This window comes from Jeotgalibaca sp. A122, assembly GCF_052266715.1.
Lineage (GTDB): Bacteria > Bacillota > Bacilli > Lactobacillales > Aerococcaceae > Jeotgalibaca.
Map to the genome: position 1 here is coordinate 1 of NZ_JBQPRB010000013.1, position 43,684 is coordinate 43,684.

At 42.7% G+C, this 43,684-nt stretch carries 57 protein-coding genes, 1 tRNA gene and 1 riboswitch; of the genes, 9 read left to right on the forward strand and 49 right to left on the reverse strand.

Annotated features, from left to right (window positions below; genetic code table 11):
- Positions 1–326: 326 nt before the first annotated feature.
- From ACTU7M_RS10620 to ACTU7M_RS10635, 4 genes are all read right to left on the reverse strand, one after another.
- On the reverse strand, positions 327–1,649 hold the full coding sequence (locus tag ACTU7M_RS10620; protein WP_443474370.1) for an MATE family efflux transporter: 1,323 nt from the start codon (positions 1,647–1,649) through the stop codon (positions 327–329).
- A gap of 164 nt (positions 1,650–1,813) precedes the next feature.
- The gene (locus ACTU7M_RS10625) at positions 1,814–3,511 is read right to left on the reverse strand and encodes a M3 family oligoendopeptidase (RefSeq protein WP_443474423.1); all 1,698 of its coding nucleotides are present in this window, start codon (positions 3,509–3,511) and stop codon (positions 1,814–1,816) included.
- 261 nt (positions 3,512–3,772) lie between these two features.
- A tRNA-Ser gene (locus tag ACTU7M_RS10630) sits at positions 3,773–3,860 on the reverse strand.
- A 59-nt stretch (positions 3,861–3,919) separates the two neighbouring features.
- Complete coding sequence (locus ACTU7M_RS10635) at positions 3,920–4,369, reverse strand: 8-oxo-dGTP diphosphatase (RefSeq protein ID WP_443474371.1); 450 nt, start codon at positions 4,367–4,369, stop codon at positions 3,920–3,922.
- 71 nt (positions 4,370–4,440) lie between these two features.
- Between ACTU7M_RS10635 and ACTU7M_RS10640 the strand changes: the two genes are divergently transcribed.
- Complete coding sequence (locus ACTU7M_RS10640; protein ID WP_443474372.1) at positions 4,441–5,595, forward strand: hypothetical protein; 1,155 nt, start codon at positions 4,441–4,443, stop codon at positions 5,593–5,595.
- Here ACTU7M_RS10640 and ACTU7M_RS10645 read toward each other — a convergent pair.
- A complete protein-coding gene (locus ACTU7M_RS10645; RefSeq protein WP_443474373.1) occupies positions 5,588–6,235 on the reverse strand; it encodes an SIMPL domain-containing protein in 648 nt (215 codons plus the stop codon). The genes ACTU7M_RS10640 and ACTU7M_RS10645 overlap by 8 nt on opposite strands.
- Positions 6,236–6,301: 66 nt before the next feature.
- On the opposite strand from ACTU7M_RS10645, the gene ACTU7M_RS10650 reads away from it, so the two are divergent.
- Entirely contained in the window at positions 6,302–7,258 is a 957-nt protein-coding gene (locus tag ACTU7M_RS10650) for a glutathione S-transferase family protein (RefSeq protein WP_443474374.1), read from the forward strand.
- Positions 7,259–7,304: 46 nt separating this feature from the next.
- Here the strand turns inward: ACTU7M_RS10650 and ACTU7M_RS10655 are convergent, their stop codons facing one another.
- The 18 genes from ACTU7M_RS10655 to aac(6') form a co-directional block, all read right to left on the reverse strand.
- Positions 7,305–7,868 carry a Dps family protein gene (locus ACTU7M_RS10655; protein WP_443474375.1) on the reverse strand — a complete coding sequence of 188 codons (564 nt, stop codon included), beginning with the start codon at positions 7,866–7,868 and terminating at the stop codon, positions 7,305–7,307.
- Between the two features lie 217 nt (positions 7,869–8,085).
- A complete protein-coding gene (locus ACTU7M_RS10660; RefSeq protein WP_443474376.1) occupies positions 8,086–8,379 on the reverse strand; it encodes an iron-sulfur cluster repair di-iron protein, ric in 294 nt (97 codons plus the stop codon).
- An 18-nt stretch (positions 8,380–8,397) separates the two neighbouring features.
- Positions 8,398–8,631 (reverse strand): heavy-metal-associated domain-containing protein, encoded by a 234-nt coding sequence (locus ACTU7M_RS10665; protein ID WP_443474377.1) that lies wholly within the window; start codon positions 8,629–8,631, stop codon positions 8,398–8,400.
- A 78-nt stretch (positions 8,632–8,709) separates the two neighbouring features.
- Entirely contained in the window at positions 8,710–10,563 is a 1,854-nt protein-coding gene (locus ACTU7M_RS10670) for a heavy metal translocating P-type ATPase (protein ID WP_443474378.1), read from the reverse strand.
- 3 nt (positions 10,564–10,566) lie between these two features.
- Complete coding sequence (locus tag ACTU7M_RS10675) at positions 10,567–10,809, reverse strand: heavy-metal-associated domain-containing protein (RefSeq protein WP_443474379.1); 243 nt, start codon at positions 10,807–10,809, stop codon at positions 10,567–10,569.
- Positions 10,810–10,938: 129 nt separating this feature from the next.
- Positions 10,939–11,505, reverse strand: coding sequence for a GNAT family N-acetyltransferase (locus ACTU7M_RS10680; protein WP_443474380.1), 567 nt, complete (start codon positions 11,503–11,505; stop codon positions 10,939–10,941).
- A gap of 39 nt (positions 11,506–11,544) precedes the next feature.
- The gene (locus ACTU7M_RS10685; protein WP_443474381.1) at positions 11,545–12,726 is read right to left on the reverse strand and encodes a cation:proton antiporter; all 1,182 of its coding nucleotides are present in this window, start codon (positions 12,724–12,726) and stop codon (positions 11,545–11,547) included.
- A gap of 53 nt (positions 12,727–12,779) precedes the next feature.
- Positions 12,780–12,861, reverse strand: a riboswitch (Fluoride riboswitch).
- 47 nt (positions 12,862–12,908) lie between these two features.
- A complete protein-coding gene (locus ACTU7M_RS10690) occupies positions 12,909–13,277 on the reverse strand; it encodes an iron chaperone (protein WP_443474382.1) in 369 nt (122 codons plus the stop codon).
- 10 nt (positions 13,278–13,287) lie between these two features.
- Positions 13,288–13,695, reverse strand: coding sequence for an SRPBCC family protein (locus tag ACTU7M_RS10695; protein ID WP_443474383.1), 408 nt, complete (start codon positions 13,693–13,695; stop codon positions 13,288–13,290).
- Positions 13,696–14,100: 405 nt separating this feature from the next.
- On the reverse strand, positions 14,101–14,775 hold the full coding sequence (locus tag ACTU7M_RS10700; protein WP_443474384.1) for a DUF4956 domain-containing protein: 675 nt from the start codon (positions 14,773–14,775) through the stop codon (positions 14,101–14,103).
- Positions 14,763–15,497, reverse strand: a complete 735-nt coding sequence (locus ACTU7M_RS10705; protein WP_443474385.1) for a polyphosphate polymerase domain-containing protein — start codon at positions 15,495–15,497, stop codon at positions 14,763–14,765. Before ACTU7M_RS10705 ends, ACTU7M_RS10700 begins: the two co-directional genes overlap by 13 nt.
- Entirely contained in the window at positions 15,494–17,146 is a 1,653-nt protein-coding gene (locus ACTU7M_RS10710) for a CotH kinase family protein (protein WP_443474386.1), read from the reverse strand. Before ACTU7M_RS10710 ends, ACTU7M_RS10705 begins: the two co-directional genes overlap by 4 nt.
- A 126-nt stretch (positions 17,147–17,272) precedes the next feature.
- On the reverse strand, positions 17,273–17,908 hold the full coding sequence (locus ACTU7M_RS10715) for a GyrI-like domain-containing protein (protein ID WP_443474387.1): 636 nt from the start codon (positions 17,906–17,908) through the stop codon (positions 17,273–17,275).
- 14 nt (positions 17,909–17,922) lie between these two features.
- Positions 17,923–18,444, reverse strand: a complete 522-nt coding sequence (locus tag ACTU7M_RS10720; RefSeq protein ID WP_443474388.1) for a DUF4256 domain-containing protein — start codon at positions 18,442–18,444, stop codon at positions 17,923–17,925.
- A gap of 37 nt (positions 18,445–18,481) precedes the next feature.
- Positions 18,482–19,501, reverse strand: coding sequence for a PfkB family carbohydrate kinase (locus ACTU7M_RS10725; protein WP_443474389.1), 1,020 nt, complete (start codon positions 19,499–19,501; stop codon positions 18,482–18,484).
- 30 nt (positions 19,502–19,531) lie between these two features.
- A complete protein-coding gene (gene ant(6) / locus ACTU7M_RS10730) occupies positions 19,532–20,389 on the reverse strand; it encodes an aminoglycoside 6-adenylyltransferase (protein WP_443474390.1) in 858 nt (285 codons plus the stop codon).
- A gap of 11 nt (positions 20,390–20,400) precedes the next feature.
- Positions 20,401–20,838, reverse strand: coding sequence for a DUF1801 domain-containing protein (locus tag ACTU7M_RS10735; RefSeq protein WP_443474391.1), 438 nt, complete (start codon positions 20,836–20,838; stop codon positions 20,401–20,403).
- Positions 20,839–20,841: 3 nt separating this feature from the next.
- Complete coding sequence (gene aac(6') / locus ACTU7M_RS10740) at positions 20,842–21,291, reverse strand: aminoglycoside 6'-N-acetyltransferase (RefSeq protein ID WP_443474392.1); 450 nt, start codon at positions 21,289–21,291, stop codon at positions 20,842–20,844.
- Positions 21,292–21,598: 307 nt separating this feature from the next.
- On the opposite strand from aac(6'), the gene ACTU7M_RS10745 reads away from it, so the two are divergent.
- From ACTU7M_RS10745 to ACTU7M_RS10760, 4 genes are all read left to right on the forward strand, one after another.
- Entirely contained in the window at positions 21,599–22,330 is a 732-nt protein-coding gene (locus tag ACTU7M_RS10745) for a sigma factor (RefSeq protein WP_443474393.1), read from the forward strand.
- Positions 22,327–23,142 (forward strand): anti-sigma factor domain-containing protein, encoded by an 816-nt coding sequence (locus ACTU7M_RS10750; protein ID WP_443474394.1) that lies wholly within the window; start codon positions 22,327–22,329, stop codon positions 23,140–23,142. Before ACTU7M_RS10745 ends, ACTU7M_RS10750 begins: the two co-directional genes overlap by 4 nt.
- An 88-nt stretch (positions 23,143–23,230) precedes the next feature.
- Positions 23,231–23,971, forward strand: a complete 741-nt coding sequence (locus tag ACTU7M_RS10755) for an anti-sigma-I factor RsgI family protein (protein WP_443474395.1) — start codon at positions 23,231–23,233, stop codon at positions 23,969–23,971.
- Positions 23,972–24,046: 75 nt separating this feature from the next.
- Positions 24,047–24,787, forward strand: a complete 741-nt coding sequence (locus ACTU7M_RS10760) for an alpha/beta fold hydrolase (protein WP_443474396.1) — start codon at positions 24,047–24,049, stop codon at positions 24,785–24,787.
- Between the two features lie 33 nt (positions 24,788–24,820).
- On the opposite strand, the gene ACTU7M_RS10765 is transcribed toward ACTU7M_RS10760, so the two are convergent.
- The 11 genes from ACTU7M_RS10765 to ACTU7M_RS10815 form a co-directional block, all read right to left on the reverse strand.
- Positions 24,821–25,738, reverse strand: coding sequence for a dihydroorotate dehydrogenase (locus ACTU7M_RS10765; RefSeq protein ID WP_443474397.1), 918 nt, complete (start codon positions 25,736–25,738; stop codon positions 24,821–24,823).
- Positions 25,735–26,478: a dihydroorotate dehydrogenase electron transfer subunit gene (locus ACTU7M_RS10770; protein ID WP_443474398.1), complete on the reverse strand. Its 744-nt coding sequence runs from the start codon at positions 26,476–26,478 to the stop codon at positions 25,735–25,737. Before ACTU7M_RS10770 ends, ACTU7M_RS10765 begins: the two co-directional genes overlap by 4 nt.
- Entirely contained in the window at positions 26,468–27,730 is a 1,263-nt protein-coding gene (locus ACTU7M_RS10775) for a dihydroorotase (RefSeq protein WP_443474399.1), read from the reverse strand. Before ACTU7M_RS10775 ends, ACTU7M_RS10770 begins: the two co-directional genes overlap by 11 nt.
- Entirely contained in the window at positions 27,727–28,620 is an 894-nt protein-coding gene (locus tag ACTU7M_RS10780; protein ID WP_443474400.1) for an aspartate carbamoyltransferase catalytic subunit, read from the reverse strand. The genes ACTU7M_RS10775 and ACTU7M_RS10780 overlap by 4 nt, the downstream gene beginning before the upstream one ends.
- A 144-nt stretch (positions 28,621–28,764) precedes the next feature.
- The gene (pyrR, locus tag ACTU7M_RS10785; protein WP_443474401.1) at positions 28,765–29,271 is read right to left on the reverse strand and encodes a bifunctional pyr operon transcriptional regulator/uracil phosphoribosyltransferase PyrR; all 507 of its coding nucleotides are present in this window, start codon (positions 29,269–29,271) and stop codon (positions 28,765–28,767) included.
- A gap of 205 nt (positions 29,272–29,476) precedes the next feature.
- A complete protein-coding gene (locus ACTU7M_RS10790; RefSeq protein ID WP_443474402.1) occupies positions 29,477–30,061 on the reverse strand; it encodes a uracil-DNA glycosylase family protein in 585 nt (194 codons plus the stop codon).
- 76 nt (positions 30,062–30,137) lie between these two features.
- Entirely contained in the window at positions 30,138–31,421 is a 1,284-nt protein-coding gene (locus ACTU7M_RS10795) for an NAD(P)H-dependent oxidoreductase (RefSeq protein ID WP_443474403.1), read from the reverse strand.
- Positions 31,422–31,439: 18 nt separating this feature from the next.
- Complete coding sequence (locus ACTU7M_RS10800) at positions 31,440–32,048, reverse strand: NADPH-dependent FMN reductase (protein WP_443474404.1); 609 nt, start codon at positions 32,046–32,048, stop codon at positions 31,440–31,442.
- 30 nt (positions 32,049–32,078) lie between these two features.
- Entirely contained in the window at positions 32,079–32,978 is a 900-nt protein-coding gene (locus ACTU7M_RS10805; RefSeq protein ID WP_443474424.1) for an FAD:protein FMN transferase, read from the reverse strand.
- Between the two features lie 435 nt (positions 32,979–33,413).
- Positions 33,414–33,914 carry a GNAT family N-acetyltransferase gene (locus ACTU7M_RS10810; protein WP_443474405.1) on the reverse strand — a complete coding sequence of 167 codons (501 nt, stop codon included), beginning with the start codon at positions 33,912–33,914 and terminating at the stop codon, positions 33,414–33,416.
- Between the two features lie 45 nt (positions 33,915–33,959).
- Positions 33,960–34,151 (reverse strand): YwbE family protein, encoded by a 192-nt coding sequence (locus ACTU7M_RS10815; protein WP_443474406.1) that lies wholly within the window; start codon positions 34,149–34,151, stop codon positions 33,960–33,962.
- 130 nt (positions 34,152–34,281) lie between these two features.
- Between ACTU7M_RS10815 and ACTU7M_RS10820 the strand changes: the two genes are divergently transcribed.
- Positions 34,282–34,626 (forward strand): zinc ribbon domain-containing protein YjdM, encoded by a 345-nt coding sequence (locus tag ACTU7M_RS10820; protein ID WP_443474407.1) that lies wholly within the window; start codon positions 34,282–34,284, stop codon positions 34,624–34,626.
- A gap of 46 nt (positions 34,627–34,672) precedes the next feature.
- Here ACTU7M_RS10820 and ACTU7M_RS10825 read toward each other — a convergent pair whose 3' ends face one another.
- The 10 genes from ACTU7M_RS10825 to ACTU7M_RS10870 all read right to left on the reverse strand — a co-directional run bounded on the left by ACTU7M_RS10825 (position 34,673) and on the right by ACTU7M_RS10870 (position 39,863).
- Positions 34,673–35,128 carry a hypothetical protein gene (locus ACTU7M_RS10825; RefSeq protein ID WP_443474408.1) on the reverse strand — a complete coding sequence of 152 codons (456 nt, stop codon included), beginning with the start codon at positions 35,126–35,128 and terminating at the stop codon, positions 34,673–34,675.
- Complete coding sequence (locus ACTU7M_RS10830; RefSeq protein WP_443474409.1) at positions 35,125–35,265, reverse strand: LPXTG cell wall anchor domain-containing protein; 141 nt, start codon at positions 35,263–35,265, stop codon at positions 35,125–35,127. The genes ACTU7M_RS10825 and ACTU7M_RS10830 overlap by 4 nt, the downstream gene beginning before the upstream one ends.
- 93 nt (positions 35,266–35,358) lie before the next feature.
- Entirely contained in the window at positions 35,359–35,817 is a 459-nt protein-coding gene (locus ACTU7M_RS10835) for a GyrI-like domain-containing protein (protein ID WP_443474410.1), read from the reverse strand.
- A 54-nt stretch (positions 35,818–35,871) separates the two neighbouring features.
- Complete coding sequence (locus ACTU7M_RS10840) at positions 35,872–36,972, reverse strand: serine hydrolase domain-containing protein (protein WP_443474411.1); 1,101 nt, start codon at positions 36,970–36,972, stop codon at positions 35,872–35,874.
- Between the two features lie 36 nt (positions 36,973–37,008).
- Positions 37,009–37,707: a molybdopterin-dependent oxidoreductase gene (locus ACTU7M_RS10845; RefSeq protein WP_443474412.1), complete on the reverse strand. Its 699-nt coding sequence runs from the start codon at positions 37,705–37,707 to the stop codon at positions 37,009–37,011.
- A gap of 69 nt (positions 37,708–37,776) precedes the next feature.
- Positions 37,777–38,106: a hypothetical protein gene (locus ACTU7M_RS10850; RefSeq protein WP_443474413.1), complete on the reverse strand. Its 330-nt coding sequence runs from the start codon at positions 38,104–38,106 to the stop codon at positions 37,777–37,779.
- Positions 38,107–38,146: 40 nt separating this feature from the next.
- Positions 38,147–38,662, reverse strand: coding sequence for a DJ-1/PfpI family protein (locus ACTU7M_RS10855; protein WP_443474414.1), 516 nt, complete (start codon positions 38,660–38,662; stop codon positions 38,147–38,149).
- A 168-nt stretch (positions 38,663–38,830) separates the two neighbouring features.
- Positions 38,831–39,400 carry an SF0329 family protein gene (locus ACTU7M_RS10860; protein ID WP_443474415.1) on the reverse strand — a complete coding sequence of 190 codons (570 nt, stop codon included), beginning with the start codon at positions 39,398–39,400 and terminating at the stop codon, positions 38,831–38,833.
- Between the two features lie 116 nt (positions 39,401–39,516).
- Positions 39,517–39,756, reverse strand: a complete 240-nt coding sequence (locus tag ACTU7M_RS10865) for a CPBP family intramembrane glutamic endopeptidase (RefSeq protein WP_443474425.1) — start codon at positions 39,754–39,756, stop codon at positions 39,517–39,519.
- Complete coding sequence (locus ACTU7M_RS10870; protein WP_443474416.1) at positions 39,693–39,863, reverse strand: hypothetical protein; 171 nt, start codon at positions 39,861–39,863, stop codon at positions 39,693–39,695. Before ACTU7M_RS10870 ends, ACTU7M_RS10865 begins: the two co-directional genes overlap by 64 nt.
- A 60-nt stretch (positions 39,864–39,923) precedes the next feature.
- On the opposite strand from ACTU7M_RS10870, the gene ACTU7M_RS10875 reads away from it, so the two are divergent.
- Both ACTU7M_RS10875 and ACTU7M_RS10880 read left to right on the forward strand, forming a co-directional pair.
- Entirely contained in the window at positions 39,924–40,121 is a 198-nt protein-coding gene (locus ACTU7M_RS10875) for a hypothetical protein (RefSeq protein ID WP_443474417.1), read from the forward strand.
- 144 nt (positions 40,122–40,265) lie between these two features.
- Complete coding sequence (locus ACTU7M_RS10880; protein ID WP_443474418.1) at positions 40,266–40,550, forward strand: hypothetical protein; 285 nt, start codon at positions 40,266–40,268, stop codon at positions 40,548–40,550.
- Positions 40,551–40,585: 35 nt separating this feature from the next.
- Here ACTU7M_RS10880 and ACTU7M_RS10885 read toward each other — a convergent pair whose 3' ends face one another.
- The 5 genes from ACTU7M_RS10885 to ACTU7M_RS10905 all read right to left on the reverse strand — a co-directional run.
- On the reverse strand, positions 40,586–40,999 hold the full coding sequence (locus ACTU7M_RS10885) for an SRPBCC family protein (RefSeq protein ID WP_443474419.1): 414 nt from the start codon (positions 40,997–40,999) through the stop codon (positions 40,586–40,588).
- Between the two features lie 46 nt (positions 41,000–41,045).
- A complete protein-coding gene (locus ACTU7M_RS10890) occupies positions 41,046–41,801 on the reverse strand; it encodes a hypothetical protein (protein ID WP_443474420.1) in 756 nt (251 codons plus the stop codon).
- A gap of 39 nt (positions 41,802–41,840) precedes the next feature.
- Complete coding sequence (locus ACTU7M_RS10895) at positions 41,841–42,458, reverse strand: DUF2238 domain-containing protein (protein WP_443474421.1); 618 nt, start codon at positions 42,456–42,458, stop codon at positions 41,841–41,843.
- A gap of 39 nt (positions 42,459–42,497) precedes the next feature.
- Positions 42,498–43,343: a hypothetical protein gene (locus tag ACTU7M_RS10900; protein ID WP_443474422.1), complete on the reverse strand. Its 846-nt coding sequence runs from the start codon at positions 43,341–43,343 to the stop codon at positions 42,498–42,500.
- Positions 43,344–43,569: 226 nt separating this feature from the next.
- Positions 43,570–43,684: zinc ribbon domain-containing protein (locus ACTU7M_RS10905; RefSeq protein WP_443474426.1), on the reverse strand; the 115-nt coding region annotated here is incomplete at its 5' end.

Here is a 43,684-nt window from a genome sequence, read left to right on the forward strand (position 1 = left end):
TACTTGTGTTGCGACACTTGCGTGTCGGCTTAATGTGCATCCGTCAGGATGCCCTGCACGTTTGGTTCGTTCATTCTTTGTTCAGTTTTCAAAGGCCAATCCGTTATCACGTGTTACGTGATGTTCCGTTCGTGACAACTTCTTAATATTATCACCTGCGCAACTCTTTGTCAACACTTTTTTAAAATTTCTTTTTTCGTGTTTTCCATGAAGTGCTCGCGGCAACTTTTATATAATAGCATCTGCAAAGAGCACGGTCAAGTGTTTTTTTATATTATTTAAAAAAACGCCAACGGTTCATCAAGATCCGCTAGCGTTCTACTATATTAAGCCAAACTAATTGTTTTCCATTTGCCGGAGCGGAAACGTAAACGAATAAGTATCCAGCGCACAAACTGGTCTACTGCTATCGCTAGCCAAGCACCTATCAAACCAAAACCAAATACCTGAATAAAGATATTTGCCAAGATAACCCGTATTCCCAAAACCCCAATAAATGTTGAAACCAGTGGGAAACGTGTATCTCCTGCCCCACGCAAGGAACCAGCTACAATTAACTGATTCGCCTGGAAAGGTTGAATCACAGCCGCAACTCGCAAAGCCGATGAGGCATTTTCGATAATAGCCGGATCATTCGAATAAAGACCGACTAGAATTTCCGCAAAGAGGAACATCACCATTCCCACCACTATCCCGCTGGCACTTCCCATCATGGAACTGTTATGGGCATACTTTTCTGCGTCATCCGATTTCTTGGCACCGAGCGCTTTTCCGACCAATGCCGACGCAGAGATACCGAATGCCTGCCCAATTACAAACGACAGTGAAAGAATACTCATTCCAATCTGATGCGCTGCAAAGACCACTGTGCCTAGACTTGAGACAACCTGCACAAATAAAATTATACCCGTTCGCATCACTAATTGTTCAATCGCTGACGGCAAACCAATCGTAATCAAATTTTTCAATGTACGTTTGGAAAAGTTAAATTTATTCTTGAACGAGAAACGTAAATCACTTTTTCCTGACATCAAGTAACGAACCATAAAGATGCTGGCCGTGAAATTCGCCAAGGCCGTTGAAATAGCCGCACCGGCAATCCGCAGTTCCGGAAAGCCCAAAAGTCCATAAATCAAAATGGCATTCCCGATTACGTTCATAAAGTTAACCCGGATATTGATGTTCATCGGTACTTTCGTTTCACCAATCCCACGCAAGGACCCTGTCACCCCAAAGTTAAAGGATTGGAATAAGTAACTGACACAAATAATCCGGAAATAGCTGATACCGATATCAATTGTTGCCTGCTCCGCTCCCATAAAGGCCATAATTTCACGGGCATAAATAAAAGCTAAAATTGCAAGTGGCAAGGCCAATGTCATGCTGATTATTAGGACATGCTTTGTGACATTTTCCATCTGATCCTTCTTACCAGCTCCAAAATACCGTGCGATAATCGCCGTTCCCCCGACGTTTAACGCCTGAACAACCGAAAGTCCCAGAAACAGCGGTTGATTTACAACCCCAACCGAGGCTACTGCCGCAGCCGCATAACCTGTGTCCGCAATATTCCCCAACATCATCATGTCAATCATCCCAAAAACCGAACCTAGCACCAATTCAATCAGCACGGGCCACGCGATATTCATAATATCTTTATTAATGGCACTCTTAAAAGCAATCCTGTTCCTTATTCCCTCCGACATTGAACTATACACATTCTTTCTGATTTGATTTTTAACTTCACTTTCTATTGTACTATATTTACGAAATTTATCAAAAAAAGGAAGAGCGGCTTCCGCTCTTCCTTTTTTTATAATTTACTGTCATCCACTGCAGAAAGTTCTGCATCGATGGCATGAATGACATCCGTCAACGAACCTTCCTCAAACGGTGATTTCAAATGCGCCAATTTAACAAGCTCGAGGAAGCTACTTGTTCCGCCCACTTCACAGATTGCCAAGTAATCATCCCAAGCATTCTCATCCTTGTCGATAATTGCACGCTTCCAGAATTGGAATGCCAATACTTGCGCCAACGTATAATCTATATAGTAGAAAGGCGTATCGAAAATGTGTCCTTGGCGGAACCACAACGTCCCTTGATCCAAGAATGGATTTTCGGAATAATCTTTATGCGGATTATACATTTTCTCCAATTTTCGCCACGTTGCTTTCCGTTCTGACGGTGTCATTTCCGGATTTTCATAAATTTCATGTTGGAAGTGATCAACCAAGACACCGTAAGGAAGAAATTGCAAGGCTCCGCCCAAATGACTGTATTTGTATTTTTCAGTTTCTTCTTTAAAGAATAGCTCCATCCATGGATAAGTGAAAAACTCCATACTCATGGAGTGGATTTCAGCACTTTCGCTGGTCGGGAATACCAACTCCGGTTGTTTGATCCAACGGGATTGGAATACCTGGAATGCATGACCCGCTTCGTGTGTCAGCACATCGATGTCGCCACTTGTTCCATTGAAGTTTGCGAAAATGAAGGGTGAATCGTAGCCGGGAATGAACGTACAGTACCCACCGCTTTGTTTACCGTCTTTCGTTTCCAAATCCAAAAGATCACGGTCGTACATATAGTCAATGAACGTACCCGTTTCCTTGGAAAGTTCATGGTACATCTTTTGACCCATTTCCATGATATAAGCGGCGTCGCCTTTTGGTGTGGCGTTGCCGTTCAGGAACTCAAGGTTTAAATCATAGTAATTCATGCGGTCCACACCGATACGTTTCGCTTGGCGTTCATAAAGTTTTTGCGCCACCGGAACGACATCGTTCAACACGTTTTCACGGTACGTTTGGACCATTTCGCGGTTGTAGTCATAACGCTCCATGCGGATGTAGCCCAGTTCGACGAAATCTTTGAAGCCAAGTTTTTTCGCGATTTTGTCGCGTAATTTCACCAGTTGGTCGTAAATGTCATCGAATTTTTCTTCGTTTTCCTGGAAAAATTTGAAATATGCTTCTGATGCCGCTTTACGAATGTGGCGGTCAGTTGATTGTTGGTAAGGTCCCAATCCGGAAAGGTTCAGGATTTTACCATCAAATTCGATTTGTGCGCTTGCGACTAATTTGTCATAGGCACTCGCCAATTCATTTTCTTTTTGTAAGAGTTCTATTACTTCTGGACTGAATGCTTTTAGTTTGTATTCAGCCATCTTGAAGTATTGCTTTGGAAGAACTTGTTCCAATTCTTCTCGGTATGGAGTATCAAGGATTGCTTGATAGTATTGGGTGTTAATTTCCGAATACAAAGGAATATACTCATCCCAATATTCTTGTTCCCCTTGGTAAAATGCATCTTTTGTGTTGATGGAATGGCGGATATAGGCCAATTGACCAAACTTATCCGCTTCATTCAACAGATTCGTCATAGTCATGACTGCTGCCACCGCTTCATCTGCATCGGGTGCTTCTTTTAATTTTTCAATCGCTGCTGTTGCTTCAGCTTTATAAACCTCATAATCAGGACGTTCATATTTGTACTCAGAAAATTTCAAATTCAAATAAAGTCACCTACTTTTCTTTAGTTAGGATAATTATACCACTGTGAGGTAAAAATAAACCTCGAAACTTAAATGAATTCGTGGTTTTTGAAGTTTGGAATGGCGATAAAGTGACTCACTGGGATGGAAGTCACTTTAAAATCGTTTAAAGTGATTTACTCGGTAGTTTTACCTGACTAAGTCACTTTGTTTAAATTTAAAATGACTTAGTCACCAAAAACAGCGACTAAGTCATTTTAAAGGGATTATTATTTACGGAGACTAGGGGATTTGAACCCCTGCACGCCTTCCGACGCCTAACGCATTTCGAGTGCGTCCTCTTCAGCCTCTTGAGTAAGTCTCCACTGCATATCATATCACGATTTTTGCAAAAAATTAATAGAAAAAATCACAAAACTTTCCTCAATAAAGCTGAAACTTCCACTCTTCACCATGATAGTAAAATTCACTTAAACTGTCATCTTCGAAAACTTCCAGCATTGCTGCAAAATCCGGGGCGAGTGAATGACTCATGATTTCCTGGCGTTCGATCCAAAAAACTTCGCCTTCATCGGAACTTTGCAACTCTCCTTCGAAAACCGATGCTTTGAAAAATAAAACCACGTAGCGGGCATCTTTGCTATCCTGGAATTGCTTGATGCCGCACAATACCGGATCAAAAATCGTCAACCCTGTTTCTTCTTTGACCTCGCGAATCACCGAGGCAACGAACGATTCGTTCTTCTCGACTTTCCCTCCTGGGAATGTCAGTCCAGGCCAGTCCACTTTCTTCCGGTCCTGCACCAAGAGCCGCCCTCGTCCATCCTGAATCATACACATATTGGTAAACACTGCTGCTTCGCTTTTTGACATTGTCCCACTCCTACTGTCATTCGTCTTTTCTGATATAATCACTGTAACCATTAAAGGAGGCCATGACAACCATGATTCCTAAAAACCAGCTCTTCGAAGAGGCGTTCCAAATGTTTCTGACGGCAGCGCCAGTGTCACTGAAGTCCGTTCCTTTTTTCCGCAAACTGAAAAACGAGCGGAAGCTGAAACAGTATGCCACTAAACTACAATCGGATCTGAATTCAACTGATGACCGGGAAGAGATAAAAATGATTGTAACAACTTTTCTTTTGAAATTAGATGAAGAGAAACTTCTATTCGAGCGCCCTTTCCTGAAATATTTCCTGGAAAAGGGCTATTTGGACGTTGCTGAACAATTTATGAATCAAGCCGCCGAAATGGATGGCAAACTGAAAACCTGGGAAGTTTATCAAGCCATGCGTAATGTCTGGATTATGAATAGTTTGCAGTTATATTGGGATTTGCCACTCGAACTGACCTCACCTGTTTATGCCTATAGCATGCTCTACCCTTATACGGACAACTATCTAGATAATCCGGATATTTCCCTGGAGGAGAAAAAGGAATTCAATGAACATATCAGCCGTGCTTTAAGGGGCGAACCAACCTATCCCGATCGCCTTACAGAATTGTTCGCCATGATTGAAGGTCATTTCCCACGGGAACAGTTTCCGGAAGTGTTCGAAAGTATTGCGTTTATCCATGAGACTCAAATTGCCAGCCTTCACCAACATGGTACGCTTAAAAAAGAGGAAATCCTTCGTCTCAGTTTCATGAAAGGTGGCGCATCGGTATTGGCTGATGCTTTCTTGGTCAAAGGAACCCTCACGAAAGAGGAAATGCGCTTTGCTTTTGAGTATGGGGCATTCCTGCAACTGCTTGATGATCTACAGGACATAGATGAAGACAAAAAAGACGGCCACTTCACTCTCTTCAGTGCCAAAGAAGGCTTACTGGATGAGGAAGTCCGTCAATTGCTCAAATTTATTTATGCCACCAATGCCCCTCTTGAACGCAACCAAATGAAGGACGTGATTCGGACATGTACAATCATGATGGTGATGGAGGCTGTCAGTCGCAGTCCGGAGCGCATTTCACGCACTCTGTATAAAAAGCTTGAAGCCGCTTCTCCTGTACGGTTATCTTTTTACAAGGAAATGATGGGTTTCTTTGAGACCATCACTACTAACACGGACCTTGATGCTGCTATTGAAACGTTTAGATAATTTCCCATTTGAACGAAACAGAATCCTGGACGTTGATATCTTCGGGTTCGATTTCGGGTGCAGCGACTTCCATCATGATGCGGCTGTCGCGTTTGTAGGAAGTTTCAGAATGGAAATATATATCATGCCAGCTATAGTCGATTTGTATTAATTCTCCCAGTTTCGCGCCGGCTGCACGTGCCAATATTTCAGCTTTGTGGTGCGCATTTTCGGTCGCATTAATCAGGAGTTGTTCGCTAACCGCACTTGAGTCTTTGACGGTGAACTGGATAGTGATTTCCGGGAACACTTCCGATTTAGCCACCGCGGACAAAACTTTGGAAAGTTGATCGGAATCATAGTCGAATTCAAGCTTCAAACTATGTTGGCAGCTATACCCAGCGAAGCGCCGTTTGTAGTCCTCGTTTTTATCGCGGTAATTTTCATAGTAAGTGTCAATGTTGAAGCGGGTGGTTTTTAGGTCTTTTTTCCCAAAACCTACCGAAATGACGGCTTCGTTCAATTTAGAAATGGCGGTGGTCGCTAACTGCATCGTTTTTTCGTATTCGTAATCGATGGTTTCGAGATTCATGGTGATGACGATGAGGTCGGGTTTGACGCTGGCTTTGCCGACGCCGGTTATGGTGATGTTGCGGTTCATATAATACCTCCGTTCAGGTTTAGTTTGATATAATGATTACATTGAGCAGCAGAAAGGATGAATGGCATGGGATTATTGGTTGATGGACAGTGGCACGATAAGTGGTACGATACAAAGAGCACAGGTGGTCGGTTTGTGCGGAAAGATTCGCAATTCCGCAGCTGGATTACACCGGATGGGAGCGCGGGTCCAACGGGTGAAGCGGGCTTCAAAGCGGAAGCGGGACGTTATCATTTGTATATTTCCTTGGCTTGTCCATGGGCAAGTCGGGTAATGATTTTGCGCAGCATCAAGGGTTTGAAAGATATGATTTCGGTGTCGATTGTGAACCCGTTGATGGTTGAAAATGGCTGGACGTTTGAGCCAGACGAAGGCGTGATTGCGGATCCGGTGTTGAATGCGGACTACTTGCACCAAGTATATACACATGTGGATCCACATTATTCTGGTCGCGTAACGGTACCTGTATTATACGACAAACAGACCAATAAAATCGTCAATAATGAGTCTTCAGAAATTATGCGGATGCTGAACTCGGCATTTAACCACTTGGGTGCAATCGCGGGTGATTATTCACCGGAAGAATTGTTGCCCGAAATTGATGCTATCAATGCTAAAGTTTACGATAATGTAAATAATGGTGTTTACAAAGCCGGTTTTGCGACGAAGCAGGAAGTTTATGAAGAAGAAGTGCAAAACGTCTTCCGGACTCTGGATGAGCTGGAAGAACTTTTAGAAAGCCAGTCTTATTTGGTCGGCGACAAAATTACGGAGGCGGACTGGCGCTTGTTCACAACGTTGATTCGTTTTGACAGTGTGTATTATGGCCACTTCAAATGTAACATCCGCAATTTGACTGACTACCCAAACTTGTGGCGCTATACAAAAGAGTTGTATAATTACCCAGGTGTAGCGGAGACAGTGGACTTCAAACATATTAAAGAACACTACTATCGCAGTCATAAAACAATTAATCCAAACGGGGTTGTACCGTTTGGACCTGAGTTGGATTTGAGCCTATAGTGACAAAGAGCTCCGGAAAAATTCCGGAGCTCTTTTTGTATGTTGATTATTCGTCATCTTCTTCGTCTTCAAAAGCCGGATCATCTTCGTGGGCTTCTTTGCCAACAAAAGCTTGAAGCATCCAGATGGTTTTATCGATTGTGGCTTTGTAGCCGATAAGCGCATCTTCCAAAACATCTTCGCCCGCCTCATTAGCCATAGCAATGGTGCGCGTTGTGAGGTCTCTGGTGGCACGGTAGTCGTCAACCAGGTTCTCGACCATGCGTTCAGCGGAGAGGTATTTGTCTGCCCCATCTTCTTTCAGCAAGGTATATTTCAGGAATTGCTCGGTTGTGGAAATTGGCTTCTGACCATTGGAAAGAAGAACTTCAGCTAGTCGATCGAACCATTCTTCATTTTCATCATAAAGCTCTTCGAATTTTTCATGCAGCGCGAAGAATTGCGGGCCTTTTACGTACCAGTGATATTGGTGCAATTTTACATGTAACGTGTGGATATTGGCGAGAATATGATTTGTCATCGCCCCTGGGGTAGGGTTGTGATGATGGTCGTGTTCTTCTTGCTTCAATTCTTCCTCGTATTTTTCTTGCGGCGTTTTATTTGTTGTCACTGTCTACTCCTCCTCTTTTTGTAACTGCTTACATCCTTATTATACGCTATTTTTGGTATCTGGGGTGATTACTCACATTGATTTCCAGCTTTGAGTAATCGTTATTTGGAAAAAGTGATTACCCAAAGGAGAAAGTGGCCTTTGAGTAATCACTTTAGCCCTGAAACTGATTACTCAAAAACCTCTTTACCTCTGAGTAATCACCCCCTACCAATCCTCAATCCGAATAAACTTTATCCGCCTCTTCCAACATGTTATATACTGCTTCATAAGTACCACACACATCACCCGGAACTGCGTAGTCGCTAGTCACTTCGCGCAACTGCGCAAATTCCGTATCTAAATCCGGTTTCTCATCGCCTGCATCTTGAACTTTTTCTTGAAGCCGCGAGTAGAGCTCCCGCACATCGAACGCTTCCGGATGGTTCTTACCATGAGCACGCGTAATCGCGGTCGTAAACAAATCCAATTTTTCATGATTATCATTAATATATTCGTTAATTTTTGCCACAGACGTTCCCCCCTAAATTTAAACTGCTTTCACTTTTGACTTAATGACTGGATACCCCAAGTCTTCGATCGCTTTTTCGATTTCTTCTATTTTCACTACTTCTTCATTAAAATCCGTTTTTACCTTGCTGGAATTAAACAACACCTTCACCGAACTTTGTTCGATACCATCCAGGCCCTTTACTGCACTTTCGATTTTTTGCATACATGATGGACAAGCCAGACTTTCTAGCTGAATCGTTGCTTTATACATAATTTTATCGCTCCCTTTTCTTTTGTTACTCCTATTGTAAGCCCAAACCCGTTATAAAAAATTGACCACCGTCAAGTTCTAGTGACTTAAGTCATATTTCAACAAACGCATACCATTCAAGATTACTACCAAAATACTTCCTTCATGCACCAACATCCCAATCGACATATTCATCCACTCACTGAACAACAAACTTGCCAACAAAACGGCAACCACACCAACCGCAATCCCAATGTTCTGTTTCATATTCGAAGCTGTCACTTTCGTCAACCCCAAGGCGTGGGGCAAGCGGCTGAAATCAGAATTCATCAACACCACATCGGATGTCTCAATCGCCACATCCGTCCCGCTTCCCATCGCTATCCCAATATCAGCAAGCGCCAACGATGGACTATCATTCACACCATCCCCAACGAACGCGACAATCTGACCCGCTGCTTGTAATTCCGAGATGTATGCCGCTTTATCTTCCGGTAACATATGTCCGTGCGCCTCGGTCAATTCAAGTTCCTGGGCAACCAAATCAACCGTCCCCTGGTTATCCCCAGATAGCACCACCAAATTTTTAACACCCAGTTTTTTCAACTTTTGTAAATCAGCTTTAACGCCTGGCCGTACCTGGTCGCGAATTCCCATCAACACCTTCAACTCTCCATCCACTGCCGTCATAACCAAGGAGTTGCCATTTTTTTCAAAAAGGTGGACATCTTCTTTTGCCTTCGCATCAAACAGAACGCTTTCTTTTTCCATCAATGCGACGTTCCCGACCGCAACCCGGTGACCTGCCACAGTCGCGACAATCCCACCACCTTTTACGACATTCGTATCCTCAACCGGCAACGTTTTAACTACACCAAGTTCATTCAACACCGCTTTGGCCAGCGGATGATCCGATTCTTTCTCGATACTTGCCAAGTAACTTAACGCAATATCCACGTTTTCACCATAGAACGCTTTTTCCGCCACTTCCGGATTACCGACCGTCAGCGTACCCGTCTTATCAAAAACGATTGCATCCACTCTACTGAAGTCTCCAATTACTTCGCTCCCTTTTAAAAGAACCCCATGGCGGGCACCATTCCCGATACCAGCAACGTTAGAGACCGGTACCCCAATAACCAAGGCACCCGGGCAACCCAACACGAGAATCGTAATGGCCAGTTCCACATTTCGTGTCAAAAACCACACTACAAATGCGATGACCAAAACAGCCGGTGTGTAATACTTAGAAAAACGGTCAATGAAACGTTCCGCTTCTGATTTGGAATCTTGGGCTTCTTCCACTAATTCGATGATTTTCCCGAATGTCGTGTCTTCCCCGACTTTGTCCGCCCGGATTTGAATGGTCCCATTTTCCAGGATGGTTCCTGCGAACACGCCGGATCCTTCCATTTTAGTAACCGGCACCGACTCACCCGTAATACTTGCTTCATTGATATGCCCTTCGCCCGACAATACAGTTCCGTCAACGGGTACTTTTGCGCCTGTTTTTACAAGCAGAATGTCCCCTTCGTCAACATCATCTACTTCAACTTCCTCAAACTCACCATCATCCATTAACAACAACGCACTTTCCGGAGCCATTTCCGTTAGTTCCTTGATTGCGGAACGCGTTTGATTCAAGGTGCGTTGTTCCAAATAACCACCGAACAAAAACAGGAACGTCACAATTGCGGATTCTTCGTAGTTTTGAATCAAGAACGCTCCAATAACGGCAATCGTAACGAGTACATCGATACTCACGACTTTCACTTTTAACGCTTGATAAGCTTGAATCGCAATCGGTGCGACTCCCAGGATGGATGCAATAATGAAGGAAGTGTTGAACACCAGGGTATTATGTAAAATAAAATGTCCGAACACCCCTACGAGGATCAAGATTCCACTCATTATGGTGATTTGATTTTTACTACTCAGTATTTTTTTTTGCATGATTTATTCCTCCGTCTCATTTTTTAAGGTTGAACCGACTACAGCGTAACCAAGGTCTGCGATGGCTTGTTCAACTTCTTCAATCACAACAAGTTTTTCATTGAAAACAGTCATGATTTTACGGGAATTGAATAAACCTTTGACACTATCTGCGTTGACACCCTCTATGCTGCTAAATGCATCGGTTATTTTTTGCAGGCAAGAAGGACACGTCATTTTTTCCAAGGTTATAATTGCTTTCATCATGATTTCTCACTCCATTTCCTGTTCCTCTTTACACTTATAAGTATAGGCTGGTGCGGAATGTTAAACCTTGACCACCGTCAAGTTTGGATAATAAAAAAACTCCAGCTAGAAGCACTGGAGTTTTGTTTATTATAATTTTGAAAAGGGAATGATTGATTGGGCTTCATCTGGATGGTCACGCAATTGTTTTTCCATCCAAATAATATCGAACCACTCTTTAAATTTATGGCCGGCTTTTTTGAAATGTGCGACTTTTTTATAGCCACGTTTTGTATGGAAACGTTGGCTGGCATGGTTTAAATAGTCACTTTCTTCATCTGTTTCCGCAATGCAGGCATATACGTTAATGATGTTTTGTTTATATAACATTTCCTCAAGAGCTGTATATAATTTCCCGCCCAACCCTTTGCCACGTTGGTTTGAATCCAGATAAATACTGACTTCTGCGGACCAATCAAAGGCTTTCCGCGTTCCGTATGGCGAAGCATAGGCGTAACCGATGATTTCATTGTTTTCTACCGCCACGATATAAGGATACTTTTGTAATGTATGGGTAATGCGATTTGAAAATTCTTCAACGGTCGGCACTTCATATTCAAACGTTATCGCCGTCTGCAAGACGTATGGTGCATAAATTCCCAGTAAATCCTTGGCATCTTCTGCTGTTGCTGGCCTGATTGTGATTGATTCGTTCATGCTTCACCTACTTATACTTTTACCGTTTATTATATGCAACTAAACCGATTTTGTCAGTAGTCGTTTATGGCTATTGTCGATTAACAAAGCACCAATTGGAGCAGTAACCATGATCGCAACGACCGCAACTGTCAAAATGATTTCCCCACCCGGAAGTCCCATGGCTAAAGGTAAGCCACCAATTGCGGCTTGAACGGTTGCTTTTGGCATATACGCAATGGCCGTAAATACTTTTTCTTTTGGAGAAAGTTGGGTATTCAGTAAACTCGTAAAGACTCCTGCCATCCGGAATACGAGCGCACCCAGCACCAAGACTACCGCCACTAGACCAGCTTTTGCGGCATAGTCGATATTGACGGTGGCACCCACTAAAACAAATAGCAAAACTTCCGCACCTACCCATAGTTTGGAGAACTTATTGGAAAGACGCACAGCCACTTCGCTTTTTTGTTGTTGAATGAGAACACCCATTGCCATCACCCCCAGCAATCCGGAAAAACCAACAATACCGGCCAGTGCTTTTTCCATACTCACCATTAAAAAGGCAACTGATAAGATGATTCCTACTTTCGTAGTGTCACGCATATGAAAGTGGGTAAATACCTTTGTTAACACATAACCCGTCACAACGCCGACAATAATTCCCAATACAATGGAAACCGGAATCGTCAGAAAATCCGTCGCATGTACGCTACCACCTGCAAGCAATCCCGTAAAGGCAGTAAAAAGTACAATGACAAAAACATCATCAACCGACGCTCCTGCTAACACCATTTGCGGGATACCTTTTTTGGTACCATATCCCGCTTCCATCAGGCCCAACATTTTTGGCACCACCACCGCGGGCGAAACAGCAGCCACGACCGTCCCTAAAACGGCAGCTTGTAAAAGGCTGATTCCCAACAATTTCGGAGCCAATACCATCACCCCAATAATTTCGAACGTAGCTGGAACAAAGCACATCAACAGGGCAGGTCGTCCTACCTTCTTCAAATCTTTAATATCCAGACTCAGCCCCGCCCTTGTTAAAATAATAATCAAGGCGATTTGTCTTAAGTCAGCCGAAATGTCCAAAATCGACGGATCGATTATATTCCCTACATAGGGCCCCATCAAAACCCCCGTCAAGAGCATTCCTATCAAACGTGGTAACTTAAAGCGCTCTAAAACATTCCCTAACACACTACCTACTAAAAATATAATTGCCAGTGAAAATAACATGTCTCTTCTCCTTTAATCGTAGAAAACAAAAAAAGCCAATGCCCCTACGATGTTTAATCGTAGAAGTCATCAGCTTATAAATTAATAAGCGGTTCTGGCATTTTGCCATGGGAGAACTTCATTCCCGTCAATAGCATTCTATTCCTTTATGGTGGCACTTGTCAATCTCACGATCCATTTTCTTACCGCCAAAACTTTGTGGCTTCGGCCTTATCGATGATATTGAAGGTAATCATTTCTTTGAGCAATTCGAAATCAACGGGGTCATTCCAACCAATACGGAAAATATTGTTTGTTTGCGTGTAACCCGCTCGGTTTATTTGTTCGGTAAAATGCTTCATCCCAGCAACTTCGGGAGAAACAGCGATGTGTTTTTGGGAAACACTAAAACCGATGATATAAGTACCATGGTCAGCAAACATGGGCTGGTTCCATTTAACAATCGGTTCCAGCTGTGGGAACTTTTCATTTGTCCATTCAAGGATTTCTTTCAATTTTTCACGATTTTTGGGATTTTCGACCCCTTCTAGAAAGTGATCAAATTGTTCCATCATACCCTCCTTAATTCAAAACTTCACGTAGTTTCTCGGCAAATGCCGTCCAACTATCAATTGCACCCTGTAAGGCGCCTTCATAGGCCTTGATTTCTTCACTGAATCCCGACTGTTCCAGATGAAGTTTTGTTCCTTCCGGACCAGAATGCAAAGTCCATGTAACAATAGTGTTTTCACCTGCGCTAGACCACGTATAGGACAACCGGTTTGGTTCATCTACTTCCAGAACCTCACCCTTCACGATACCATCCCAATGTTCATTGGGCTTGGCATGAAATTGAAATGAGTAACCTTGTTGCGCACGAAAATCATTTTCCCATATCCATCTTTCCAGCATCTGCGAATCCGTCAGCGCATGCCATACGAAATTTATGGGATTGGGGTATTGAAAATCTAACACTACATCTGGTTTCATGCTTGATCCTCCTGTATTATGTTTAATCAATTTAAGTCCTGATGCTTCTATGATACGTTCTAGATAGCTGTCTGTCAAAGCATAATGAAAAGGGTTACAATTCCGTTCAATAAAGGGCTGGGAGTTTTCCCCCAGCCCTTTATCTATTTAAGAATAACTTTAACGCAAACGTGCTCAAAAGGCAGCTCCGACGCCACTTTGTCATGGTTGTTGCTGCTTCAGCAGCTTACAAGCATGATACACTTGGGAGTAGCCCACAGTGCCTCCATAATAATGCTCAGATGGTCTACGACCATCCTGTGCTTATTCGTTCCAGTTGCCATAGCCGTTGCTACTTTAGTAGCTTACGGATATGGTATGCGTTAGAAGGTTCGGGGCTAAACGCCTTTTTTCCCACTCTTAAGTCTAGAACTCTTTTTCACCATCATGGGCAACCAATGCTGCATTGCGAACGGATGGGATTTCCGTTATATCCTTGATTAGTTGGCTTTCTGATTTTGTTCGTAATTCGATGATCATATCCAGACCATTTTTAGAAAAATTACGTGATCGAACTTTGCTATTACGTGCGTATTTTTTTACGGTCGTTAAAATTTCCGTTTCCTGGTCCATGTCCGCCATATTCAAGACTAGAAGAAACGGCGCCCGTCCGAGTGGTACAAAATCCAGGATAATCAAAAAGATGGTAACGAAAATGGACGTTAAAAGAGCGACTTCGTACAGCCCAGTCCCACAGACAATTCCTGTGTGGACAGACCAAAAAAGGTAAACCATATCCAGTGGATCTTTGATGGCGGTCCGGAACCGAATAATAGCTAAAGCTCCGATTGTTCCCAGCGTGATAACCAAATTGGATTGCAACGACATGATAATGGTTGCAATAAAGAAAGGAATAACCGCGAGAGCCATGTTAAATTGTTTGGAATAGAAGCTGCGTTTTGAGATAAAGCGGTAGACTAAAAATTCGTAAAGAGAAAAGATTGCAACCATGCTGAGCATGGTAATCGTTGATACCGTGGTGATTTGCGTGTTATTGAAACCTGCCTCTATTCTTTGAAGCATTTCTATTAGTTGTCCCATTTGTTCCCTCCAAAAGTTTGTACAGCTGATCGTGCCATGTAATATTTTGAAAAAGTAGTCTGTTCTAAACCATCCATTTGAATGGCTTGTTTTATGTATTGGGGCAAAAATTCGTCAAATTTTATTTCCAGAAGATTCATTCCAGCATCTAAAACCGGCACTTTCAGATAATCATTCGTCAAAAAACGGTCCTTTTGGTAGGAAGCACTTATATTTCGGTCCAATGTCACACGGACGTTGCCGGGAAAATCGACAAATGCCGTGCGTTCGTAAGTGACAATTACTTTAGGTTGGAACAGTTTTGTCATGACTTCCAGACAAAATTCCTGCAACAGCTCGCGATCCGCCTGCCAATACAATGCACCTACGTCCCCACTGAATAACTGTTGGAATTCACTTACCGAGACGGTACAGCTCGTTTTTTGGCTCAAGTTATTATCTTTCGCCTTCTTCTCTAATTTGATAAATTGTCCATTGTCATTGTAAGTCCGTACGCGAAACTTCCGTCTTTCGCCCAAGCTATACTCATTATCATAAAAACAAGTATTGTCGTAGTCATCGAAGTAAAGGCTGTTCACTTGGTAAAATCCGCCCGTCTTATCGGTGTAATCATCCATACGCAAGAGAGGCTGGAGCCTTTGCCGAATAATCTGCAGAGTAGAGTCGTGACACAGAAATTTCATTTCGTTTCGTAAAACGACATTTTGATTATTTTGACTCATTCACTGCCTCCTATTTGTTCATAAATGAATTGGTCCATGCCTTGAAGCCGTTGTAAGACATAGTCTTTGAATGGTTCAGGATTACCTGTGTAAGCCGAACGCTCCCAACGATCATGGTTTCTCTCAATCGCACCGGATCCATAGATATCTGCAATCATTTCATCCAGCCTTTGCGCCATTGCTTCATCCGACCAACCACCTTGCCGCAATTCTGTGTAACGTTCGACAACCATTCTGATTATTTCCTGGTTGTTTTGGTCCACATTGCTGGAAATAAAAGATGGATAAAACATGGTATATTGACTGACTTGATCCACAAATATAGCCCGCAATTCTTCTTCACCAGACCAATTGTGTCCCCAAGTCAAATCCAAATCCCATGGCGATTCCAGTACCACATGCTGTTCTCCATCATATTTTGCAATATAGTTGCGGTTTTTACGGTAGTTATCAACCGCTCGGGTCAGTGTAAGAAAAAGCCAATAATCAATTTGGTTACCAATATCCGTTTGTTCATACAGATATGCCTGCGATTCTTCCGAAAACTGACGCATCAGGACGGAATGGCGAATGCCAGGGTCCCATTTGGCTTTATGGTCCGTATTTTCCTCTGGGAAGCGCAATTCCACGGGGAGAATGACGTTATCCTTTACCGAACCATCAAATTGCGTGTAATCAATCGGATGATTGGATATCATCCGGTAATAATAATCCGTCTTGCGCGGATCCTCGTTTTCTTCCAATTCTAGTTGTTTCGCATCAATCGGGTGCATGAGAGTATAGATTCCCCAGTAATCACCATTGATAAACACTTCAACGAAACGGCCTTGTGTACCGTTTTTGATGGCGAAGCGGTTATTGTCCGCCATTGTGTCATACCAAAGATTGTTCGATAGAGTATTACGCATTTTTTCCGGATCGTTATAAGGTGCGTACAAAATCCAGTCATCATCTTCACGCATGTTCAGCAATGAGAGATGATTATTTCGGATGTTTCTACCAAGAGACATGATTTTCAAAGAAACACGAATTTGTTTTTGTGGAAAAATACGACTGGATGCTCCCCGGTAGCGTACTTGAGCTTTGGAGACGATTTTCCTTTGTGATGGTGTTGCTTGTGAGTCGGTATCGTAGAGCGTGACCATCGCATCTTTATCCTGATCCCCAATTCCCTTGTTGATGAACGGATCATCCAAATCAATCGAAAAAATAGGGAGTGTTGTCACAACCAAATTGAATTCTTGGTACCACTCATCTCCATATACCAAAATCTTATGCTGTCTATTTTGTTCAACGGTTTCCTTCGTGATTCCTTCCCCTTCAAATAAAATCCGATAATCATTCCCGTTATGTGCTTGTGAACTAACTTTTGGATTTGCAGCATTTTCACTCTCTCCAATTATAGGATAGAAATAGGTTTGGGATTGCTTGTCGAAAATAAGTTGTTGTTCATTAAAAAAAATGTCTAGTTCTATGGTTTCAGCTCGCTCTTGCCGTTCATCCTTAATTTGATTCATTTCAGCTGTGGTTTCCCAAGCCTGATTTAAGGACGTCGTTCGCGTGTTAAAATCAAGATTAAAAAATAAATAAAGTAATAACCCCAAACTGGCTAGCAACAATAGTAGCTTCATTCCAGTTTCTTTCTTCAATCGCTCCACCCATTCTTTTGTAATTATCTTAACAATTATAGATTGTACACAAAATAACAATATATTTCAATGTGAGAGCAACATAAAAAAACTACCCCGATTTGGAGTAGTTTCTGGAATAAGAATTTAGCGTTTTTTAATTGGATGCCGAATAATGGTCCGCATTTTTTCGGGTGCTGCTTTACGTGGGTCACTCAGATAAATTTCATGATGGTGACGGGTTGGCCCCAAATCGATTTGGTATTCGGTCGTTTCCAGGAATGCATGCATCGCCTCAACCGTTTCCGGTTCTTCATCATACGGCCCCTGATGAAGAACTTGAACGGTCAAGCCTTCCGTTATCTTCAAAAATTCTGCTTTGGATGTATCGACATTCTTTTTCTGGATCGCTTCCGTTTTCGCCCACTCAACTATTTCGGGCGTCACGAAATCCGGTAAGCGAATCAAGGAAAGCCAGGCAAGTCCGCCTTTATTCCCGTAATCCATCCCTGGGGATCCGTCCGCCAACCACCACATTCCCTCCAGGGGCGGTACCACGTACTCGAAATAGCCCGGGAGGTTTGTTCCACTCTTATGACTCATGCGAATCGTGTAGGCAATCGCATAAAGAACAGAAACGGCTTGCGAGTATTCGCCCTTTTCATCATTCGGATCACCCTGGCCCCGTACAGCAAGGTACGGTATTTCGGGTACATCCACGATGGTCGGTTTCTTTTTCGCCTGATATAAATCTTTGTATTCTTTTTTAAAATCAAACACCATTTTTCCCACCCCTATTAAATGGTTATTTTTCCGCGGAATCCGCGCGATGAGTAGTAGGAATCCGCCCCGTTATGGTAGGTAAAGACCGTGTCATAACGGCGGTCGCAGAAAATGGCCCCGCCTTTGTTGCGAATGTGTTCTGGCGTTTTAACCCATGTGGATGTTTTTACATCAAATTCTTCATAAGTTTGAAGTTTGCGATACTCCTCTTCAGTCAGCATTTCGATTCCCATTTCTTCCGCCATCGTCATGGCATCCGTTTCGGGTTTATTCTTCTTACGCTTTTCCCAGGCAGCACGGTCGTAACACGTGTTGCGACGGCCAGCCGGTGTTTCTTTGACACAATCAACGAAGGTGAAGTCATCTCCGACTATATCTGGTTCGCCCCCGGTCTCTTCCATCGCAATCAAGGACTTAATTGCATCTGGGCTCGCTTCGAGATGTTTTTTTACATCCACCCATTTCGTATTTTCATGACGATGCATGTTTTCTTCAAAACGGGTTTTTAATGTTTCGAATAGTGTATCTTTGTTCATTATATTTCCTCATTTCTTCCAGTTCCCATTCTTTAAATTACCGTTTGACGTTCGCGTCACCGTCGCCCATTATGGCACGTATTTCAGCATCGGAAACCAAGTTTAAATCGCCCGTAATCGTCAGTTTTAACACGCAAGCTGCCAGGGCATATTGCACTGTTTCTTGGGGATCGAAGTTGTGAAGCAAGCTGTGAACGAAGCCGGCACCAAAAGCATCGCCCGAGGCAACTCCTTCCATAATATGCATCTGATACGTTTTCGTTTCATAGAAAGTACCGTTTCGATAGAGCATGGCCATCCATTCACTGTCTTCGACAGAATGAATATTCCGCAAGACACTTGCGACAGTGTGACAATTGGGGAAACGGGTAGTAATTTCTTTCATTGCCGCTTCGTATTGGTCTTTTTGGGCAATGCCGTGTGTCATGTCGCCATCGAAAGCCTTGATTCCCAGGGAAGATTCGAAATCTTCATCATGTGCCAGGCAAATGGTCACATATTGCATGGCTTCATTCATGAAAGCTTGGGATGCTTCCGGCGTCCACATTTTACCGCGGTAATTGAGATCACATACGACTTGGATATCATTTTCCTGACAATAATGACAGGCAGAAAGAATCGCTTCAGCCAGTTCTTTGGAAACAGCTGCGGTTACGCCGGAGAAATAGAAAACTTTGGTGCCTTTCAGTAAGGTGGGCCAGTCAAATTCGTCAGCTGTCGCTGTAGCAAACGCACTGTTTGCCCGGTCGTAAACGACATTTGTAGCGCGAACGCTTGCCCCTTTTTCAAAAAAATATAAACCAAGTCGGTTGCCACCGAGAATAATATTATGTGTGCCGACGCCGTATCTTCTCAGTGTTGACAGGGCTGCTTCGCCAAGTAAGTTATTCGGTAGTTTGGTTATAAATGAAACAGTGTCACCCAGGAGTGCAAGGGAAGTTGCGACGTTCGCTTCTGCCCCTCCGTAAGTTGCCTCGTAGGAATGGGCTTGTAAAATCCTTTCATTTGTTGGTGGTTTTAGGCGCATCATCACTTCGCCAAAAGTTGTTACTGTCATTTAATCTTGCCCCTTTCTCAATCGTTATTTCTATTGTACATCAGATTTGATAAATAACGATTGAATATACGGGGTGATTTTTTCATCATAATCGGGATAGACAAAGTTATTTTGCGTTGCAACTTTATGGCTGTAGGTTCGGAACAGCTCTTGCACCGTGAATAAGGATTGCCAGGTTTCAGTGATGGTGCGCGTTTGATATGTCGAAAGCATTTGTTGCCATTGTTCAGCGGGTAAATGTTTATCGATGAATTTATAATTTTTACCAAGGCTAAAGGTATACCCCTGACGACTTCCGATTTCCCAAGCCATCATTTGCAGGAGAGCTGGCCTTATGATGCTGTTCAGATGGTCGATGGCAAACAGGATTTCGTCCCGGACAAGTCCTTTAGCAACATAAGTACTGACCCACCAAAATTCATTAATGCAATCATCGTAAGTTTTTGAGGTTGGTGGCTGAATCCAGTATTGTTCGTCGGTTGGTGTGATTTCGGGATTGTTTTCGTCTTTGTCTAAAAGAATAGCGACTAAACCATCGCTATTGGTGAAGTAGGTGTCTTTTTCTTCAATCGGAATCAATGTCAGGTCTAACTTATTACCATCTTCGAAAAGTATGAGGTAGGAAAACCAGTTGCCTAAGGTGGGTGGATAAAGCGTCATGGCTTCTGGTTTTTGAAGCATCAGTCTGGGACCAAAATAATCTAGCCACATGTCATCGGATTGGAACGAATCCATATCCGTTACGAAATAAGAGATGTCGTAATCCTTAAATTCGTCATCTGGAATGGTCGGGTTGGTACGCGATCCTTCCAAGGTGACGAGGCGGATGCGTTCGTCACTCTTGGCACAATCCAAGATAAGATCATACATTTCTTTTTCAGTGCGCATGGTTTTGCTCCTTATTTCTTAATGAATGATTCATACTGAGCAACGAATTCTTGTGGTGTCATCTTTTGACAAAGTTCTCCTAAAAGTTCATAAGGAATAGCTTCCATTTTCGACAAGCGGATACATGATTTCCCCATATCCAATTTAGTGGAAACTTGTTTTTTATATTCTTCCTCGAACCATTTCAGCAGTTCAGGCGACCCGTAAAGCCCCATGTGATATACCGCAATATGTTTCTTTTGCGAAGCTAGACTTATAAAAGGTAACGGCTGGTCAGGATTAGTATGGTAGCCTTTTGGATAAATAGAATGAGGAACGACATACGAGAGCATGCCATTCGCTTCAATTTCTTCGAATCCTTCAGGTAAGTTTTCTAGAATCGTTTGGCGAATTTTCTTAAAGGGGCCTTTTCTCTCTTCAGAGAGATTTTGAATGAATGTTTCAATCATGATTTATTCCCCGTTTCTGATTGTTTTAATATAGTTGACGGTGCGATTGGCTTCCTGAAAACCTATTTTTTGGTGGAATGCTTGGCTCGCGGTATTTGTGAGTTCGGCATCTGAAGCCATTTCGTAACAACCTTTTTTCAAAGCCCAGGTCTGCCCTACCTCAGCTAGCGCTTGGGCAATATGTTGGTGGCGAAATTCTGGTTCCACAAAAATCCCCTCCATATAACCAACCGGATAACGAACCGCACCTTCAACGTATTCATGCCGGAGCGACATATGCAAGAAACCCGCATAAATACCACTGACGGTAGCAACGAAAAGAGCATCATTTTCATTGCGCAGGAATTGCTGGAATTCCTGTTGAAGCATATCGCCGTCTGATTCGTCAAACAAAACTTTGGCCATTTCTACAATTGCCGGGATATCGCGATTGGCAGCTTCCCTAATTTCCATGGCACCAACTCCCCACTTTGATTATTCTCTCTCTAGTTTAGCATGTGACTAAATGAAAAGAGAAATGATGCGAAATCGGAAGTAAAAGTTGTTTTTCCCCTATTTAATTCCGACTTTTAGAAATACTCGGAATTATAAATGAAAATGAGTGATTATAATTCCTACTTTCCTTATATTCGACTCAATTTGCTTCTAATTAGCTGAGAAGTTATGATAGAAGAAATAAAATTAGGACTCCCGACCCCGAAAATGAACAGCCATTTTCGTAATCTATTTATATAGGGAGTAGAGGTGGTGACTTTTAAGGATGAGTGAAGAACATGAGATTGTTGCGAAGGTTTATGCAGCGAAAGAAGACAATACGGCCGCAGATGAACTGTTAAGCCAGTATTTACCTTTTATAAAATCGGAAACAGCCAAATTCATCAAACGCCCAGCTCGGGAAGGCTATGATGACGAGTTGTCGATTGCAATGTTTGCTTTTCATGAAGCGACGGTGGCTTATCAAAAAGGAAAAGGGGCGTTTTTACCCTTTGCGGCGCGCGCGATCCGCAATCGGTTGATTGATTTCAGCCGTCGCGAAAAAAGGCATATGAACTTGATTCCGTTGGATGATTCTAACAATGATGATGACGACCGGACCATGATGGAAAAAGCGGGCCTTAGCGAGAACAATGTGGCAGAGTACGCACAACGAAATGTCGCGAAAAACGAAATAGACCATTTTGCGGAAGAATTGAACGCTTACGATTTGAACTTAACTGACATCGCGGACAACTGCCCTAAGCAAAAGCGTACCTTGAAAGCTTGTCATCAAGCTCTTGAATATGCGAAAGCAAACCCTATGATTTTTGAGGCATTGATTGAGACGAAAAAACTACCTATCCGACAATTATCGCACGGTGCGGATGTCAGCAAGAAAACCCTAGAAAGGCACAGGAGATATATGATTGCCATACTATTAGCCTATACGAATGGCTTTGAAATTATCAGGGGCCATTTGAAACAAATTGTTCCGAAAGGAGGGCAACCGGAATGAGCTATCTCGTAATGGAAATACAGCGTAGCTATGCAATCGTTTTAGATAATGAGGGGCGTTTTTTGAAAGTCGCGAACTTAGGTTACGAGGTAGGGCAAAAAGTTGACTTCGTTGTTGAAGCAGGAGATACGAAAGTGACACCCCTTCCCATGAACCGACAAGTGAAACATATCCTGTTCGCTGTGGCGAGCGTTTTCCTATTATTTGTGGGTTCTTGGCCGCTATTCTTCCATTCGATTGGAACAGTCAGGATGCAAATCAACCCAGATGTGGAAATGACTGTAAACCGTTTTGATAACGTGATTGGATTGGATGGTTTGAATCCGGATGGTGATGTGTTGGTCAAGGATATTCAAACGTTCGGCCGCGACGTGGATGAAGTTTCTAATGCATTGACCGAACGCGCGCTTGAACTTGGCTTCCTTTCGAATGGCGACGAAATTCATTTAACTGTGGTTGGGGATGATGATAAATGGATACACGCAACGGAAAATCGATTGATGGCTGAATTGGATCAAAACTTCCAGCATCGTTTCAAAATTACCGTAGAAAATCGAGAACAGGAACCAGAAGAACCAATACTTCCAACAACAGAATCAACGATGGAATTCGATATTTCCATCCCTTCCCAGCCGGTTGAATCGGATGAAGCGGATGATATAAGCGACGATTTGGATGATGACTTAAACGATGGTGGAAATGTTTTTGAAGAACCTGAATACGTTGCCCCGGAATCGGAAAGCGATGATGATTTGGACGACGATAATGATACCGATGACGATGATAGTGATGATGATTTGGACGACGATTAAAAAAAATTTTAACACGACCCCACTTTTGCCATTACTAATCCGTAATCTCTCTATATAGACCCTATATAGAAAAGGAGAAGTGAAGAAGATGATTAATAAATGGCTTAACAAAGTTGCGGCGGTTTTACTCATTATTTTTGTGGCAGGAGGTTTGGCGGCATGCGCCAATGAATCCCCAACTACAGAAAGTGAGTCTGTAGCTCCTGTTTCTGAGTCCCAGGTTGAAAAGACAGGCGTCCTTTACGTACGTGTTAACCCAGAGGTCGCGGTTTACTATGATGAAAAAGGCAAAGTAACCGCGCTTTCCGGTAAAAATGATGATGGTACAACAATCGTGGAACAATTAGCGGCCTTTGAAGGTCTGGAAGTACGTGATGTGGTCATGCAACTTGTCTCAACCATTGGTGAAGCGGGTTACTTCATAGAAGAAGTTGAAGGTAAAGCGCGTAAGGTTACCATTGAACTTGAACGCGGCTCTATTCTACCAAGTACCGATTTCTTGAGTGATATCGTTCAAGATGTACGCGACGTAGTAAGTAATCAAGGCTGGAAGGCTCCGGTAACTTCTCCTCCAGTTGAAGAAGTGAAACAAACGGACGTTGTGAATGAACACGATGATTCGAATGACGAATCAAACCATTCTAGTGAATCGCACCTTAATGATGACAGCAATGAAGGCGACGACGTCAGTGATTCCCATGCTGAATCTAACCATTACAATGCTTCACACTTTGACGATGACGACTTCGATGATTCTGATGACGATGATTTCGACGATGACGATTTTGATGATGAGTACGACGATGATCATGATGATGACGACGATTAATCATCCGTTGCATTCCCAAACAACTTAATAGTCACTACCTGCTTCATTTGCTATTATATTCATGAGGTGAAAGCAGTGAAAATGACTGTTCGCAAAAGAGTATTAGGAACGCTTCCCATTCTGGAGGTCGTTGAACATGCAAATCGCAACAAAGAATTGCCGTTGATCATTTATTATCATGGCTGGCAATCGTCCAAAGAATTGAATCTAACCCAAGCCCGTTATCTGGCGCGCGAAGGGTTTCGGGTGCTCTTGCCCGATGCCATGAATCATGGGGATCGCAAGCAACCCATATCCAAAATCCCATCCCTGACTTTTTGGCAAAGTATTCAATCAAATTTATTTGAGTTCGGTTTTATCCTTGACCACTTCCGTAAAATTGGTGTGGTTGGCGATGTTATCGGGGTTGGTGGTACATCTATGGGAGGTATGACGACCTGTGCCCTACTCACCCATCACCCCGAAATCAAGGCCGCCGCGTGCGTGATGGGTTCTCCCAAACCCGTTGCCTACAAAGAGCGTATCAAACATTTTGCAGCGGAGTACGGTCGTTACTTGCCAGCGGACTATGACCAATTAGTGAACTGGCTTCCAGCCTATGACCTTTCGCTAAACCCCGAAACCTTAGCCGGTCGCCCCCTACTTATTTGGCATGGTACCGAGGATAAAGTCGTTCCCTATGATCACGTTGCGGAATTCATGATGGAACAGAAAGATACACCAAACATCACTTTCCTTGACGAAGAAGAAGCGCATCTTGTGCGTACCAAAACGATGGAAAAAGTAACCGAGTTTTTCGTAAAAGAATTATTGTAAAAAAGCCAGGCGGCCGCCTGGCTTTTACTGTTATTATCTGCTTTCCCGTACTTTATTAACCAATGCCTGAATCGATTCGATGCCCAATTCATCCATACGTGGTTCCAGACCTTCGATAATTTTAGGGCAAATCATTGGATCGGAGAAATTCGCTGTTCCAATCGCAACGGCTGTTGCGCCGGCCATTATCATCTCCAAAGCGTCATCCACGCTGGAAACTCCACCCATGCCGATAATTGGAATATCTACCGCGCGTGATACTTGATAAATCATCCGCAGTGCAATGGGCTTGATTCCGGGACCAGATAATCCCCCGGTCACATTCCCTAGAATGGGTTTGCCCGTTTTGATATCAATAGCCATTCCCGTAATGGTATTGATCATGGAGATGGCATCGGCGCCCGCTGCTTCAACTGCTTTCGCGATAACCACAATATCCGTCACATTCGGGCTTAATTTTACGTAAATCGGTAAATCTGTTACGGCCTTACATGCACGGGTCAAGCGTGCAGCAACTTCTGGATCGGTTCCGAATGCCACCCCGCCCTCTTTAACGTTTGGACAAGAAATGTTTAATTCAATTGCTTTCACGTTGGATGCTGCCCCGATACGACGGCACACTTCAATATATTCGTCCTCTGTTGAACCAGCTACGTTCGCAATGACGGGTACATCAAATTGATCCAAATAATTATATTTTTCTGACAAAATAACATCCAAACCAGGATTCTTCAAACCAATGGCATTCAAAATACCACTTGGTGTTTCGGCAATACGCGGCAATGGATTCCCTACCCGCTCATTTAATGTCGCGCTTTTTGCAATCACGGCACCCAGCTGACCTAAATCATAAAACTTTCCATATTCTTCACCAAAACCAAAACATCCTGAAGCAGGCATGATTGGGTTTTTTAATTCTAGACCTGGTAAAGTTACTGTTAAACGACTCATACCATCACCTCATCTTTTTGGAATACCGGGCCATCTGAACAAACCCGTTTCTTTTTATCTTTCGTATCACAACCGTAGCAAGCACCAATGCCACACGCCATACGCTCTTCAAGCGATAAATAGACATGCTCCAGATGACTGAAGTGACTTTGCACCAATTGCAATAATGGTGTAGGTCCGCATGCGAAAACTGCTGTTGGATTCACTTGGTCCAACGCAACCCCCACATGGCCTTTTAACCCTGCCGAGCCATCATCCGTACATACAATAACAGCACCGAGTTGCTTAAATTCTTCGAGGTAGTAAATATCGTCAGCATTTGCAAATCCGAGAATGAACGTGATTTTATTCCCGCGTGCGTGCACTTCCTTGCCCAGTTCATACAAAGGCGCCACCCCGATTCCCCCACCAATAATGCAAACTTCTTCCTCTCGTTTCAAAAAATCAAGATGGAACCCATTTCCCAAAGGGCCTAATGTATCCACCAAGTCGCCTGGTTGCCACTCGGTCATTTCCAGTGTTCCTTTTCCCACAACGCGGTAAAGTAAGGTACAAGTTTCATCGTCAATGGATGCGATGGAAATAGGACGTCTCAACACGAGACTTGGGTCCTTCATTTTGATGTGCAAGAATTGGCCGCTACGGTTCATGTTGCTTACCATTTTCCCTTTTAGCGTTAATTCGAAAATGTTATGGGCAACTTCTTTATTAGTAACTACTTCCAACCATTCAATTTGCATTTGTCCAAACCACCTTACCATCATATAGAGTCAAGGCACACATGCCATGTACTGTTTTGCCGTTGAAGGGCGTATTGGAAGATTTGGATAGGTAATCTTTTTTTGCAATGGTGTAAGCCGTATCCAAATCAAAAACGGCCAAATCAGCCGCACTGCCAACGCGCAGGTCGGATTGTCTTAAGTTAAACATGCGTGATGGAATGGTACTCATACGATTGATCAAAAATTCCAAAGTAAAAATACCTGGTTTAACAAAATGCGTGTAAAGCAAGGCAAAAGCTGTTTCGATACCCACGATGCCAAACGGTGCATGCAAGAACCCACCCTCTTTTTCTTCTTCAGTATGGGGCGCGTGATCCGTTGCGATGATATCAATGGTCCCATCAAGGAATCCTTCCAGAAGCGCCCGCTGGTCCTCTTCACTCCGCAACGGAGGGTTCATTTTATAAGTAGCGTCATCACTTGGAATATGCCCTTCATTGAGAATCAGGTGGTGCGGGGCAACTTCTGCCGTTACGTGAACGCCTTGACGCTTGCCTTCGCGAATGGCGGCAACGGAATCTTTGGAAGAAACGTGACAAACATGGTAATGCACACCGGTTTCTTTAGCCAGTTGAATATCGCGGGCGATTTGTGCACTTTCGACAATGCCCATGATACCCGGAAGCCCCAGTTCCCTGCTCTTGAAACCTTCGTGCATAACCCCTCCAAATAACAAACTATCCTCTTCGGTATGTGCGACGATTGGGCGGTTATATTTGGCTGCCTGAGTCATTGCCAAGAACATGGTACCCGTGTCTTGTACACCGACGCCATCGTTTGTATATGCGAAAGCATCCACTTCATCCATTCTTACTATTTCATCACTTTTGAGGCCACGGGTAATGGGGGCGTAAGTTTGCACGTCAATACAGGCGTCGCGTTTAATAATTTCACGAATGGCTTCGATTTTTTCTTTTGTATCGGGAACGGGGTTGGTATTCGGCATCGCACAGACGGTTGTATAACCACCACGTGCAGCAGCTTGCGCACCCGTTTTGATTGTTTCTTTATCGGTAAAACCCGGTTCACGGAAATGAACATGAACATCAACCAAGCCAGGAGTAATCAGTTTTCCATCCAAGTGGATGATTTTATCGCCCGTTAAGTCCGTGCCAATTTCAATAATTTTCCCATTTTCGATGGCAATATCAATCCGTTCCAGTTGGTTGTCCTTCACGATGCGTTGCCCATTTTTAAGTATCATTTTCATTCGTAACGTCCCTCCAATATCCATTCCAAAATCGCGATTCGCATATACACACCATTGCTCATTTGTTGTACAATGCGACTTTTTTCACATTCGACAAGTTCACTATCCAGTTCGACATCGCGGTTGACCGGGGCAGGATGCATAATGATGGCATGGTCTTTCATCGTTTCATAGCGTGCACGATTCAAGCCGTATTCAGCGTGATAGGATGCTTTGGAAAAGCGTTCCAATTCTTCCGTTTCGTGGCGTTCAAGTTGCACGCGCAACATCATCACCACGTCGGCTTCCCGTATGGCGTCATCCATGGTCATGAACGTCCCGTAGCGTTCAAAAGTGGGATCAAAATAATCCATCGGTCCGGCAAAAATGACATGGGCTCCGAGCTGATTCAACAAGGTCATGTTACTCATTGCTACTCGGGAGTGGACGATATCACCAATAATGGCCACTTTCAAACCCTGGAAACTACCGAATTCTTCGTAAATCGTCATGATATCCAAAAATGACTGCGAGGGGTGTTGTCCATTCCCACTACCGGCATTTACAACTTGAATTTTGAGGTTCACGAGCTGATCCATGTAGTTACTGTCAGGATGGCGAATAACCGCAATATCCACCCCCAGTGCTTGCATGGTTAAAACAGAGTCGTACAAACTTTCACCTTTTTTGACAGAAGAACTACCCACATCGAAATTGAATGGCGTCATGCCAATTTTATGTTGTGCCATCTCGAAGCTGTGTTTGGTTCGGGTACTGTTTTCGAAAAACATGTTGACGACAGTCGCACCACTTTTGAACATGTCTTGGCCTGATTTGAATGCACATGCACGTTCAAGTAAGTGCATAACCTCATCGTTGTTGAATTGTTCTACCGATAAAAAATTTCTCATGTTTTTCCTCCCAAATCGTGTCAACGTTTATTGCCTGGAACATCTATATAAAAATGCGCCTGGTCCAGAGACCAAGCGCACCTTAAGAAGGTGTTCTCGCTTCTGGTCTCTCTGAACCACTTAAAGTGAAATCACAAAATTATCTTATTCAATTTCGACTGAATCGTATCCTTCCACTTCCACAACGTGAACACTCACATGCTCTTTGCGGGAGGTTGGAATATTTTTGCCGATGTAGTCTGGACGAATCGGTAATTCCCTATGCCCACGATCTACTAGCACAGCTAAGGAAATTTCGGTGGGACGACCGCGATCGATACAAGCATCAAGTGCGGCACGAATGGAGCGTCCGGTAAATAAAACATCATCTACTAAAATTACTTTTTTTCCAGTAAGGTCTTTGGAAACAGCTGACTTTGGGGACTCACCTTTCCAGTCATCCCGGTAAGGCTTGATATCCAGGCTTTCTACTGCTACGGTTCCCTCAATTTGGGCGATTTTATCAGCAAGGCGACGCGCCAAATGAATACCCCGTGTTTCGATACCCATCAAAAGGATATTCTGGACGCCTTTGTTTCTCTCTATGATTTCGTAGGACAAGCGTGTTAAAGCGCGCATCATTTCTGTTTCGTTCATGATTACTTTTCCCATGTTTTCCCTCCTGAAAAAGACCCCTTCTCTTTGCGCGCAAAAAGAAGGGGCCTCATAGATAACATGATTCCGTAACGGTTTCGCCTTCTTCGTCTCTCTGGACGCAAGTTAAAGGATTAAATTATCCAAATTATACCCGAGATATTTTTTAATGCAAGTCTAATTTTTAAAAAGTTGTAAGATATTGAAATTAATATGCTTTCTATTAATCGATTATGCTCTTTACGGTTTGTTTTAAGTCCGGCACGACTTCTTCAACGAACCACGGATTATTCTTCAGCCAACGACCATTGAGCGGAGATGGATGCACGATTGGAAAATATTCCGGTAAATATTCGCGGTAATGCGCGACTGTTTCCGTTAATGTTCGGTATTTTGTTTCTTTCAAGTAAAACTTTTGGGCATAGCTACCAACTAGGATAACGAGTTCAATATGAGGAAGTTCTGCAAAAATCCTGGGAAGCCACTTGGATCCGAATTCTTTACGCGGTGGTAAGTCGCCGGATTTTCCTTTGCCAGGATAATAGAAATCCATGGGCAATATCGCAAAGAGATCCGTTTCGTAAAACTGTTCATCCGTTACGCCCATCCACTCACGTAAACGGACACCGCTCTGGTCGTTCCAAAATTTACCGGTTGTTTGTGCCTTGATTCCTGGAGCTTGGCCGATAATGGCTATTTTGGCATTTTTGGGTGCGGAAAATAATGGTTCGATGTTTTGTTCGGTAAAGGATGCATTGGCTGGGTCTTTCATGATAGCTGCTTTAAATTCTTGATAAACATCGTTCATAGTATCCCTCCTTACAGCCTATTTTAACCCAAAAAAGAAGAAGCCTACAGAAATAGGCTTCTTCACAAAAAGGGTGTTAATATTTCTCGGAAGCGCCTGAGACGCTATCGATTTTTTCAACCGGGTTTGTTTGAGAGGCACCTGAGATGCTATCAGCTGTTTCTGCGTGGGCATCGTGTGCAGTGGCACCCGATACGCTGTCAGCTGTGTTGTCATGTGCGGATGCACCTGAAACACCATCTGCTTTCCCACCTACAAGTTCCTGACCAGTTGTTTTTAAGTACCAGTCAATCGTTGGTTTTAAGTCGTGAATATACTCGTTGATTCCAACGTAATTACCTTCATAGTCACGGATTGCTTGATAGTTATGGACAACATATTTGTCCGGTCCGTGTGTTGGTACGTTAACGCGTATTACATCGGTTGCACCTGAACGTAATTGTTGGATAACCCATTGCACGCTTCCATGTTTACTTTCTGGATGGCATTTTGCCAAAGGATTACCTGCTTGCCCCGGTGTACGAGAAGCCAGCATTTCTTCAGCTGGTTTTGTATGATTGTAGTACAGGAATTGGTTGTTGCTGTCCGCGAAGGTTAATTCCATTGGCATGGAATTCAAAAAGTGATTCAGTTGATCCACGGTCAAAATACCACGGTCTAATTTCACGTAAGTGTTGCCTTCTACCGCATTCACTTTCGCTGCGGCTTGTTCGACCCAGTCTTCCGCGTACATATCCACGCCTTCGATGGTTGTATCAACTTTACCTGTTGCATATAGATCCTCTGGTTTTGCTACAGGTTTAGCTGGTTTTTCCAACTCATTAATCAAATTTACGTAACGAATAAATTTTTCAAGCGTTGTGCCCAAGAATTTAACTGTACCTTCATCTTTGATATTGTTATTTTCGTCAAATGCTTCTTTTGCTTCTCCCAAGAGGAACTCGTTCCCCGGGAATACAAATGCTCCAACCCCAGGTGCTTCCAAAATTTGGCGCAAGTGTAATTGTGCTCTTGAAGTACCTTGGTCATACCAAGATGCTCCCACGATTAAAACGGGTTTTTTGTCCATTGGATGAATCTTAAACGACAACCACTCAATGACGCTATTCAAAGCTGGAGTCGTTGTCCGATTGTGTTCGGGTGTTGCGATGATAACCCCATCTGCAGCCATAATTTTTTGATTGAATTTTTGAATGACCGGGTTGTTTGTTTGATCATCACTTTGATTGAAAAGTGGAACATCCTTGATTTCCATAACTTCCAACTCAAATAAATTTCCAAACTTTTTAGCAATGAATTCCAATAGAAGGCGGTTATATGAAAATTCCGCGTTTGATCCTACAATACCGATTAATTTCATAGTGATGTTTCTCCTTATCTATTTCTTATCCCAAGAGAAGTTTTCAGCTTCTTTTTTATTTGCAGCGTGCGCTTCCATCAATTGACTGGTAATGGATATAAAGAACAAGAAATCATCAAAGATACGTTCTAATTGTTCTGCTTTTTCTGCATCCACCAAATCGCCATTTTCATCAAATGCTTGTAAAGAATAGCCCAACAAAAACTCAGAACTTGGCATAATACGGGCTTTTAACTCAGGAGAATCAAGGATTTGACGCAAATGTTGTTGCGCACGGGAAGATCCCAATTTCCCATATGATGCTCCGGTAATCATGACCGCTTTATCGACAAACGGATAAATACCATAAGACAACCAAGCTAAGGCATTTGAAAGTGCTGCTGTAATGGTATGGTCATATTCCGGTGTGCTAATAATAACCCCATCCGAAGCTTCGATTTTTGCAGCAACTTCTTTGACGATTGTAGGCAGTTCTTGGCTATCCGGTTTATTGAACATTGGAAATTCCTTTATTTCCACCAATTCAATTTCTGCCAAATGTTGGAAATGACGGCTCATATATTGTAATAACTGACGGTTTGTAGATTTATCTGAATTTGTACCTACTAATCCGATTAATTTTTTCATCTTTATACAATCCTTTCTGACGCTTGCGCCTTAAGCTAACATCTCTTTCAAACCACTGGATGGGAGTAGTTGGCCTGTCTGAGTGATAATCAAACCTTCAATTCCGGGTAATGATTCTATTTGTTGCATTATTTCGGAAACATGTTTCCCAAATAATCGTGTCGTCCAAATTTCACCGTCAATGGATAAATCGGAAACGATGGTTAGACTGGCTATTTCCGTTTCGAGGGGATATCCCGTATCAGGATTCAAAATATGATGGTAGGATCGACTGTCTTTTTCCAGGTGACGTTCATAAATACCCGAGGTTACCACCGATTGATTTAAAACCTTGAGAACAACTTGGGAATCCCCCCGTGTTTTGGCAGGATTCTGAATACCAATGCGCCAATAACCATCTTCGCGGTGCGGAGCATTTCCCGAAACTACCAGGTTGCCACCGAGATTGATGAGTGCCGAAGTGACGCCTTCTTCTTTCAAATACTCTATGATTCGGTCCGCGATGTACCCTTTCGCCAAAGCCCCGAGATCCAATTTCATCCCTGGTTTTGATAGATAAATCGTCTGCACCTCTTCGTCCAGAACAATGTTTTCTGGATCGGTGATGGCCAAGAGTTCCTGTATTTCTTTTGCTGATGGAACTTTTGCATCCGCGAAACCAATGCGCCACGTTTGTACCAGAGGCCCTATGGCAACGTTCAAATTACTGGCGGAAGCACAACTATGCTCCTTTCCTATTTGTGCGAGTTTGAACAAATCTGGATGCACTTTTACAGGGTGAAGCCCTGCTGCTTGGTTTACTTGCCCCAACTCTGAAGCTGGATTATTTGCACTAAAGCGATGCTCATACATTTTTAGCTTTTGCTCAACATTCGCAATAATAATCTCTGGAGCATCATGTTCCAACGTTACTTCAATCACCGTCCCCATCAAACGGATGATTTTACTTTCTTGTCCCACTTTGCACCTCACAATCCATTCCTATATATGTGACTATCAAGAACTTTTCGGTTCCCATAGCAGTAATTAAATTGTTCAGCAAAATAGTTGTGATTTAAATCACATATAAACGTAAATAAAAAACACAACGCAATTGCTGACATTAATTTTACCACCCATATACTTTCATTTCAATGTCGGTATTTAATATTGTGTCGCATTGTTTTCATTTCTTGCGCTTGTCTTTTGTGGAACCATTCATTCGCTTGCCGCAACCCTTATCAATAGACGCGACATTGATTTAGTGATAATATCAACCGTGGCAATGATAGCAATCTTCCAGAAAAATTGGCGGAGACGGCGTCTATAGTGAAAGAAAAGTTAGGCCTCCAACAGTTAGTTTTAATCTAACCGTTGGAGGCTTTTTTAATCCTTGTATTCCAATAGCATATCGTACCAAACACTGCCACCATGTGTTGAAGCGGAGCGTCCCATATTCTTGAAACCAAAGCGCGAATAATAAGGAATCAAACGCTCTTTACAAGTCAGGATGACACCTTTTCTTCCCTGTTCACGTGCCGTTTCAATTAGATGGTTCATTAACCGGGCCGCGATTCCTTGCTTTTGGTGTTTAGGAATAACGTCCAATCCAAAAATTGCCTGGTAGGCCCCTTCAGGATTATGGTATGTGACATCTTCAAACATTTCATCGGCAATAACTGTTTCATCGGTTACATTTCCGTTGATGAAACCGATGACTTCACCCTCTATTTCCGCTAAAAAGAAGCTGTCTGAAAAAGTTGCTATCCGTTCTGCAAAAGATTCTTTTGTTGCAGCTTCCGCTTCAGGGAAACACTCCTTTTCTACTTTTGTAACAATATCCAAATCTTCTGGTGTTACTTTTCGAATAATCAGGTCATTTATCATCCTTTTTTAAAGACTCCTTTGATTTCATTATAATTTTTTGTAACGCTAAATAATCTCTTTCACTCTTCCAACTATCCCGTTTTCCAGCATAACCTTGATGCCGTGTGGATGATTAGGCGATTTGGTCAACAAACGTGCAACAGTCCCTTCCGTTAGCTTGCCCGTTCGTTGATCTTGTTTTTGTACAACACGTACTTTTGTGCCTACTTTAATATTACTTCTATTTTTCCCGTCCATTACTTCAACCCCTTTTCCATCTATTATAACTTTCATTCTACAAGGTGCCAAATATGGGATTGTGAAAACTTTAGAAAGAGGTACAATGGAGTTAGACCCTTTTGGGATTAGGTTACGGGAGGTAATAAGAATGAGTGGTTTGCCAAATTGCCCTGAGTGTGGCAGTGATTTGACCTATACAGACGGAACATTGATGATTTGTCCGATGTGTGGTCATGAATGGACGGAAGCAGAACAAGCTGCTGCTTTAGAAGCACAAATTGTCCGTGATGCAAATGGTACTGAATTAGTTGATGGTGACAATGTTTCTGTTGTGCGCGAGATAAAGTTGAAAGGTGCCAACAAGTTAAAACAAGGTACTAGAGGAACAAATCTCCGTATTTTAGAAGACCCTGTTGATGGTCATGACATCGAGTGTACAATTGACGGCTTTGGCCGCATGTACTTGAAGTCAGAACTCGTGAAGAAAATCTAAACTAAAAAAGTATGGCAGACGGGATGAACCCTTTCTGCCATACTTTTTAGTTTATAAACTCCAGTTCTTCTTCAGCGTCTGTCCTGTTGTTATAAAATTTAAAACCCTCATATAATTTCATTTGCTTTTGCCAATTCTCAACTTTTTCCAAAAATTCACTACCGTTCTCAAACAGCAAATAACAAATCTTTTCTTTGGAAATAAAACAGATAGGCGAAACACTTTCTAAATCCGACGTATTTCCCACTGTTCCCAAGAAACCACCTTTTCCATCTGTGGCAAAAATATCTATATGTGGCACCGTATAGAAATCTATTTCCGGAATATCATCCGCGAAGATAAAATGGATACCATATTTGTCCGCAAAATTATCATATTCTTCACTCTTCAGTGCGATTGGCATGTAATATATCGTGGTACCTACGGGAATAATTTGGACATCCGGTACTATTACTCCAACCGCCCCTGAGTGAGCGGTTCGATCAAGATAAACCCGCTTCATTTTTTATTCCTTCCGACTACCCATAAAATAAGACCCACAGCTACCGTTACGATTCCCGCAATCAAAAACCAATTAACAGGTGATGATACAAACATTTCTGTTGCCCCATCAGCCCCGCCAATAATTTCTTTGTCCATTTGTCCCCCCCCTAAATGTTACCCCATTGTGTCATAACGCGCCATCATGCCTATATTTAACAAGATCCAAATGTAAGCCAATAACTGAATAAATTATCTCACCAAAAAAACGATTTTTGTCAGTAATTCCTCTTCAGGCACTTCTTCCGGGGAATTTAAATAAAATTCGTACACAGGACCAAGTGTTGTATAGCCATGTTTCTCTATCCAGTCCTCTATTTCTTGATAGGCAGATGTCATCTGCATGTACGGGCCTTTATATAGACACGTCACTTGTTTTCCAGACGGAATCGTCCCAGCTAGGACTTCACCCTTTCCCGGAAGATTTTTAGAAACCGGGAAACCAATTTCCAACTGCAAGTGTGCCATGTCCATATTAAAATAACCTACGAACGCTGGCCCAGTTGGCTGTTCACCCAATTCCCAGACATGATTCAGGACAGCCATGAAGGAATCGCCCAATATTTTGGGCAATTCCTGAACGGAAGTATTTTTTTTCAGCACCAATGTCGGTTGTTCCTGTGTTTCCACCATTTCGATTATATATGTCATGTTGTTCGTCTCCTTATAAGGTTCTAAATATACAACCTTAAGCTACAGAGATAGTCAGTTTTGCAATGAGGTCAGGAGTTCAATACCCATGACAGTTGTCGGGATTCTATATTTTGGTGGCAAATTTGACAATATGACTACACCTATTTGATTATCTTTATCAAATCCGACATAGCTGTTATAATTTCCCGTTCCGCCATTATGCCAAATAATGTTATTTCCATTATCAATCATCCAGCCCGCTCCTATTGCGTCCATATGTATTCCCATTTTTTGATACATTTCACTTGAAGCATTTATATCAGTCAACGGTTCATGCGCCAAAGACAAATAAGTTAAACGATTGCTCAACTGGGTCTGGACATACGCCAGCATATCCGTGATAGTCGACAGGATTCCACCGGCAGGAATGTAAGCATCTGATTCTGACCATTCCCAGTAGTTATCCAGATCACCCGAGCTTTCTGAAACTTTTGTATTTGAAAGTCCTAAATCTTCTCTGACAAACGCATTCATTAATGCCGTATAATCCTCTTCGTGTATCTGTTCAAGCACGGCTCCCAAAGTTGCCATCCCAAAATTGGAATATCGGTATGAATAATCCGAATCGTTCAAATTGATTTTACTGAGTCTGTTTATCAGCATGGTCCCGGAAATCCCATTAAAATCATTTTTCCCTTGCAGAAAATTAGCTACCATGGGCATTTCAAAATAGGATCCTTTATAGCCGGATGTATGCGTTACCAGCCTTTTAATTGTTGGGTAATAGGACTTCTCTGGGAGATCCAAGTATTCATCTATGGAGTCGTCGAGACTAACCTTGCCTTCACTTATCGATTTGAAAAGCAGGGCGGTTGTAAATGTTTTGGTAACAGATCCAATTTCATAAATATGTTCCTCTTGGGGTAATTCCATGCCATTTTCACCGTACACCTTATAGGTCGTTTTGCCGTTCTGGATAATCCCTACTGTAATGACCGCGTCTTTATTATTTTTGACTGTAAAATCAAGCATTTCTTCAAAAGTCATCTTTGATAATTCATTGATTTTATAGGAACCATAAATGATGTATCCACCCACTCCAGCAGCAACGAATCCCATGATCATTAATATCACCATCAGCATTTTCTTCTTTCGCCATTTGTGGATTTTCATAATTCCCCCTTTTAAAATTATACGTTTGTCATTTTCTCAATTGATTGTTGCGTCATTATCGAATCCACGTTGTTCCCAATATCCCTTGTAGTTCACATCATCCGATAGTTCGATGCGCGTAATCCATTTGGCCCACTTATATCCCAACTTATCCTCGGCAACCAATTGGAAAGGAAAGCCCCTTTCCGGAGGCAGAACGACATCATTCATTTTGTAAGCAAGCAGCATCTCCCTATCCAGAATGGTTTGCAGGGGTAAAGAAGTGGTGTAGCCGTCTTCGGAATGAAAGATGACAGTATTGGCGCTATCCTTGACGTCGACCGTAGCAAATAAATCCTGGAGTAAGACGCCTTCCCAGAGGATGTCGACGCTCCAGCCTTCGACGCAGTTCAGCGTCACCAATTTCGTGTAGGGCTTATTGTCTAATACTTCCTCATAGGTCCATTCAGTTGGTTTCCCAACCAATCCGTCTATTTTCAGTCTATAGGCACTTATATCAATATATTGAGGTCCTTTGATAGAATTTTCCCTGAAATCAGCAATCGAAGATAGGTCTTTGCCTTCGTATTCGGTCACTTCCACCTTTACCAATTCTTCGATACTGGATTTTTCCGCATCACCGGAATTGGAGGTGCCGCAACCAAACAAAAACAAAACCACCAGTAGCAGCATCCAAAGAATCATTAGGTGCTTAGGTCTAGATGTCCCACTGTTATTGCCTGTTGTAACTCGCATCAGTAATCCCTACTTTCTGATAAAACAAGGGAATGGTGGTTGGTTGATGTATTTGTTTCTACTTACTTGCTACGCAACATATTTTTCCGCAACGTACTCAATAATAATACCGTAGCCGATTCCAGCCAGGAAACCGACCAAATCATCGAAACCAGTAGCACTGTAAAAGGCGAAAGAAATCATGGTTCCCAAAAAGGCACCTCTACCCAAAGCTTTGGGCAAGCCCAATTTCCCAATAGGTAATCCGATGACGATGCCCATGAGCAACCGGTTATACCAGAAGGCAAACAAATAGCCTGCATCCCTGCCAAACCCTGAACGCAGTTGGGCACCGATGATACAGATAATCCCCAAAACAGCACCTGTGGCAACACAAATCTTCATTCTTTTTGTCAGCATTTTATCGCCCCCTTAGGCCTTTATCTAGCAAGGCCCGTTGCTAGTCACGTTTACTCAATAGTTCACATATTTTTTGCCCAAATTCTTCCGCATTTCTAAGACCTGCCGCTGTAACGATGTTCCCATCCACGACAACTCCTTCATTCGAATAATGGGTGCCCTTGCCTTCAAGCATCTTACTTTCGCTCTGTGAAACGGTCGCATATCTTTTCTTCAAGATACCCGCATTAGCTAAAATAACCGGAGCAATGGAAATAGCCGCAATTGTTTTTCCCAGTCCATGCATGGCTTGGGCTATTTTATAGGCATGGGGGTCGGAAAAAAATACGCGACTACCTTTTCCGCCAACAAAAATGACTGCTTCGAAATCATTGGTATCGACATCCTCCAACACCATATCCGACTGGGCAATGCCGCCATTCACACCTCTGCAGGTGTCCGCTTTGTGGCTGGCTATCCATGTCTCATAACCGCAATCTTTCAGTTCCTTTTGTGTCCTGAACAACTCTTCATCTTGAAAGTCATCCGGTGCTACAATAAACAATACTTTTTCCATATGATCTTCTCTTTTCCTATTTATTTTCCAATCAGCAATCTATCATAACCACACAAAGTTGCAAACGCTTTCTTTTACACGTTTATTATACCATACAGACACTTACTCCACTCGAAAAAGAGCCACCCTATCGGAACTGCTAGGATGCCTCTCTTAAACAAATATTTTCTAAAGCGCACTGCGGCGAAGTTTATAAAAGTACTGTACGATAGGATGTTTCAGTTTCATCTTATTCTCCATGTCCAAAATTCGTTTTTTTCCGACACGCCTGTCAACCAAAGCCAAAACATTTAACAGAATATCCTGGCTCGCAAGACTCTCTTCAATGGACCGCGTCAAGAAAGTATTCGCAACCGTATTGAAATCAGCTTTGCTTAAAGCTGTCTGGGCTGCAATCATTTCTTTTGCATAACTCTGCAATTTACGGTCTTTGGCAATCACGACCAGACGTTCCTCGGGTACTTTTTCACCCATATCTTTTCTGACCTTTTCAATATCATCCTGACTGACAGGAATGTTTAGGTTAGAATCGCCTTTTATCTCTTGCTCTGATTGGAACCAACGAATCCCGGTTGTTGCATCTTTCATGTTGAACACTTTCTTCTTATCAACAGTGAGGTAGCACTGACCAGCTTTTTCCGGTGTATAGCGGTAGCTAGTGGCGATATATGCCACTCTGCCCGCTAAGGCCGGATAGAGGAAACCCTCCAATTGTTGTTTCATTTTACTCCAGTTCATAAATTACCTCCATTTGTCTTTGGGTTTATTATACATTTTTTTACCTTTAGTCAAGCCTTTATGTGCAGAAAAGGAGCCATTCCACGCTGAGTAAATCCAGCATTTCTCTAATTAATTCACCATAGTCCGTAGAGCGGTCCGGTGAAAAAGAAAGTAATGATGCCGATTGAATTCAAAAATCCATGTGCCAAAACAGCTGCCCACAGTTTGTCATACTCATACCGGATATAACTGAAGAACAGTGCATAGATGTATGTGGTTACTACACCGATGAATCCTTGTTCAATACGGGCTAAGGCAAAAAAATCGAAGACGCCAGAATGGCCGCAACGATTCCCGTCGCCCGGTTGGCAAATGCGCTGACATCACGGGTTGTGCCAGTCAGATGGTTCAATGTGGGAATAACGAATCCAAAATTCACGAATGTCCAACCGAATGCCATCCCAAAAATACTAAGCAACATTTTGGGAAAGTCCTGCTGCCTTTTAAAGCCCATATCGCGAATTTTTCTTTTCTCAGGGGGATGAAGAGAGCCCCAATCGCCGAAACAACAACAGTTGGCAGGAGAAAGTCATACAGTACGGCGAGTGCCATCAAAACAAGCTCCAATACCGCCAATACAAGCAATCGTCTCTTGGTTTCCATCATTTGTAGCCCCTTCTTTACATTCCGCGTGATGATTCAGATAGAAATGTATCCTCATGACATTCATGTGATATAATTAACTTGAATCCCTACCACGTAAAATTCGGTTGGGGAAGCCAACATGATCCAGAGTAAGCGTAAGCAGAAACAGTGCACAACTTTTTTGATTTTTTAGGGAGTTGTGCGGAAAATGATAAATAATTGGAGAGGATGGTTTATTATGACTCAATCGGTATTGACTATTTGCTGTTATGAAACGAAAATTGCTCCTGGTGCTTACTTCCATCTGAAAACAGACTGGTTTGAAAGTGATCAAGAAATTCAAACAATCATTATTGATCAAGATCATGTCTTTTCTAAATTACTTTCACTTTATCCCAAGAATTTTGTCATGTATTTGGAACAGGATTCCGAGGGCAGTATTTACCGGACCAATTATCCCATATTCATCCAACAAGGTAATGATTACTTTGAGGTAGATTGGAGAAAAGAACACAGGCTCTAGCACGCAACTATAAAAAAGCGCAGCGATGCGCTTTTTTATATGCTTTCAGTATAATGGGTGTAGCTATCCATGATTGCTTGCCAACCGGCTTTTTGCATTTCCACGGGGTTCTCGTCTTCTGCGTCGAACCATTCTTCAATTTTCACCTTACCATCTTCTTCACTAAAACGAATTTCAACTTGTCGGTTATCCGGCATCGTATAACTGATTTTTTTATGTTCAATTATTTCATCGTAAATCCCTTCAAAATCAAAGCCTACGCTACCATCTATTGCTTCCATTCTGGAAAGGAATTTCCCTCCGTTACGCAAATCGTTTTTAGCTTCGGTGGTATGCCAATCTTCGGATGCTTGATTCCACTTTACGATATGCTTGGGATCATTCCAAGTTTCCCAAACAGTTTTCATAGGTGCATCGACCATAGTTGCTACTTTTATTTTTTCTGCCATTTGAAACACTCCTTATCGCTTTTAACCATCACAGAATGAGCTGAATTCACTTAAACAACACTTGGTTGCCCTCCTGGGAGACAATGAAGTCTTTTATTTTTTCCAAAAAAGAAAACCAGTTCTCACCTTCGAGATTCCCTTTAATCATACGCTGGTTTTCAGTGTAATAGTCGATCGTCAACTTACAGGAATTTTCTGCACTATCCTTAGGCACTTTCAACAGTCCCAAAGCATCCAGCAATTTACTTACCTCATTTGAATCTTGATACAGATGATAAAAAAACTTCTGTGAATTCTTCCGCTTGGCATACTCTAAACTACCACCTTTGCGATCAATCATCACAGTCTCATCGTCGAATTCCAGATATACACGTTCAATCTGGTCTGAAGGCGTTCCGCCACCAAAGACAAACAGATTGCGAATCTCAATCAATTCGCGAATCATATTTGTTAAATCTGGCTGATTTGTAGGCATCAGCCCTATCAATGAACCACGGAATAAATGGACTTCTTCATTCGCAGTTGTGATTGTTAATTCCCAGTAGCCGACATCAGTCACCAACGCTTCTTGATGCCCCACTTGAAAATATGCGCTTATCGATTGAAGAATATCTTTTGCAACATCTTTTGAGATTGTTTTATTTATGGTCCGGATTTCCTTTTCAATACCATACCCCGAAAAATAAACCCTGCCTTTTTCGGTAATAGTCAATCGTTGCTCAACTTCCTCGCCTGGAAGCGGGGTGGTCCCACCCCATCCTAATTTGGAACGGAGTTGGATTTTATTGACCGGTTCTTTCATTTACTCACCCTTCTTTCAGTGCAATTGCAACAGTTTTTATCAAACATCTATCTGCCTGTCGTGGAAGCGTCCAAATACAATCGTTGCCAAACTCGCGCCAATCAAAGCCCAAACCATATCCCAATGACTGTCGAAAATATCCCCCTGTGTTCCCATGACAGCATCGACCGGCACATTTAAAATTTTAACCAATGCAAATTCTCCCAATTCGTAAGCTGCACTCAAGCCTAAACATGAAATGATGACGATGAAGGTTGCCATCTTTCCTCGTTTCACGTAGCCACCTTTTAAGTACAATTCTTTAAATAAAAAAGCGGGTACGAATCCTTGAGAAAAATGACCAACGCGGTCGAAATAATTTCGTTGCCATCCAAACTGTTGTTTCAATTGATTAAAAAAGGGATTGAGGGAGTAGGTATAGTGCGCACCATAAAACAATAACAATACATACAGAACAACCATTATATAGGCGAAATTCGAAAAGCGGAACCGAGGATAAAGAATAACCATAAATATGATGAGTAAAACAGCACCAATTGTCTGTCCAATCCAGGCGAAACGATCTAAAGGGTTAATGGCAGATACAACATAAGCGACGAATACCAAAGCCAAGAGAATAAGATGTAATGTTTCAACTTCTTTCGGATTTCCGCCCATCTCTTCCACTCCCTCCTTAGAGACTATCCTCCTAATCCATCACTTAACAATTCCCCCCGGAACAGCTGGATAATCAGCATATCTTTCATCAAACGTTGCAGAATAGATTTCGCTCGTATCGCGTTTGACGAAGTAATAGGATACTTCTCCGTCTGTGGTGACTTCGAAAGGATAATAGAAACCACCTTCCGCTTCGTCCTCGAACTGATACCCCATTATTTCCTTCGCCACAATACGACTGCTAGGGAAACGTTCTTCAATCAATTCTTGGGCTTTCATGTTACTTATGACATACCATTCTTCTGTAGGGATGATTTCTAGCATTTCTATCGGTTCCCCACTCTCGGGGTCAAATAGAACTAGAGAGACGGGATACGTGCGCGTTGATAAGGCAATAAACAGCTGCACTTCTTTTGTTTTCCCTGCTCCCAGTGTCATATCTTTATCATAAAATTCTTCATCCAGATGATAAGTTACATCATTTTTATTTACCTGCTCCGTCATGTCAGCGAACTTTGGCCAAATATAACCATCCTCAGGGACCCCTAAGACCCCAAATCTCTGTGATAATTCAAGCTCTGAATCAGAATAATTGGTCACTTTCACATTCATGAAAAGATAAGTACCATCAATGACTTCTTCCAGTGGTTGACCTGCCATTCCAAACTCCCTATTGATGAATATATTGGTAGAATAAGCAGATGAAACCAATACCATCATCTTCGCGACCGTTACTTCTTCATTCATCGGAATGGCAGTCATTTCTTCAGAAATAACCACTTCAGAAGATTCGGCTTCGTTTTGAGTTGGGCCACAAGCCCCCAATAGAACCAACAATAGAAACCACAGCTGAATATGAAAAATTATCTTTTTATCATTCACCATACTCACCCTTCTCACTTACCAGACGAGCAACCGCTTTCTCAATGCCATTATAACCACGCGCAATCTTTTAATCAAAACTGGAGCCTTTTTGTCGCTACCAAACATAAACGTGAACTACTCGGGCATGAATGCCCGAGCTTCTGGGAACAACGCTGCCTTACCCGATGGGTTTCCAACGGGCAGCGGGTACGTCTCTTGACCAGAGCCAGTCCCTGACTCGTGCCGTTTACCGTCCGGCGGACGCTTTGGCAAGGATATTCCTTGCAGCATTGATATCCCGGTCGTGATGCGCGTGGCATCCCGGACAGGTCCATTCGCGGATGTGGAGCGGCTTCTTTCCG

What these genes read in the sequence shown, in the direction of transcription:
- ACTU7M_RS10620 (WP_443474370.1), bottom strand. Translation starts at nt 1,649, where the DNA reads ATGAATATCGCGTGGCCCGTGCTGATTGAATTGGTGCTAGGTTCGGTT.
- ACTU7M_RS10635 (WP_443474371.1), bottom strand. Translation starts at nt 4,369, where the DNA reads ATGTCAAAAAGCGAAGCAGCAGTGTTTACCAATATGTGTATGATTCAG.
- ACTU7M_RS10640 (WP_443474372.1), top strand. Translation starts at nt 4,441, where the DNA reads ATGATTCCTAAAAACCAGCTCTTCGAAGAGGCGTTCCAAATGTTTCTG.
- ACTU7M_RS10645 (WP_443474373.1), bottom strand. Translation starts at nt 6,235, where the DNA reads ATGAACCGCAACATCACCATAACCGGCGTCGGCAAAGCCAGCGTCAAA.
- ACTU7M_RS10650 (WP_443474374.1), top strand. Translation starts at nt 6,302, where the DNA reads ATGGGATTATTGGTTGATGGACAGTGGCACGATAAGTGGTACGATACA.
- ACTU7M_RS10665 (WP_443474377.1), bottom strand. Translation starts at nt 8,631, where the DNA reads ATGTATAAAGCAACGATTCAGCTAGAAAGTCTGGCTTGTCCATCATGT.
- ACTU7M_RS10670 (WP_443474378.1), bottom strand. Translation starts at nt 10,563, where the DNA reads ATGCAAAAAAAAATACTGAGTAGTAAAAATCAAATCACCATAATGAGT.
- ACTU7M_RS10675 (WP_443474379.1), bottom strand. Translation starts at nt 10,809, where the DNA reads ATGATGAAAGCAATTATAACCTTGGAAAAAATGACGTGTCCTTCTTGC.
- ACTU7M_RS10680 (WP_443474380.1), bottom strand. Translation starts at nt 11,505, where the DNA reads ATGAACGAATCAATCACAATCAGGCCAGCAACAGCAGAAGATGCCAAG.
- ACTU7M_RS10685 (WP_443474381.1), bottom strand. Translation starts at nt 12,726, where the DNA reads ATGTTATTTTCACTGGCAATTATATTTTTAGTAGGTAGTGTGTTAGGG.
- ACTU7M_RS10690 (WP_443474382.1), bottom strand. Translation starts at nt 13,277, where the DNA reads ATGGAACAATTTGATCACTTTCTAGAAGGGGTCGAAAATCCCAAAAAT.
- ACTU7M_RS10695 (WP_443474383.1), bottom strand. Translation starts at nt 13,695, where the DNA reads ATGAAACCAGATGTAGTGTTAGATTTTCAATACCCCAATCCCATAAAT.
- ACTU7M_RS10700 (WP_443474384.1), bottom strand. Translation starts at nt 14,775, where the DNA reads ATGGGACAACTAATAGAAATGCTTCAAAGAATAGAGGCAGGTTTCAAT.
- ACTU7M_RS10705 (WP_443474385.1), bottom strand. Translation starts at nt 15,497, where the DNA reads ATGAGTCAAAATAATCAAAATGTCGTTTTACGAAACGAAATGAAATTT.
- ACTU7M_RS10715 (WP_443474387.1), bottom strand. Translation starts at nt 17,908, where the DNA reads ATGGTGTTTGATTTTAAAAAAGAATACAAAGATTTATATCAGGCGAAA.
- ACTU7M_RS10720 (WP_443474388.1), bottom strand. Translation starts at nt 18,444, where the DNA reads ATGAACAAAGATACACTATTCGAAACATTAAAAACCCGTTTTGAAGAA.
- ACTU7M_RS10725 (WP_443474389.1), bottom strand. Translation starts at nt 19,501, where the DNA reads ATGACAGTAACAACTTTTGGCGAAGTGATGATGCGCCTAAAACCACCA.
- ACTU7M_RS10735 (WP_443474391.1), bottom strand. Translation starts at nt 20,838, where the DNA reads ATGATTGAAACATTCATTCAAAATCTCTCTGAAGAGAGAAAAGGCCCC.
- ACTU7M_RS10745 (WP_443474393.1), top strand. Translation starts at nt 21,599, where the DNA reads ATGAGTGAAGAACATGAGATTGTTGCGAAGGTTTATGCAGCGAAAGAA.
- ACTU7M_RS10750 (WP_443474394.1), top strand. Translation starts at nt 22,327, where the DNA reads ATGAGCTATCTCGTAATGGAAATACAGCGTAGCTATGCAATCGTTTTA.
- ACTU7M_RS10755 (WP_443474395.1), top strand. Translation starts at nt 23,231, where the DNA reads ATGATTAATAAATGGCTTAACAAAGTTGCGGCGGTTTTACTCATTATT.
- ACTU7M_RS10765 (WP_443474397.1), bottom strand. Translation starts at nt 25,738, where the DNA reads ATGAGTCGTTTAACAGTAACTTTACCAGGTCTAGAATTAAAAAACCCA.
- ACTU7M_RS10770 (WP_443474398.1), bottom strand. Translation starts at nt 26,478, where the DNA reads ATGCAAATTGAATGGTTGGAAGTAGTTACTAATAAAGAAGTTGCCCAT.
- ACTU7M_RS10775 (WP_443474399.1), bottom strand. Translation starts at nt 27,730, where the DNA reads ATGAAAATGATACTTAAAAATGGGCAACGCATCGTGAAGGACAACCAA.
- ACTU7M_RS10780 (WP_443474400.1), bottom strand. Translation starts at nt 28,620, where the DNA reads ATGAGAAATTTTTTATCGGTAGAACAATTCAACAACGATGAGGTTATG.
- pyrR (WP_443474401.1), bottom strand. Translation starts at nt 29,271, where the DNA reads ATGGGAAAAGTAATCATGAACGAAACAGAAATGATGCGCGCTTTAACA.
- ACTU7M_RS10790 (WP_443474402.1), bottom strand. Translation starts at nt 30,061, where the DNA reads ATGAACGATGTTTATCAAGAATTTAAAGCAGCTATCATGAAAGACCCA.
- ACTU7M_RS10795 (WP_443474403.1), bottom strand. Translation starts at nt 31,421, where the DNA reads ATGAAATTAATCGGTATTGTAGGATCAAACGCGGAATTTTCATATAAC.
- ACTU7M_RS10800 (WP_443474404.1), bottom strand. Translation starts at nt 32,048, where the DNA reads ATGAAAAAATTAATCGGATTAGTAGGTACAAATTCAGATAAATCTACA.
- ACTU7M_RS10805 (WP_443474424.1), bottom strand. Translation starts at nt 32,978, where the DNA reads ATGGGGACGGTGATTGAAGTAACGTTGGAACATGATGCTCCAGAGATT.
- ACTU7M_RS10810 (WP_443474405.1), bottom strand. Translation starts at nt 33,914, where the DNA reads ATGATAAATGACCTGATTATTCGAAAAGTAACACCAGAAGATTTGGAT.
- ACTU7M_RS10815 (WP_443474406.1), bottom strand. Translation starts at nt 34,151, where the DNA reads ATGGACGGGAAAAATAGAAGTAATATTAAAGTAGGCACAAAAGTACGT.
- ACTU7M_RS10820 (WP_443474407.1), top strand. Translation starts at nt 34,282, where the DNA reads ATGAGTGGTTTGCCAAATTGCCCTGAGTGTGGCAGTGATTTGACCTAT.
- ACTU7M_RS10825 (WP_443474408.1), bottom strand. Translation starts at nt 35,128, where the DNA reads ATGAAGCGGGTTTATCTTGATCGAACCGCTCACTCAGGGGCGGTTGGA.
- ACTU7M_RS10830 (WP_443474409.1), bottom strand. Translation starts at nt 35,265, where the DNA reads ATGGACAAAGAAATTATTGGCGGGGCTGATGGGGCAACAGAAATGTTT.
- ACTU7M_RS10835 (WP_443474410.1), bottom strand. Translation starts at nt 35,817, where the DNA reads ATGACATATATAATCGAAATGGTGGAAACACAGGAACAACCGACATTG.
- ACTU7M_RS10840 (WP_443474411.1), bottom strand. Translation starts at nt 36,972, where the DNA reads ATGAAAATCCACAAATGGCGAAAGAAGAAAATGCTGATGGTGATATTA.
- ACTU7M_RS10845 (WP_443474412.1), bottom strand. Translation starts at nt 37,707, where the DNA reads ATGCGAGTTACAACAGGCAATAACAGTGGGACATCTAGACCTAAGCAC.
- ACTU7M_RS10850 (WP_443474413.1), bottom strand. Translation starts at nt 38,106, where the DNA reads ATGCTGACAAAAAGAATGAAGATTTGTGTTGCCACAGGTGCTGTTTTG.
- ACTU7M_RS10855 (WP_443474414.1), bottom strand. Translation starts at nt 38,662, where the DNA reads ATGGAAAAAGTATTGTTTATTGTAGCACCGGATGACTTTCAAGATGAA.
- ACTU7M_RS10860 (WP_443474415.1), bottom strand. Translation starts at nt 39,400, where the DNA reads ATGAACTGGAGTAAAATGAAACAACAATTGGAGGGTTTCCTCTATCCG.
- ACTU7M_RS10870 (WP_443474416.1), bottom strand. Translation starts at nt 39,863, where the DNA reads ATGTTGCTTAGTATTTTTGGGATGGCATTCGGTTGGACATTCGTGAAT.
- ACTU7M_RS10875 (WP_443474417.1), top strand. Translation starts at nt 39,924, where the DNA reads ATGAAGAGAGCCCCAATCGCCGAAACAACAACAGTTGGCAGGAGAAAG.
- ACTU7M_RS10880 (WP_443474418.1), top strand. Translation starts at nt 40,266, where the DNA reads ATGACTCAATCGGTATTGACTATTTGCTGTTATGAAACGAAAATTGCT.
- ACTU7M_RS10885 (WP_443474419.1), bottom strand. Translation starts at nt 40,999, where the DNA reads ATGGCAGAAAAAATAAAAGTAGCAACTATGGTCGATGCACCTATGAAA.
- ACTU7M_RS10890 (WP_443474420.1), bottom strand. Translation starts at nt 41,801, where the DNA reads ATGAAAGAACCGGTCAATAAAATCCAACTCCGTTCCAAATTAGGATGG.
- ACTU7M_RS10895 (WP_443474421.1), bottom strand. Translation starts at nt 42,458, where the DNA reads ATGGGCGGAAATCCGAAAGAAGTTGAAACATTACATCTTATTCTCTTG.
- ACTU7M_RS10900 (WP_443474422.1), bottom strand. Translation starts at nt 43,343, where the DNA reads ATGGTGAATGATAAAAAGATAATTTTTCATATTCAGCTGTGGTTTCTA.